The organism is Marinobacter sp. Hex_13 (assembly GCF_001566815.1).
In the GTDB taxonomy this organism is placed as follows: domain Bacteria; phylum Pseudomonadota; class Gammaproteobacteria; order Pseudomonadales; family Oleiphilaceae; genus Marinobacter; species Marinobacter salarius.
This window is the reverse complement of record NZ_LSMM01000030.1, coordinates 1-57,671: the sequence shown is the minus strand read 5'-3', so window position 1 is coordinate 57,671 and position 57,671 is coordinate 1. Positions and strand designations below refer to the sequence as shown.

At 56.6% G+C, this 57,671-nt stretch carries 52 protein-coding genes (1 of these 52 running past the window's edge); 32 read left to right on the top strand and 20 right to left on the bottom strand.

Annotated elements, in window-relative coordinates:
• The 4 genes from gltB to AXW11_RS07750 form a co-directional block, all read left to right on the top strand.
• A protein-coding gene (gene gltB / locus AXW11_RS07765; RefSeq protein ID WP_091643460.1) for a glutamate synthase large subunit crosses the window boundary here: on the top strand, positions 1-2,798 show its 3' portion. Its footprint begins 1,651 nt before the window's first position; only the last 2,798 of its 4,449 coding nucleotides appear in the window; the start codon falls outside the window, past its left edge; the stop codon is at positions 2,796-2,798.
• Between the two features lie 77 nt (positions 2,799-2,875).
• The gene (locus tag AXW11_RS07760; RefSeq protein ID WP_091643457.1) at positions 2,876-4,294 is read left to right on the top strand and encodes a glutamate synthase small subunit GltD family protein; all 1,419 of its coding nucleotides are present in this window, start codon (positions 2,876-2,878) and stop codon (positions 4,292-4,294) included.
• Positions 4,295-4,415: 121 nt separating this feature from the next.
• Positions 4,416-5,486 (top strand): uroporphyrinogen decarboxylase, encoded by a 1,071-nt coding sequence (gene hemE, locus AXW11_RS07755; RefSeq protein ID WP_091643454.1) that lies wholly within the window; start codon positions 4,416-4,418, stop codon positions 5,484-5,486.
• A 237-nt stretch (positions 5,487-5,723) separates the two neighbouring features.
• Positions 5,724-6,092 (top strand): PilZ domain-containing protein, encoded by a 369-nt coding sequence (locus AXW11_RS07750; protein WP_036203604.1) that lies wholly within the window; start codon positions 5,724-5,726, stop codon positions 6,090-6,092.
• 178 nt (positions 6,093-6,270) lie between these two features.
• Here the strand turns inward: AXW11_RS07750 and radA are convergent, their stop codons facing one another.
• Together radA and ettA are read right to left on the bottom strand one after the other, a co-directional pair.
• Positions 6,271-7,650 (bottom strand): DNA repair protein RadA, encoded by a 1,380-nt coding sequence (radA, locus tag AXW11_RS07745; protein WP_036203607.1) that lies wholly within the window; start codon positions 7,648-7,650, stop codon positions 6,271-6,273.
• Positions 7,650-9,311, bottom strand: a complete 1,662-nt coding sequence (ettA, locus tag AXW11_RS07740; protein WP_036203610.1) for an energy-dependent translational throttle protein EttA — start codon at positions 9,309-9,311, stop codon at positions 7,650-7,652. The genes radA and ettA overlap by 1 nt, the downstream gene beginning before the upstream one ends.
• Positions 9,312-9,677: 366 nt before the next feature.
• Here ettA and glyA point away from each other — a divergent pair, with 366 nt between their 5' ends.
• From glyA to AXW11_RS07700, 8 genes are all read left to right on the top strand, one after another.
• Positions 9,678-10,934, top strand: coding sequence for a serine hydroxymethyltransferase (glyA, locus tag AXW11_RS07735; RefSeq protein WP_091643451.1), 1,257 nt, complete (start codon positions 9,678-9,680; stop codon positions 10,932-10,934).
• Between the two features lie 66 nt (positions 10,935-11,000).
• Complete coding sequence (nrdR, locus tag AXW11_RS07730) at positions 11,001-11,519, top strand: transcriptional regulator NrdR (RefSeq protein WP_007155557.1); 519 nt, start codon at positions 11,001-11,003, stop codon at positions 11,517-11,519.
• The gene (gene ribD, locus AXW11_RS07725; protein WP_036203617.1) at positions 11,516-12,631 is read left to right on the top strand and encodes a bifunctional diaminohydroxyphosphoribosylaminopyrimidine deaminase/5-amino-6-(5-phosphoribosylamino)uracil reductase RibD; all 1,116 of its coding nucleotides are present in this window, start codon (positions 11,516-11,518) and stop codon (positions 12,629-12,631) included. Before nrdR ends, ribD begins: the two co-directional genes overlap by 4 nt.
• A gap of 68 nt (positions 12,632-12,699) precedes the next feature.
• Positions 12,700-13,815, top strand: coding sequence for a bifunctional 3,4-dihydroxy-2-butanone-4-phosphate synthase/GTP cyclohydrolase II (ribBA, locus tag AXW11_RS07720; protein WP_007155555.1), 1,116 nt, complete (start codon positions 12,700-12,702; stop codon positions 13,813-13,815).
• A 54-nt stretch (positions 13,816-13,869) separates the two neighbouring features.
• Positions 13,870-14,346: a 6,7-dimethyl-8-ribityllumazine synthase gene (gene ribH, locus AXW11_RS07715; protein ID WP_007155554.1), complete on the top strand. Its 477-nt coding sequence runs from the start codon at positions 13,870-13,872 to the stop codon at positions 14,344-14,346.
• Entirely contained in the window at positions 14,346-14,822 is a 477-nt protein-coding gene (gene nusB, locus AXW11_RS07710) for a transcription antitermination factor NusB (protein WP_036203620.1), read from the top strand. The genes ribH and nusB overlap by 1 nt, the downstream gene beginning before the upstream one ends.
• A 3-nt stretch (positions 14,823-14,825) precedes the next feature.
• Positions 14,826-15,776 (top strand): thiamine-phosphate kinase, encoded by a 951-nt coding sequence (gene thiL, locus AXW11_RS07705; protein WP_091643447.1) that lies wholly within the window; start codon positions 14,826-14,828, stop codon positions 15,774-15,776.
• Positions 15,777-15,779: 3 nt separating this feature from the next.
• On the top strand, positions 15,780-16,307 hold the full coding sequence (locus AXW11_RS07700) for a phosphatidylglycerophosphatase A family protein (protein WP_036203625.1): 528 nt from the start codon (positions 15,780-15,782) through the stop codon (positions 16,305-16,307).
• A 32-nt stretch (positions 16,308-16,339) separates the two neighbouring features.
• Here AXW11_RS07700 and AXW11_RS07695 read toward each other — a convergent pair whose 3' ends face one another.
• Positions 16,340-16,543, bottom strand: coding sequence for a DUF6316 family protein (locus AXW11_RS07695; RefSeq protein WP_027830997.1), 204 nt, complete (start codon positions 16,541-16,543; stop codon positions 16,340-16,342).
• A gap of 269 nt (positions 16,544-16,812) precedes the next feature.
• Between AXW11_RS07695 and AXW11_RS07690 the strand changes: the two genes are divergently transcribed.
• Positions 16,813-17,481, top strand: coding sequence for a DUF2057 family protein (locus AXW11_RS07690; RefSeq protein WP_091643444.1), 669 nt, complete (start codon positions 16,813-16,815; stop codon positions 17,479-17,481).
• Positions 17,482-17,530: 49 nt separating this feature from the next.
• Here the strand turns inward: AXW11_RS07690 and AXW11_RS07685 are convergent, their stop codons facing one another.
• Entirely contained in the window at positions 17,531-19,057 is a 1,527-nt protein-coding gene (locus AXW11_RS07685; RefSeq protein ID WP_091643441.1) for a WS/DGAT/MGAT family O-acyltransferase, read from the bottom strand.
• A 122-nt stretch (positions 19,058-19,179) separates the two neighbouring features.
• Positions 19,180-20,091: a LysR substrate-binding domain-containing protein gene (locus tag AXW11_RS07680; protein ID WP_091643438.1), complete on the bottom strand. Its 912-nt coding sequence runs from the start codon at positions 20,089-20,091 to the stop codon at positions 19,180-19,182.
• 278 nt (positions 20,092-20,369) lie between these two features.
• Here AXW11_RS07680 and AXW11_RS07675 point away from each other — a divergent pair, with 278 nt between their 5' ends.
• On the top strand, positions 20,370-21,371 hold the full coding sequence (locus AXW11_RS07675) for a glutathione S-transferase family protein (protein WP_091643436.1): 1,002 nt from the start codon (positions 20,370-20,372) through the stop codon (positions 21,369-21,371).
• A 16-nt stretch (positions 21,372-21,387) separates the two neighbouring features.
• Here AXW11_RS07675 and ispB read toward each other — a convergent pair whose 3' ends face one another.
• Positions 21,388-22,356, bottom strand: a complete 969-nt coding sequence (gene ispB, locus AXW11_RS07670) for an octaprenyl diphosphate synthase (RefSeq protein ID WP_085681590.1) — start codon at positions 22,354-22,356, stop codon at positions 21,388-21,390.
• A 230-nt stretch (positions 22,357-22,586) separates the two neighbouring features.
• Between ispB and rplU the strand changes: the two genes are divergently transcribed.
• The 4 genes from rplU (at position 22,587) to proB (ending at position 25,818) form a co-directional block, all read left to right on the top strand.
• Positions 22,587-22,898, top strand: coding sequence for a 50S ribosomal protein L21 (rplU, locus tag AXW11_RS07665; protein ID WP_036203642.1), 312 nt, complete (start codon positions 22,587-22,589; stop codon positions 22,896-22,898).
• Positions 22,899-22,934: 36 nt separating this feature from the next.
• The gene (rpmA, locus tag AXW11_RS07660) at positions 22,935-23,195 is read left to right on the top strand and encodes a 50S ribosomal protein L27 (RefSeq protein WP_007155544.1); all 261 of its coding nucleotides are present in this window, start codon (positions 22,935-22,937) and stop codon (positions 23,193-23,195) included.
• 137 nt (positions 23,196-23,332) lie between these two features.
• Entirely contained in the window at positions 23,333-24,529 is a 1,197-nt protein-coding gene (gene cgtA, locus AXW11_RS07655) for an Obg family GTPase CgtA (protein WP_036203646.1), read from the top strand.
• A 164-nt stretch (positions 24,530-24,693) separates the two neighbouring features.
• Positions 24,694-25,818 (top strand): glutamate 5-kinase, encoded by a 1,125-nt coding sequence (gene proB / locus AXW11_RS07650; RefSeq protein ID WP_091643433.1) that lies wholly within the window; start codon positions 24,694-24,696, stop codon positions 25,816-25,818.
• 75 nt (positions 25,819-25,893) lie between these two features.
• Here the strand turns inward: proB and rpsT are convergent, their stop codons facing one another.
• Entirely contained in the window at positions 25,894-26,163 is a 270-nt protein-coding gene (gene rpsT / locus AXW11_RS07645; RefSeq protein WP_075195679.1) for a 30S ribosomal protein S20, read from the bottom strand.
• A gap of 286 nt (positions 26,164-26,449) precedes the next feature.
• On the opposite strand from rpsT, the gene murJ reads away from it, so the two are divergent.
• From murJ to ispH, 6 genes are all read left to right on the top strand, one after another.
• Entirely contained in the window at positions 26,450-28,030 is a 1,581-nt protein-coding gene (gene murJ / locus AXW11_RS07640; protein WP_081899213.1) for a murein biosynthesis integral membrane protein MurJ, read from the top strand.
• A gap of 65 nt (positions 28,031-28,095) precedes the next feature.
• Entirely contained in the window at positions 28,096-29,067 is a 972-nt protein-coding gene (gene ribF / locus AXW11_RS07635) for a bifunctional riboflavin kinase/FAD synthetase (protein WP_091643430.1), read from the top strand.
• Positions 29,068-29,102: 35 nt separating this feature from the next.
• Positions 29,103-31,922, top strand: a complete 2,820-nt coding sequence (gene ileS, locus AXW11_RS07630; RefSeq protein WP_091643427.1) for an isoleucine--tRNA ligase — start codon at positions 29,103-29,105, stop codon at positions 31,920-31,922.
• A gap of 25 nt (positions 31,923-31,947) precedes the next feature.
• Positions 31,948-32,466, top strand: a complete 519-nt coding sequence (gene lspA / locus AXW11_RS07625) for a signal peptidase II (RefSeq protein WP_087148989.1) — start codon at positions 31,948-31,950, stop codon at positions 32,464-32,466.
• The gene (gene fkpB / locus AXW11_RS07620) at positions 32,466-32,918 is read left to right on the top strand and encodes an FKBP-type peptidyl-prolyl cis-trans isomerase (protein WP_091643424.1); all 453 of its coding nucleotides are present in this window, start codon (positions 32,466-32,468) and stop codon (positions 32,916-32,918) included. Before lspA ends, fkpB begins: the two co-directional genes overlap by 1 nt.
• A gap of 59 nt (positions 32,919-32,977) precedes the next feature.
• A complete protein-coding gene (gene ispH / locus AXW11_RS07615; protein ID WP_091643422.1) occupies positions 32,978-33,928 on the top strand; it encodes a 4-hydroxy-3-methylbut-2-enyl diphosphate reductase in 951 nt (316 codons plus the stop codon).
• Positions 33,929-33,958: 30 nt separating this feature from the next.
• Here the strand turns inward: ispH and AXW11_RS07610 are convergent, their stop codons facing one another.
• From AXW11_RS07610 to AXW11_RS07565, 10 genes are all read right to left on the bottom strand, one after another.
• Positions 33,959-34,366, bottom strand: a complete 408-nt coding sequence (locus tag AXW11_RS07610; protein ID WP_041336820.1) for a type IV pilin protein — start codon at positions 34,364-34,366, stop codon at positions 33,959-33,961.
• 46 nt (positions 34,367-34,412) lie between these two features.
• Entirely contained in the window at positions 34,413-34,790 is a 378-nt protein-coding gene (locus tag AXW11_RS07605; RefSeq protein WP_091643419.1) for an ELL-associated factor, read from the bottom strand.
• 60 nt (positions 34,791-34,850) lie between these two features.
• Positions 34,851-38,258, bottom strand: coding sequence for a pilus assembly protein (locus AXW11_RS07600; RefSeq protein ID WP_091643416.1), 3,408 nt, complete (start codon positions 38,256-38,258; stop codon positions 34,851-34,853).
• Between the two features lie 74 nt (positions 38,259-38,332).
• Positions 38,333-38,848: a pilus assembly PilX family protein gene (locus AXW11_RS07595; protein ID WP_052479559.1), complete on the bottom strand. Its 516-nt coding sequence runs from the start codon at positions 38,846-38,848 to the stop codon at positions 38,333-38,335.
• On the bottom strand, positions 38,848-39,975 hold the full coding sequence (locus tag AXW11_RS07590; protein WP_041335408.1) for a PilW family protein: 1,128 nt from the start codon (positions 39,973-39,975) through the stop codon (positions 38,848-38,850). Before AXW11_RS07590 ends, AXW11_RS07595 begins: the two co-directional genes overlap by 1 nt.
• A gap of 2 nt (positions 39,976-39,977) precedes the next feature.
• On the bottom strand, positions 39,978-40,460 hold the full coding sequence (pilV, locus tag AXW11_RS07585; protein ID WP_052479560.1) for a type IV pilus modification protein PilV: 483 nt from the start codon (positions 40,458-40,460) through the stop codon (positions 39,978-39,980).
• 8 nt (positions 40,461-40,468) lie between these two features.
• Positions 40,469-40,954, bottom strand: coding sequence for a GspH/FimT family pseudopilin (locus AXW11_RS07580; RefSeq protein ID WP_052479561.1), 486 nt, complete (start codon positions 40,952-40,954; stop codon positions 40,469-40,471).
• Positions 40,955-41,110: 156 nt separating this feature from the next.
• Positions 41,111-41,683 (bottom strand): GspH/FimT family pseudopilin, encoded by a 573-nt coding sequence (locus AXW11_RS07575; protein ID WP_177190641.1) that lies wholly within the window; start codon positions 41,681-41,683, stop codon positions 41,111-41,113.
• 121 nt (positions 41,684-41,804) lie between these two features.
• A complete protein-coding gene (locus tag AXW11_RS07570) occupies positions 41,805-43,193 on the bottom strand; it encodes a sigma-54-dependent transcriptional regulator (RefSeq protein WP_091643414.1) in 1,389 nt (462 codons plus the stop codon).
• 53 nt (positions 43,194-43,246) lie between these two features.
• The gene (locus tag AXW11_RS07565) at positions 43,247-44,893 is read right to left on the bottom strand and encodes a sensor histidine kinase (RefSeq protein WP_091643411.1); all 1,647 of its coding nucleotides are present in this window, start codon (positions 44,891-44,893) and stop codon (positions 43,247-43,249) included.
• Between the two features lie 85 nt (positions 44,894-44,978).
• Here AXW11_RS07565 and AXW11_RS07560 point away from each other — a divergent pair, with 85 nt between their 5' ends.
• On the top strand, positions 44,979-46,631 hold the full coding sequence (locus AXW11_RS07560; RefSeq protein ID WP_091643408.1) for an NAD+ synthase: 1,653 nt from the start codon (positions 44,979-44,981) through the stop codon (positions 46,629-46,631).
• 44 nt (positions 46,632-46,675) lie between these two features.
• On the opposite strand, the gene AXW11_RS07555 is transcribed toward AXW11_RS07560, so the two are convergent.
• Complete coding sequence (locus tag AXW11_RS07555; protein ID WP_041336829.1) at positions 46,676-47,512, bottom strand: outer membrane protein assembly factor BamD; 837 nt, start codon at positions 47,510-47,512, stop codon at positions 46,676-46,678.
• 136 nt (positions 47,513-47,648) lie between these two features.
• Between AXW11_RS07555 and rluD the strand changes: the two genes are divergently transcribed.
• From rluD to clpB, 3 genes are all read left to right on the top strand, one after another.
• Positions 47,649-48,626 (top strand): 23S rRNA pseudouridine(1911/1915/1917) synthase RluD, encoded by a 978-nt coding sequence (gene rluD / locus AXW11_RS07550; RefSeq protein WP_036203682.1) that lies wholly within the window; start codon positions 47,649-47,651, stop codon positions 48,624-48,626.
• Positions 48,616-49,359 (top strand): peptidoglycan editing factor PgeF, encoded by a 744-nt coding sequence (gene pgeF, locus AXW11_RS07545; protein WP_075195694.1) that lies wholly within the window; start codon positions 48,616-48,618, stop codon positions 49,357-49,359. Before rluD ends, pgeF begins: the two co-directional genes overlap by 11 nt.
• A gap of 143 nt (positions 49,360-49,502) precedes the next feature.
• On the top strand, positions 49,503-52,079 hold the full coding sequence (gene clpB, locus AXW11_RS07540; RefSeq protein ID WP_091643405.1) for an ATP-dependent chaperone ClpB: 2,577 nt from the start codon (positions 49,503-49,505) through the stop codon (positions 52,077-52,079).
• Positions 52,080-52,146: 67 nt separating this feature from the next.
• Here clpB and AXW11_RS07535 read toward each other — a convergent pair whose 3' ends face one another.
• Positions 52,147-52,605, bottom strand: a complete 459-nt coding sequence (locus tag AXW11_RS07535; RefSeq protein WP_164732080.1) for a DUF4124 domain-containing protein — start codon at positions 52,603-52,605, stop codon at positions 52,147-52,149.
• Positions 52,606-53,103: 498 nt separating this feature from the next.
• On the opposite strand from AXW11_RS07535, the gene AXW11_RS07530 reads away from it, so the two are divergent.
• The 4 genes from AXW11_RS07530 to pssA all read left to right on the top strand — a co-directional run bounded on the left by AXW11_RS07530 (position 53,104) and on the right by pssA (position 57,343).
• Positions 53,104-54,822 carry an acetolactate synthase 3 large subunit gene (locus tag AXW11_RS07530; RefSeq protein WP_091643400.1) on the top strand — a complete coding sequence of 573 codons (1,719 nt, stop codon included), beginning with the start codon at positions 53,104-53,106 and terminating at the stop codon, positions 54,820-54,822.
• A 2-nt stretch (positions 54,823-54,824) separates the two neighbouring features.
• Positions 54,825-55,316 carry an acetolactate synthase small subunit gene (gene ilvN, locus AXW11_RS07525; protein ID WP_007155058.1) on the top strand — a complete coding sequence of 164 codons (492 nt, stop codon included), beginning with the start codon at positions 54,825-54,827 and terminating at the stop codon, positions 55,314-55,316.
• Between the two features lie 68 nt (positions 55,317-55,384).
• Positions 55,385-56,401, top strand: a complete 1,017-nt coding sequence (gene ilvC / locus AXW11_RS07520) for a ketol-acid reductoisomerase (RefSeq protein WP_007155057.1) — start codon at positions 55,385-55,387, stop codon at positions 56,399-56,401.
• A gap of 90 nt (positions 56,402-56,491) precedes the next feature.
• Positions 56,492-57,343 carry a CDP-diacylglycerol--serine O-phosphatidyltransferase gene (gene pssA, locus AXW11_RS07515; RefSeq protein ID WP_041335418.1) on the top strand — a complete coding sequence of 284 codons (852 nt, stop codon included), beginning with the start codon at positions 56,492-56,494 and terminating at the stop codon, positions 57,341-57,343.
• 101 nt (positions 57,344-57,444) lie between these two features.
• Here the strand turns inward: pssA and AXW11_RS07510 are convergent.
• The coding region (locus tag AXW11_RS07510) for a hypothetical protein (RefSeq protein ID WP_286792061.1) at positions 57,445-57,671 on the bottom strand (227 nt) is incomplete at its 5' end.

The following is a 57,671-nucleotide window of genomic DNA, read 5'->3' as shown; positions in this document are numbered from 1 at the left end:
TCATCCTTACAACACCGGTGCTTTCGCCGGCCAAGTACCTGAAAATTGCCAACAATGATCGGCCCGGATTCGAAGTTGCTCGAATCAACATGAGCTACAGCCCGGAGTTGGGGCTTGAGCAGGCTGTGCGTAACGTGTGCGACGAGGCTGAGCAGGCAGTCCGCAGTGGCAAGGTCATCCTGATCCTGACCGACAAGGATCTGAAAGAAGGTGAGCTGCCGGTCAACGCCATGATGGCAACCGGCGCCGTTCACCATCACCTGGTCAAGAAAGGCCTCCGGTGTGACTCCAACATCCTGGTTGAAACCGGTTGGGCCCGCGATCCGCACCAGTTTGCTGTGTTGTTTGGTTTTGGTGCTACGGCGGTCTATCCGTACCTGGCGTACCAGGTGCTTAACGACCTGATTCGCACTGGCGAACTGATGATGGACCCCATTGATGCGAAGAATAACTATCGCAAGGGCGTCAACAAGGGCCTGCTGAAGATCCTTTCCAAGATGGGGATTTCCACCATCACCTCCTACCGGGGCGCGCAGTTGTTTGAGGCGATCGGATTGGCGGACGACGTAGTGGATCTGTGTTTCAAAGGTGTTCCCAGCCGTATCCAGGGCGCCGGTTTCTTTGATTTCCAGCAGGATCAGGAACAGCTGGCGGGTGTGGCCTGGAAGCATCGCAAGCCTATCAGCCAGGGCGGCCTGTTGAAGTATGTCCACGGCCAGGAGTACCACGCATTCAACCCGGATGTGGTGGGTAAGCTCCAGGAAGCCGTGACCAGTGGTGATTACGGGGAGTACATGGAGTATGCCGGGCTGGTTAACGAGCGCCCGGTGTCCACGCTTAGGGATCTTCTGGGGTTCCGCAAGGACATCAAGGCGATTGATCTGTCCGAGGTAGAGCCGGTGGAGAATATCTTCCCGCGCTTCGACTCGGCGGCCATGTCCCTGGGTGCGTTGTCCCCTGAGGCACACGAAGCCCTGGCAGTGGCCATGAACACTCTGGGTGGCCGATCAAACTCCGGAGAGGGGGGCGAAGATCCAGCCCGTTATGGCACGGAGAAACGTTCCAAGATCAAGCAGGTGGCTTCTGGCCGCTTCGGCGTCACCGCAGAATACCTGCGCAGTGCCGATGTCATGCAGATCAAGGTGGCCCAGGGTGCCAAGCCCGGTGAGGGAGGTCAGCTACCCGGTGGAAAGGTCAATGACCTGATTGCCCGCCTGCGCTATTCAGTGCCCGGCGTGACGCTGATCTCGCCGCCACCGCACCACGATATCTATTCGATCGAGGATCTCGCGCAGTTGATCTTCGATCTCAAGCAAGTCAATCCAAGTGCGCTGGTTTCCGTGAAACTGGTATCGGAGCCTGGGGTAGGCACCATCGCTGCCGGTGTGGCGAAAGCCTACGCGGACCTGATTACGGTTTCCGGCTACGACGGTGGTACAGCGGCTAGCCCGTTGACCTCGATCCGTTACGCCGGTTCGCCCTGGGAACTGGGCCTGAGTGAAACCCAGCAGGCGCTGCGCGCCAACGACCTGCGGGGCAAGATCCGCCTGCAGACCGATGGCGGTATCAAGACCGGCCTGGATGTGGTCAAGGGCGCTATTCTGGGCGCCGAAAGCTTCGGGTTCGGCACCACACCAATGGTTGCCCTGGGTTGTAAGTACCTGCGTATCTGTCATCTGAACAACTGTGCCACCGGCGTCGCGACCCAGAACGAGCACCTGCGGGAGGAACACTTCAAGGGCACGGTTGAAATGGCGATGAACTTCTTCCGGTTCGTTGCGACCGAGACCCGGGAGTGGATGGCCAAGCTGGGCGTCCGCAACCTGGAGGAGCTGGTAGGGCGTGTTGATCTGCTGGAGCGTCTGCCCGGCGACACCCCACGCCAGAAGAAGCTGGATCTGACGCGTCTGTTATCGAACGACCATATCCCGGCGGACAAGCCCAACACCTGTCAGGTTGAGCGCAATCATCCGTTTGACGAAGGCAAGCTTGCCGAGCAGATGGTGAAGGACACTGCGGATGCGATAGCCGGCAAGTCTGGCGGTACCTGGTCTTATAAGGTCACCAACTGTGACCGGTCGATTGGCGCTCGCCTGTCGGGAGAGATTGCCCAGTTGCACGGTAACCAGGGCATGGTCTCGGCGCCCATCACTCTGGATCTGACTGGCACTGCCGGCCAGAGCTTCGGTGTCTGGAACGTGGGCGGTCTCAACCTGCTTCTGGAAGGCGATGCCAACGACTATGTCGGCAAAGGCATGACCGGCGGCAAGCTGGTGATCCGGCCGCCATCCGGCAGTGACTTTAAAACCCAGGATACCTCGATTGTCGGTAACACCTGCCTCTATGGTGCAACCGGTGGCAAACTGTTTGCCGCTGGCACCGCCGGTGAGCGCTTTGGTGTTCGTAACTCCGGCGCCCATGCAGTGGTAGAAGGCGTGGGCGATCACTGCTGTGAATACATGACAGGCGGCCTGATCACGGTTCTTGGCAGCACTGGTCATAACTTTGGTGCCGGCATGACGGGCGGTTTTGCCTATGTGCTGGACTTGAACAACACCTTTGTGGACAAGTACAACCATGAACTGGTCGAGATTCAGCGGATATCCAGCGAGGAAATGGAGTCCTACCGTAATCACCTGCGCGGTGTGGTCCGCGAGCACATTTCTGAAACCGCGAGCGAGTGGGCAGAGCATATTCTTGACAATTTCGATGACTACATTGGCCGCTTCTGGCTGGTCAAACCCAAGGCGGCGAACCTTCGCAGCCTGCTGGCCAGCACCCGGGCACGTCCAGAGTAAAGGCGGTTGAAACAGGTAGAGGGCATTGCTGGAGAGGCAGTGCCCGCGTCGAAATTGAGTCTGATGAGAGCGTCACAATGAAAGAACGACTGAGTAACGACTTCCAGTTTGTCGAAGTAGGGCGTGTCGACCCGAAAAAAGTACCGGCAAAGAAGCGCAAAAAAGAGTTTGGTGAAATCTATCACCAATTCACCCAGGATAATGCCGCGTCGCAGTCGCATCGTTGCCTGGAGTGCGGCAATCCGTATTGTGAGTGGAAGTGCCCGGTACACAACTACATCCCGAACTGGCTGAAGCTTGTGTCGGAAGGCAACATCATGAGGGCAGTTGAGCTCTGTCACCAGACCAACTCCCTGCCGGAAGTCTGTGGTCGCGTTTGCCCCCAGGATCGGCTGTGTGAAGGGGCCTGTACCCTGAACGATGGCTATGGTGCGGTAACCATCGGGTCGGTGGAAAAGTACATTACCGATACGGCCTTTGCTCTGGGCTGGAAGCCGGATATGTCTGCCGTCAAATGGACCGACAAAAAAGTGGCCGTGATCGGTGCCGGCCCGGCTGGCCTTGGCTGTGCCGACGTTCTGGTGCGCAACGGTGTAAAACCGGTGGTGTTTGATATATACCCGGAAATTGGCGGCCTGCTGACCTTCGGGATTCCCGAGTTCAAGCTTGAGAAGTCGGTCATGACCCGTCGCCGCAAGGTGTTCGAGGAAATGGGCGTGGATTTCCGCCTGTCCACAGAGGTGGGCAAGGATGTGATGATGGCCGACATTCTCGAGGAGTACGACGCTGTCTTCATGGGCATGGGCACCTACACCTACATGAAAGGCGGTTTCCCGGGCGAGGATCTGCCAGGCGTTCATGATGCACTGCCGTTCCTGGTCTCAAACGTGAATCGTCGTCTTGGGTTCGAGAAAGACGCCGACGATTTCATCGACATGAAAGGCAAGCGAGTGGTCGTACTCGGTGGCGGCGATACCGCCATGGACTGTAACCGCACCTCGATTCGTCAACAGGCAGCGAGTGTTACCTGTGCCTATCGCCGTGACGAACAGAACATGCCGGGTTCACGTCGGGAAGTGTCCAACGCCAAGGAAGAGGGCGTTAAGTTCATGTTCAACCGTCAACCGATCGCCATTATTGGCGAAGACCGGGTTGAGGGAGTCAAGGTGGTTCAGACTCGCCTCGGCGAGCCCGACGAAAACGGCCGTCGTCGTCCGGAAGTGGTCGCTGGCAGTGAGGAAGTGATTCCGGCCGATGCAGTTCTGGTGGCCTTCGGATTCCGTCCGAGCCCGGCCGACTGGTTTGACGAGTTGAAGGTAAACACCGACGACTCTGGCCGTGTCAGCGCTCCGGAGGAAGTGGAGTTCGGCTTCCAGACCAGCAATCCCAAGATATTTGCCGGTGGCGATATGGTCCGTGGTTCGGATCTGGTCGTAACGGCTATCTGGGAGGGTCGCCAGGCGGCGGAAGGTATCATGGATTACCTGGATATCTGACAGCCCCAGGTTTCATCTGGATCAGAGGGCAGCTCGCTGATGGCGGGCTGCCCTTTTTTATTGCCACAAACCGGGTATCATTGCCCTTCTAAACTTTGACAGACAGCAGACTGGGAATGCTATGACCGAGCTGAAAAATGACCGTTTCCTGCGTGCGCTGATGCGTCAGCCCGTTGATCGCACGCCAGTGTGGATGATGCGCCAGGCAGGTCGATACCTGCCGGAATACCGCGCGACTCGGGCCAAAGCCGGAGACTTTCTCAGTCTGTGCAAAAACACACCGCTGGCCTGTGAAGTGACGTTACAGCCGTTGGAGCGGTTCCCGCTGGACGCTGCCATCCTGTTTTCAGACATCCTCACCATTCCTGATGCGCTGGGGCTTGGCCTGTACTTCGAAACTGGCGAGGGCCCGAAATTCCGTAACACTGTCCGCTCCGCTGCCGACGTAGCCGCGTTGCCCAAAATCAATGCGGAAGTAGACCTGGATTACGTGATGAATGCCGTGTCCACCATCCGTGGCGCACTTAATGGCAGCGTTCCGCTGATCGGCTTCTCTGGCAGTCCCTGGACGCTTGCCACGTACATGATTGAAGGTGGTTCCTCCAAGGACTTCCGCGAGGCCAAGAAGCTGATGTACGGCCAGCCGGAGGTGATGCATCAGTTGCTGGACCATTTGGCGGATTCTGTGATTGATTACCTGAACGGACAGATTCGAGCCGGCGCCCAGGCGGTCCAGATCTTCGATACCTGGGGCGGCGTGCTGAGTAGTTGGGCGTATCAGGAGTTTTCCCTCAACTACATGAAAAAAATCGTCGCCGGCCTGATTCGAGAGAACGACGGGCGTCGCGTACCCGTTATCCTGTTCACAAAGAATGGCGGCCAGTGGCTGGAGTCGATAGCGGAATCCGGTGCTGACGCGGTCGGTCTGGACTGGACAACGGATATCGGCAAAGCCCGTGCTCGCATTGGCGATCAGGTTGCCCTGCAGGGCAACATGGATCCGGCCATGCTTTACGCGCCGCCGGAGCGGATTCGCCAGGAAGTGGCCGATATCCTGTCCCGCTACGGCACCGGCCCGGGCCATATCTTCAACCTCGGGCACGGCATTACCCCGGACGTTGATCCGGAGCACGCCGGGGCGTTTATCCGTGCGGTGACTGAGCTGAGTCCGGAGTATCACCTGCAAAACTGATGGTTGGGAGTAGCGGGCGGTTATTGGGGCTTTCCAGAACACGCCCGTAAATACGTCCATGTAGGGCTCGGTCGCGCCATCCCTGGCGCTCCACGGTTTTGGAAAGCCCCAACAACCGCCCTCTGTCCGACTTCTGCGTTAACGCTCCGCAGAGCCTCTGTTTGGTGTTAGCGCTAGATAGAAGCTTCTGTGCGGTCTATAGTCATAACAGACGAGACCGGTCAATAGGAGTAACCCTTGCCAACCAAAGCCCCCGAAAAACGCCGCTTCCACAGAATCTCCTTCGATGCCGAATGCGAACTGCATTGGCAGGACGAAGTGTGGGTGAGTGAAGTGCTGGATATTTCACTGAAGGGCGTGCTGGTAAAGCGGCCGTTGGAGTGGAGGGTTCCGCTGAAGCAGCCTTGCGAAGTGATCATCCATCTCGACGATCACGAAACCGGGATCGTGATGGCGGTGGAGTTACGGCACATTGAGGAAGAGCGGTTGGGGTTCAAATGCCAATATATCGATCTTGAAAGTGCGACCCACCTAAAACGCCTGGTGGAACTGAATCTGGGGGACCAAGCGTTATTGGAGAGGGAGTTTGCACATCTGATTGATTGAGGCTAGGGATTTCCGGAGGTAACTGCGAAGCTGGTAGGCAGGATTGGAAGGGCCTTTCCAAAAATGTGCGGAGCCATGGATGGCGGAGCCCAAGCGCACATGGATGTGCTTGAAGCGTTTTTTGGAAAGGCCCTTCCAATCCTGCCCGGCACCAAAAAACCAGGCTAGAAACCAAGTCTCAAAGCTCCTCCAAAGCCGACAACGCATCACTAAGCTTGGTCACGGGAATAACCTTCATCCCCTCAATAGCCTTACGAGGCGCATTAGACTTAGGCACCAAAGCGCGGGTAAACCCATGCTTGGCAGCTTCGTAAATGCGCTCTTGGCCACTGGGCACCGGCCGAATCTCACCAGAAAGGCCAACCTCACCGAAGATCACCAGATCCTGGGGCAGGGCACGGTCGCGGAAGGACGACACGATGGCCGCAAGCAGCGCCAAATCCGCACTGGTCTCGTTAACCTTCACGCCGCCCACCACATTCACAAACACATCCTGATCCGACACATGCATGCCACCATGGCGATGCAGCACCGCCAGCAGCATCGCCAGCCGGTTCTGATCCAGGCCCACAGCAACGCGTCTCGGATATCCCCCCTGGGCCATATCCACCAGCGCCTGAATCTCCACCAGCATAGGCCGAGTGCCTTCCCAGACCACCATCACCACGCTGCCGGGAGCTGCCTCCTCGCCGCGGTTCAGGAAGATGGCACTGGGGTTCTTCACTTCCTTCAGGCCCTGTTCCAGCATCGCAAACACGCCCAGTTCGTTAACCGCGCCAAAGCGGTTCTTGATGCCCCTCAGGGTGCGGTAACGGCTATCGCTGGAGCCTTCCAGCAGGATGGAGCAGTCGATCATATGCTCCAGTACTTTCGGCCCAGCCAGGCTGCCATCCTTGGTAACGTGGCCCACCAGGAATAGAATGGTGCCGGTCTGTTTGGCAAAGCGGGTCAGGTAAGCTGCGCTTTCGCGAACCTGGGAGACACTGCCTGGAGCGGATTCCGACTCGGCGACATGCATAACCTGGATGCTGTCCACCACCAGAATGCGCGGCTTTTCAGCCTCGGCAACCTGCATGACCCGCTCGACACTCGTTTCCGAGAGCATCTTCAGGTCTTTGGTGGGCAGCCCCAGGCGCTTGGCGCGCATGGCGACCTGTTGCAGCGATTCCTCGCCTGTGACGTACAGGGCTGGAACGCTGGACGCCAGGTGGCAGACCGCCTGAAGCAAGAGGGTGCTCTTGCCAGCGCCAGGATGGCCGCCCATCAGGATGGCGGAACCTTCCACAAGCCCGCCGCCCAGAACGCGGTCAAACTCCTGCATGCCGGAGCTGATGCGCGGCTGTTCGGCAAGGCTGACGTCGTCAAGGCTTTTTACCTCTGAGAGACTGCCCGCAAAGCCCTCAAAGCGGGCGCCGCGGGCACCCTTGGCGTTGCCGCCACTGATGCCGCGGACCTCGCTGATCGTATTCCAGGCCTGGCAGGCGGTGCATTGCCCCTGCCACTTTGAATAATCTGCGCCGCATTCGGAGCAGACATAGGCGGTTTTTGCTTTTGCCATCAGGCCAGCTTCTTATACTTCATGCGCTGAGGCACCATGGCAGAGTCGCCCTTCCGCTTCTTGTGATCCTCATCGTATTCGCTGAAGTTGCCTTCGAAGTAGACCACTTCACCATCGTCCTCAAACGCCAGGATGTGAGTGGCCACACGGTCCAGGAACCAGCGGTCGTGCGAGATCACCAAAGCGGAGCCTGGGAAGTTGAGCAGGGCTTCCTCCAGGGCACGCAGGGTTTCCACGTCGAGATCGTTGGTCGGTTCGTCCAACAGCAGCACGTTGCCACCTTCCTTGAGCAGTTTCGCCAGGTGCAGGCGGTTGCGTTCACCGCCCGACAAGTCGGCCACACGCTTCTGCTGGTCGGAGCCCTTGAAGTTGAAACGACCTACATAGGCTCGCGACGGGGTTTCGTAGTTACCGATCTTGATAATATCGTTGCCGTCGCTGAGCTCTTCCCAGACGGTGTTGTCGCCGTTCAGGTCCCGCATCTGGTCCACGTAGGCCAGTTTTACGGTTTCACCGACTGTGATGGTGCCGGAATCGGGCTTGTCGTAGTCGCCGATCATCCGGAACAGCGTGGACTTGCCCGCGCCGTTGCCACCGATGATGCCAACGATCGCACCCGGGGGCACACTGAGCGAGACGTCTTCGTAGAGCAGGCGGTCATCGAAGGACTTGCTGATGCCATCGATCTCAATCACCTTGTCACCCAGGCGAGGGCCTGGTGGGATGTATAGTTCGTTGGTTTCGTTGCGCTTCTGGAATTCCTGGGAGCTCATTTCCTCGAAGCGGGCCAGGCGGGCCTTGCTCTTGGACTGGCGGCCCTTGGCGTTACTGCGCACCCATTCCAGCTCGTGTTTGATGGTCTTCTGGCGAGACGCTTCCTGTTTGGCTTCAACTTCCAGGCGCTTTTCCTTGTTTTCCAGCCACTGGCTGTAATTGCCCTCAAACGGAATGCCCTGGCCGCGGTCCAGTTCCAGAATCCAGCCGGCCACGTTGTCCAGGAAGTAGCGGTCGTGGGTGATGGCAACCACGGTGCCGGTGTAGTCGTGCAGGAAGCGTTCCAACCAGGCTACAGATTCGGCATCCAGATGGTTGGTGGGCTCGTCCAGCAACAGCATGTCCGGGCTGGACAGCAGCAGACGGCACAGCGCCACGCGGCGGCGCTCACCGCCGGAGAGGTTTTTTACCATGGCGTCCCAGGCCGGCAGGCGAAGGGCATCGGCCGCCACTTCCATCTTGCGCTCAATATCGTGGCCGTCGGAAGCCTGTATAAAGGCTTCCAGTTCGCCCTGTTTCTTGGCGAGGGCATCAAAGTCGGCATCCGGCTCGGCATAGGCGGCATAGACCTGATCCAGCTCCGCCAGTGCGTCATGGACGCCCGAGACCGCCTCATCGACGATTTCCTTGACGGTCTTGGCGTCGTCCAGTTCCGGTTCCTGGGGCAGGTAGCCGACGTTGATGCCGGGTTGGGGGCGGGCCTCACCAATGTAATCCTGGTCGATACCGGCCATAATACGTAGCAAAGTAGATTTACCAGCGCCGTTCAGGCCCAGTACGCCGATTTTCGCGCCTGGGAAAAAGCTCAGGGAAATGTCTTTGAGGATTTCACGCTTGGGCGGAACCACCTTGCCCACGCGGTTCATGGTGTATACGTATTGCGCCATGTGTCGGAATCCTTCTTGCGAGTGTAAGTGTCGGAATTACTGATGATGTCTGACTAAGTCCGTCGGTCAGGGCGATCCGGGATCGTCAAAATCAAGGATGATTTTGTCGAGCGTACAGGGACGTATTCACAGCGTATCCCGGATCGCCCTGACCGATGGCCGTAACGCCAATAGCTAGTAGCCGCAACCAATGAATATTGACCGAGTAAGGTATCGAAACCAACCGGGGATAGCAATTGAGCAAAAAGCGCAGGCGGCGGCGTGTCGGTATCTGCGGACGGCATAAAGGGTGATTTTTTACCCATTTGTAAGATAGAATAGCGGCCCATTTTTTCGGGCAGCTAAGCACATAGGGGCAGCGCATCCATGTTTAATCGTGATATGAAAATCGCCGGTTTTGACGACGAGCTCTGGAACGCCATTCAGGCGGAAGAGAAACGCCAGGAGGCTCATATCGAGCTGATCGCGTCTGAGAACTATACCAGCCCCCGGGTGATGGAAGCCCAGGGTAGTGCGCTGACCAACAAGTATGCCGAAGGCTATCCCGGCAAACGTTATTACGGCGGCTGTGAGTTTGTCGACATCGCCGAGGACCTGGCCATCAGCCGGGCCAAAGAATTGTTTGGTGCTGCCTACGCCAATGTGCAGCCGCATTCCGGCTCACAGGCCAACTCTGCCGTATTCATGGCGCTGCTCAAGCCGGGTGATACGGTTCTGGGCATGAGCCTGGCCCACGGTGGGCACCTGACCCATGGTGCCAGCGTCAACTTCTCCGGCAAGATCTACAACGCCGTCCAGTATGGCCTGAACCCGGACACGGGGCTGATCGATTACGATGAGGTGGAAAGCCTTGCCGTTGAGCACAAACCCAAGATGATCATCGCCGGTTTCTCAGCCTACTCCCAGGAGCTGGACTTTGCCCGGTTCCGCGCGATTGCCGATAAGGTTGGCGCCTATCTGTTTGTGGACATGGCCCACGTGGCAGGTCTTGTGGCTGCTGGTGTTTATCCAGACCCGGTACCTCATGCCCACGTGGTTGCGACGACTACCCATAAGACCCTGCGTGGCCCCCGTGGTGGTTTGATCCTGGCCTGTGACGATGCCGACTTGCAGAAAAAGCTTAACTCCGCTGTATTCCCTGGCGGCCAGGGCGGCCCCTTGATGCACGTTATTGCTGCCAAGGCGATTTGTTTCAAGGAAGCCATGAGCGACGAGTTCAAGGTGTATCAGAAACAGGTGATCAAGAATGCCAAGGCCATGGCTGAGGTGTTTGTGTCCCGCGGATTCGATGTGATTTCCGGTGGTACAGAGAATCACCTGTTCCTGGTCAGCCTGATCAAGCAGGACATCACCGGTAAGGATGCAGACGCAGCCCTGGGCCGAGCGCACATCACCGTGAACAAGAACGCAGTACCTAACGATCCGCGTTCGCCGTTCGTCACCTCCGGCCTGCGCATCGGTACGCCCGCGGTGACCACTCGTGGTTTCGGAGAGTCCGAGTGTCGCGATCTGGCTGGCTGGATGTGCGATATCCTGGATAGCCTGGAAGATGAATCCGCTAATGACCGGGTTCGTGAGCAGGTTGAAGGCCTGTGTTCGCGGTTCCCGGTTTACGCCGGCTAAATAGCCTGATTGCGCCCTCGGGCAGGCCTTGTTGCCTGGCCCGATGGTTTGCAGGAGCTTCTGAGTATGCATTGTCCTTTCTGTGGTGAAGCGGATACCAAGGTAATCGACTCCCGGCTGGTGGCCGAGGGTGATCAGGTGCGTCGCCGCAGGGAGTGCCTGTCCTGCCGTGAGCGTTTTACAACGTTCGAGTCGGCTGAGCTTGTGATGCCTCGAGTGGTCAAGCAGGACGGCACCCGTCAGCCTTTCGATGAGGAAAAACTCCGGGCTGGCCTGATGAAAGCCCTGGAGAAGCGCCCGGTGAGCATCGAGGAAATTGAGGCGGCGCTGAATCGCATCCGATTCCGGTTGCGGGCGACCGGCGAGCGCGAGGTCAAGTCCATGCAACTCGGTGAAGAAGTGATGACGGAGTTGCGTCAATTGGACAAAGTGGCCTACGTGCGCTTCGCGTCTGTGTACCGCAGCTTTCAGGACGTCAACGAGTTCAAGGAAGAGATCGAGCGCCTTTCAGCGACCTCGGGCGAAGACCCGGTGGATGTAGCCAAGGCCCTGGCGGATAACCATTCTTCCGAAGGGCAGGCATGATCGACGCTCAGGACACGGCGTTTATGGCACGGGCGGTGCAGCTTGCCTGGCGTGGTCGTTATTCGACGCATCCCAACCCGCGGGTGGGGTGCGTCATCGCCCGAGGCAGCAAGATTTTGGGCGAAGGCTGGCATGAGCGAGCGGGCGAGGCTCACGCAGAAGCGCGTGCACTCAGCCTGGCTGGGCCGGATGCCCGTGGCGCAACGGCCTATGTCACGCTGGAGCCCTGCAGTCATTTTGGCCGTACACCGCCTTGTGCCAAAGCGCTGATAGAAGCGGGCATCGCCCATGTGTTTGCGGCGACCAAGGATCCCAATCCCTCGGTATCCGGTCGCGGCCTGGATATGCTCCGTGAGGCAGGCATTCGTGTAACGGAAGGCCTACTGGCGGAAGAGGCCGTGCGATTGAATCCCGGCTTTATGAAGCGAATGAACGTTGGCAGGCCCTATGTCCGGCTTAAAATGGCTGCGAGCCTTGACGGCAGGACGGCCATGGCCTCCGGCGAAAGTCAGTGGATTACCGGCTCGGAGTCCCGCCGCGATGTCCAGCGTCTCAGGGCCATCAGCGATGCCATTCTGACAGGGGTGGGGACGGTTCTCGCTGACAATCCTTCACTGACCGTTCGTCGGACTGAATTGGGTGACATTGGTGACGCCACGGAGCCGTCCCGCCAGCCCCTGCGCGTGATCGCGGACCGGGACGCGCGTACGCCCCCGGGCGCTACGATCCTGCAGGGTGGCAATGTCCAGGTGTATTGCGCCTCCCCAACACTGGCAACCGCGCCGGCACAGGACCTTGCCGCGTTGGGCGTGGGCCTGACGGGTGTGGCCTGGAAGGATAATGGAATTGATGTTCGCGAGTTGCTCGACTCACTGGGGGAGTTGGGCATCAACGAATTGTTGGTGGAAGCTGGTCCAACGCTGGCCGGTACATTTATCAGCGAGCGTCTGGTAGATGAGCTATGGCTCTACCAGGCGCCGGTGTTCCTGGGCAGCACTGGCCGGCCCACGGCCAATCTGCCACTGGAATCCATGGCGGATAAGGTGCAATGGAAAGTGCTGGATCGCCGTCAGCTGGGCGAGGACCAGCGATTGATCCTCGCGCCGGGGTAACGGTTACTAAATTCATGGCTGCCGGCACCGACACTCGGGCGGACAGACCAACAGGATGCAAATACGGTATGGCACTGAATAGCATTAAAGACATTATCGACGATATCCGTCAGGGCAAGATGGTTATCCTGATGGACGATGAGGACCGGGAAAACGAAGGTGACCTGGTGATGGCCGCAGAGCACTGTACGCCAGAGGCTATCAACTTCATGGCCCGCTTCGGTCGTGGGCTGATTTGCATGCCGATGACGCGCCATCGTTGCGAACAGCTTGGCCTGCCGTTGATGGTGCAGCAGAATGCATCGGGTTTTGGCACCAAGTTCACCCTTTCCATTGAAGCGACTGAAGGCGTAACGACGGGTATCTCTGCCGCCGACCGTGCGCGAACTGTCCAGGCTGCTGTTGCCCGCGATGCAAAAGCGTCTGACCTGGTTCAGCCAGGCCATATTTTTCCGCTGATGTCGGACCCGGGCGGGGTGCTCAGCCGAGCCGGCCATACCGAAGCATCCTGTGATCTGGCAGCCCTCGCCGGCTGCGAGCCTGCCGGCGTGATCTGCGAAATCATGAACGACGATGGGTCCATGGCCCGCCGTGAAGATCTGGAAAAATTTGCCGAAACTCACGACCTGAAGATCGGCACGATTGCGGATCTGATCCACTATCGGACATTGAACGAGCGCACCATTGAGTGCGTTGAGCAGTACGATCTGGATACCGAGTACGGTGTATTCAACTTACGCACCTATCGCGACAATATCCAGGGTTCCACCCATCTGGCCATGGTGATGGGGGATATCGCGGCCGAGGACCCGGTGCTGGTGCGTGTGCACATCACCGATACTCTGCGTGACCTGCTCGGTGCCCGCCGCGCCGATTCCCGTAGCTGGCCATTGCATCATGCTCTGGAGAAGGTGGCGAGTGAAGGTCGCGGCGTCGTTGTCCTGCTCAATAGCGCCGAAGACAGCTACAATCTTGAAGATCGTATCCACGAATTTTTCGAGCAGGATAAAAAATCCGCGGGTAAGGGCAGCTCCGGTGTCTATTTTACCGTTGGTACCGGCTCGCAGATTCTGAGGGATCTCGGTGTTGGCAAAATGCGCCTGCTGAGCCCGCCCATCAAGTTTTCTGCCATTTCCGGATTTGAGCTGGAAGTTGTGGAATACGTGCCCTACACACCCGAATAATGAACCCCGGCAGGCCCGTATCGTAACGGCGGGGCTGCCAAGAAGGAGCCATGCATGGCAGACATTAAAGTAATAGAAGGCGATTTCACTCACTGCAGCGGTAAATACGCACTGGTTGTCGGTCGTTTCAACGGTTTTGTGGTTGAGAGCCTGGTGGAGGGTGCGGTTGATACCCTGCGTCGTCACGGTATCGCCGATTCCGATATCACGATTGTACGGGTTCCCGGCGCCTATGAGATGCCGCTTGCGGTCAAGCGTGTGGCGGAAACCGGCAACCACGATGCGATTGTTGCGCTGGGTGCGGTTATTCGGGGTGGTACACCACATTTCGACTATGTGGCAGGCGAAGCCTCCAGCGGTCTGGGTGCGGTTAGTCTCGAAACGGATGTGCCGGTGACGTTCGGCGTGTTAACGGTCGATTCCATCGAGCAGGCAATCGAGCGGGCCGGTACCAAAGCCGGTAACAAAGGCGCCGAAGCGGCGATTACGGCCCTGGAAATGGTCAGCCTCTTCAAAAAGCTGGGTGAATAATGAGCGCATCGGAAGACAGTGCCGCGCAACCGGCCCCCGCGGGCCAACCTAAGGCAGGCGATAGACGCAGAGCCCGGGCTCTTGCGATGCAAGGCCTTTACCAGCGCCACTTCAGCAAGAGCTCGATCACCGATATCGAATCCGAATTCATCGTCGACAACGACATGTCGAAGGTAGATGCGGCCTATTTCCGCGATCTCCTCCGGGGGGTTCACCGGGAGCAGGCTGAGTTAGACCGTCTACTGGAGCCATTCCTCGATCGCCCGATCCATGAGGTGGATGCCATTGAGCTGGCGATCGTACGCCTGGGCGCGTACGAGCTCAAACATCGCCTGGACGTTCCATACAAGGTGGTGATCAACGAAGGCATCGAGATGGCCAAGAGGTTTGGTGGCACCGAAGGTCATAAGTTCGTCAACAGCCTTCTGGACAAGCTCAGTCACCGACTGCGACTGGCTGAGACTCGTCCCCGCTAAGTGATGGGTGAATTCGAGCTGATCCGCCGTTATTTCTTCCCCATCGCCGAGGTCGGAAATGCCTCTTCGGTTCTGCTGGGCCCCGGTGACGACTGCGCCATTCAGCGTGTTGAGCCAGGCCTGGACCTGGTCTTTTCGGTGGACGCCCTGGTCGAGGGCGTGCATTTTCCCCACCACTACGATCCTGAAAAGCTGGGCTGGCGAAGCCTTGCCGTGGCTGCGAGTGATCTCGCCGCCATGGGGGCCGATCCGGTGTGTTTTACCCTCGCGTTGACCCTTCCCGATGCTGATCCAGACTGGCTGAGCGCCTATGCCTACGGATTGGCAAGTGCGGCCAGACGCTTTGGGCTGTCACTGGCTGGCGGCGACACCACGCGTGGCCCACTGACCCTGAGCGTGCAGGTTCACGGTACGGTACCGAAAGGTGGGGCCATCTTGAGGTCTGGAGCCCAGGTGGGAGATTACATTTGTGTTTCCGGTATGCTGGGAGAGGCAGGAGCGGCATTGGATCACCTTGAGAATAATGATCCCGGGCCGGACGTGCAGGCGGTCCTGCGAAGGTACCACTTTCCAGAGCCCAGGCTTGTGCTTGGCAGGGCTCTTCGGGGGCACGCCACTGCAGCGGTGGATGTATCTGACGGTCTGGTGGCAGACCTGGGACATATCCTCGAGGCCTCTGGAGTTGCAGGCAGTATCGATGCGAGTCGGCTGCCACTGTCGCAACATCTGAAGCGCCTTGTGGGTCAGTCTGCTGCCGGCCTGGCGTTGAACGCCGGGGACGATTACGAGTTATGCGTTACCTTGCCTCCGCAGGTTTGGGCTAGTCTCCCCGAGGATGTCCGGCGGGAGTTGACCGTTATTGGCGAGGTCGTTGCCGGGGAGGGTGTAACCATTGACTGGGGTGATCATATCGAGAGCCTGTCAGCGGGAGGATACGACCATTTCAGGAACTGATTCATGAGCAGCGACGATAACCTCCAGGAACCCGAGCTCACTGAAGCACTGCTGCCGCCAGGGTTTCTCCGTAATCCGGTCCACCTGTTGGCGTTTGGGTTTGGCAGCGGTACAGCGGCCAGGGCGCCTGGTACCTGGGGCAGTCTGGCAGCGATTCCCGCCTGGTTCTGTTTTGCCTGGTTGCCACCCGTGGCTTACTGGGGAATTGTCCTGCTGGCCTTCGTGATTGGGATCTGGTTGTGTGGCAAGACGGCAGCCGATCTCAAGGTCCACGATCATGGGGGGATCGTTTGGGACGAGTTTGTGGGCATGTGGATCGCGCTGGGACTCATCCCGGACAACATTTACGGCATTCTGATGGCCTTCACGTTATTTCGGCTTTTCGATGTGCTCAAACCCTGGCCGATTAGTTGGTTGGATGAGTACTTGCCGGGCGGGCTGGGTATCATGGTGGACGATGTCGTGGCGGGTTTCATGGCGTTACTGTGCCTGCTCGCCATTGACCGGTGGTTGATGCCGATCATTGTCTGAGCATCGTTATGAGACTGGAGGACAAGTCCCTATCAGTGGACCTGTTGCTCTTCCGGAAGAAGTCGCACTACATGCAGGAAACGCCTGAGGCCAGTTTCTGCGCGTTGCCGGGAGGCAAAAGGACCGCTGTCGAAGCCCTCCCGGGTGGTGAAATACCACTTGCTCCCGACGCAGAAGAACCGACTGCTTCGGAACGGTGCGGGGCCGTTTTCTCCGGACCGACGTTGGGTATCCATGTTGTCTCCTGAGCCCTTCAGTGCATTTGTGACACGTGTGGGCGCTATTTCAATTCTATGACTGTTTAAAATTAAATCAATTCCTGCCGAATTCAACATTTTTTTACATTTTTTGGGTAGACTTGATGCCTTCCCCGTAACCGGAGTGTCATCGGGTTACTGTAAACAGGCTGCATGTCTTGCCCTTGGCTCGGCCACTCTTCAAAATGCCTTTCAACCACAAGTGATTATCCGCCGGTGAAAACTGGCGAACAGCACAAGGATATAGCATGAGTATCTATCACGTTTTAGTCTTTTTCAAGAAAGTACGATTCAGTGCAATGGCCCTTGTTGCCATGGTTTTGCTTGCGGGATGCAGCTCTACCATGAGCAACGTCCAAACCTGGGAGGGGGGCGCCGTGGATTCCTCGCAGGCCGCCGTCCTCGAGTCCCCGGGTGAAATCCGGGTGCAGCAGGTGAATGGTCGCAAACTCGGTAACTTTCTAATGGATGACTTGGCCCTGAACTACGAGCTTTTACCGGGCGAAAATCAGGTTGTGTTTACCTATAAGACCATCTGGGCCAAGAGCGGCGTGGTCCGCAATGGCGAATCCAAAGTGCACGTTGTTGAAACAGCGCCCCAGGCAGTGATGATCAATGCGCAAGCGGGTGATACCTACCGTTTCAGTTTCGAGCCTCCCGCCAACAAGAGCGATGCCGAGGCTTTCGCCAATAATTTCACTGCTGATGTGGTTGATGGGTCCGGTAATGTTGTAGCCACCGCCAGCGCCTGGGATGGCCAACCTGCCGGCACTCGAACTGCTGCAAGGGCGCCGGTCGGCTCTGGTGGCGAAGGAGAAAGCGCCGACTCAATGGGTACTCTGGGTGAGCTCAAGTCGCTTTGGGGTCAGGCCAATGAGGAAGAGCGACGGGCGTTCCTGCGTTGGGCCTTCGAGTAACCCGCAATCCTGACGGGCGGCGGCTCCGCCTGCCGCTCGCCATTGCCGTTCAGTTGCGAAATCGCCTGAACGTTTTCCGCAGAGCACCTTCCATGACGTTTAGTGCCTCGTCAGTCAGAGTCGGGTGACTGTCGGGGTATTCGCGCGTGTCTTCTTCATACGGCGGCAAAGTCTCAGCCGCCGATTCGATTGATTTCAGGCTGTTTTCAAGCAGTTCCGGCAGTGAGTCGCCGTCAGCCACTACGTCGGGGCACAGGGTGAAATTGATCGTCAGACTGCCCTGATAGCTCACTGCAACAATCACCAATCCCATGCTGTCGAACAGGGGGGCGGAGTTGAACTGCCGCACCAACCGTGAACCTTGTAAGTACAGCGGCACTTGTGGCCCGGGTACGTTGGTGATCGGGAGGTTGAATACCGGCTGGTATCGTTGCGCAATCTGCAGTTCGGAATACAGTCTTGCGGAGAGTGCGAGCATGGTGGAGGGCAGGAGCTCTGTCAGCCTGTCTGCCGCAATGGCTTCACGGTAGGGTTCGGATTCCACCGCATTCCAGTGTATCCGCCGAATTCGTTCGGCGGGATTGGGCTCGGTGGTGGCCAGGTCCAGTAACATGGCGGACATCTGGTTGCCGGTGGCCTTGCGAAGGCTGCTTGAACGCACGGAAATGGGTGTCATCGCTACCAGAGAGCGTTCCGTTGTGGCATTGCTCTTGTCCAGGTATCGACTTAAGGTTTCAGCGCATAGGCCGAGGACGACGTCGTTCAGGGTTACATCACCGAGTGTTGCCTTGATGGCCTTGAGCCTGGACAGGTCCAGGCTGGCGGAAACGATCTTGCGGTTGGCGGTAATCTGGCGGTTAAACGGGCTGTGAGGTGCGGAAAACAGGGGGAACGGCAACGGCAGCTTTCGCATCTGCTTTTGTATAAGCCCGCGAGCAGTGGCTTCGGCCGCACTTATGGCGAGGGACGTCATTTGCAAGGGTTTGCGTAGCAGATTTGCACCGGTCTGGAGAATGACCCTTTCTTCGGACGGTTCCGGCTGTGGGTACCAGGGTCGCGGTGTTTCTATCGCTCTCGCCTTCGGTGAATATTCCAGAAGTTTGCCAATGATTTCCTCGCCACTGAACGCATCAATGGCGGCATGATGCAGTTTTACGATGAGCGCGAAACTCTTGCTGTCTGCATCGTCGTCGAGTTGGAATCCGTCGACGAACGTGATGTGCCATAACGGGCGATCCCGTTTGAGCGGTTCTTCCAGAATTCGCGAGGCCAGCCCCATCAGGCTGTCGACTTTGCCGTGGTTGCCGAGGTTCACATAAGCCAGGTGCCGCTCGATACTGAAGTCTGGATCGTCAATCCAGTAGGGGCGCCCCAGCCGCAAGGGTATTTCCTTCAGGCGCTGGCGGAAGAGGGGGACCACGTGAAGCCGGCTTCGCAGATAGGCGACAAAGGTGCTGAAGGCCAGAGGTTTGTCGCGTTCTCGGGCATCAAAAAGATAGATGCCGCCAATGTGCATGGGGGCGGTTTCCGACTCCAGATACAGGAATGAGGCATCCAGCTCCGACAGCTGCCGCATGGTTTGAGCTCCGTTCACAGGTTCTTGCGTGGGGGCAGTATAAACGACTGCGCCACTATTCTGTTGGCCGTTTTGCCCCGGAGGCCTGTGTTGTGAAGTCAGGACTATTTTGAGGCGGTCATTCAGGGCTGCAGCCAGGCAGCAATGTCTGGAGAGTCTCCCAGCTTTTCCCAGAACCACATCAGAGCCTTGCCCTGGTCCTCGGCGTGGCGGGCCAGGTGAAGCTGGATAGCCTGCCTGGGTTCGTGGACTTTGAGTGCTATCAAACGGCCATTCGCCAGTTGATTTCGCACCCGTGCTTCCGGGAGCCAACCGACGGCAAGGCCGGTTTCTTGCACGGCGATCTTCTGGTCGATATTGGCAACGGTCACGGTTCGCTGGCGGCGGAATATGCCGGCGTGGCCGGGGGGCAAGGAGCGGGAAGTATCTGCAGCTACTGCAGCGGGGAAGCGAGCAATATCCTCCTCCTTTAATGGCTGAGAGGCCCTTGTCAGAGGGTGGTCCGGTGCTACTGCGTAGACGAACGTCATGTTTCCCAACGGTTTTGTGGTGAAAGAGCCTGCAGGTTTACTCACCTGATCGGCGCCCACAACCAGATCAATTCGTCGGCTTTGCAGCGCATCCCAGGAGCCGGCGAAGACTTCTTCCACCAATTGCACTTCCACCGGCACGCCGAGTTCGTAAAACTCTTTTACGGCGGGAAACAGGCACTCGGCCGGTAGCAGGGAGTTGAATCCGATTCGCAGTCGGGTTTCCCAGCCCTGGGCCACCTGGCGGGTGGTGTGGGCCAGGTTTTCAGCAGCTTCCAGCAGGGTGCGGCCCTCTTCCAGCAGATAGCGCCCGGCTGGGGTAAGGGCTGCTCGGTGGCCGGTGCGGTCGAAGATGGCGACGTTGAGGTCTTCTTCGAGCTTCTGGACGGTGTAGCTGATTGCCGAAGGGACGCGGAAGAGTTCGTTGGCGGCGCCGGCAAAGCTGCCTTTGCGGTCGATGGCATCGAGGACTTTGAGGGCGTCTATGGTGATGGCTGTGTGCATGTTCGAATTATCTGAATGTGTTGGCCAGAATTGATTGTTTGAGAGCGTAGCAGGGTGGCCGGTATTCTTCCTGTTAAAGATTTAAGGCTTATTCAGAAATTTGAAGGCTCGGAGTCAGATCACGCCATGGATGGGTCGTAAAAACACGCCGTAAACCCATCCCTGGGGGCTCGGCATTGCCATCCTTGGCAATGCACGGTTTTTACAACCCATCCCTGACGCGATCACAAACTATCGCAGCCGCCTTCTCAAAACATAAGGTTCAGGAGTATAGGGTTATGGGACTTCTCGTCGACGGCAAATGGCATGATCAGTGGTACGACACCTCGAAAACCGGCGGCAAGTTTGAGCGTGAGGCCGCCCGGTTCCGGAACTGGGTCACGGCGGATGGCTCGCCGGGGCCCGCCGGGGAGGGCGGTTTTCCGGCGGCGTCGGGCCGGTATCACCTGTATGTGTCGATGGCGTGTCCCTGGGCCCATCGGACGTTGATTTTCCGGGCACTGAAGGGGCTGGAGAACCATATCTCGGTGTCGGTTGTGCATCCGGATATGCTTGAGAATGGCTGGGAGTTCCGGCCAGATGAAGAGGCGCATCGGGACTCGGCCAATGGTAAGCGCTTCATGTACGAGGTGTATCTGAAAGCGGCGCCCGATTATTCCGGGCGGGTGACGGTACCGACGCTGTGGGACAAGCAAAAGCAGACAATTGTCAGTAATGAATCGGCGGATATTATCCGCATGTTTAACTCGGCATTCGATGGGCTGGATGGTGTCCGGAGTGACTTGGACTTTCACCCGGAAGAACTTCACGATGAGATCGATGAGGTGAACGAGCGGGTTTATCACACGGTGAACAACGGTGTTTATAAGGCCGGATTTGCGACGGCCCAGGATAAATACGAAGAGGCGTACGGGGCGTTGTTTGAGTCTCTTGATTGGTTGGAGGATCGCCTCTCGGGGCAGCGTTATCTGGCTGGCAATCGGTTGACTGAGGCGGATTGGCGGTTGTTTACCACGTTGATTCGGTTCGACGCAGTGTATTTCAGTCACTTCAAATGCAATCGTCAGCGAGTTGCGGATTTTCCGGCACTTTCCGGTTATGTCCGGGATCTTTATCAAGTACCCGGTGTGGCAGATACGGTGGATATACGGCAGATCAAACGGCACTACTACGTGAGTCAGCGTACGATCAATCCGACACAGATTGTGCCGGAGGGGCCAAGATTGGATTTTACATCGGCCCACAACCGAGAAGCGCTGGGGCCTGATTTTGAGGGCTAGGTTTGTTTGGGGATGATCAACTGACCCGTGCGACCGCAACTTCGGTCAGTAGCGTAAGCGCATCCCGGTGGTCAGATTCTGGAATGCCTCTCAGGCAGTCGAGGGCTGCCTGAGCTTCTGCTTTCGCGCGTTCCATGGTGTATTCCAGTGCGCCCGAACGGTTCACGATATCGAGGATCCTGGGTAGGTCCTCCAGTCCACCTTTGCGGACAGCCTGGCGTATGAGGTGCTTCTCATCATTGCTGCCGTTGGCCATAGCGTAAATCAGTGGCAGGGTGGGTTTGCCCTCGGCCAGGTCGTCGCCAACATTCTTGCCCATGGCTTCCGCATCGCCGCGGTAATCCAGTACATCATCCACCAGTTGGAACGCCAGGCCCAGGTGTTTGCCATAGGCGCTCATAGCCCGCTCCTGATCGTCATTTGCACCGGCGAGCAGCGCGCCGGTGTGGGAGGCTGCTTCGAACAGCATGGCGGTCTTGTTGTGAATCACTTCCATGTACTTGTCTTCGCTAACGTCCGGGTTTTTAACGTTCATCAATTGAAGGACTTCCCCTTCGGCAATTACAGCCGTGGCGTGAGACAGCACATCCATGATTTTCAGATTCTGGAGCTCCACCATCATCTCGAAGGCCCGGGCGTAGAGGAAATCACCTACCAGTACGCTGGGTGCGTTCCCCCAGCGCGCATTGGCGGTACTGCGGCCGCGACGCATGTCCGAGGTGTCCACCACATCATCGTGCAGGAGCGTCGCGGTGTGCAGGAACTCGATGACCGCAGCGAGTTTCAGGTGATCGTCCCTTTCATAGCCCAGGGCTCGGCTTGAGAGTAAAACCAGTAGTGGCCTCAGGCGCTTACCACCACTTTCAATAATGTATTGGGCGATTTTCTCCACCAGGGGAACGTCGGATGACAGCCGTTTGATGATCAGGTCGTTGACGCGGCTGAAGTCGTCCGCGACGGTGTCGTAAATACGCTGGGCTGTCATGCGGCTGGTCCGATCCCTTGTCTGGTGTTTTCGTTGGAAAAATAGGCGGGTGCCGCAATGCTAGGTATTGCTGTGATCGGTGTCAACTTGGCTTGTAAAGCGGCGGCGGTTTTCGTACAATCACGCGCCCAACTCATCCCAACCTGCGCTCCCTGCTATAGGGTTGCCGAAGCGCTTCCCTTAGAACCAGGTGGATAAGAGCAGGGATGGGTCAATCGCGGAGAACGTTAATGTACGCAGTTATTGTTAGCGGTGGTAAACAGCACCGTGTAAAAGAAGGCGAAACTCTGAAGCTGGAAAAGCTGGAAGTGGAAACAGGCGGCAACGTCGAGTTTGACCGCGTCCTGCTGATCGCTGATGGTGAGAAGGTTCAGGTTGGTGCACCGGTTGTTGATGGTGCCAAAGTGACTGCGGAAGTGGTTAGCCACGGCCGTCACGACAAGATCCAGATCATCAAGTTCCGTCGTCGGAAGCATTCCATGAAGCGTCAGGGCCACCGTCAGTGGTTTACTGAAGTCAAGATCACGGGTATCCAGGGCTAAGACCCTCGAGTAACCCCTTAGATAAGGAGGCTTGTAATGGCTCATAAAAAGGCAGCAGGTAGTACCCGTAACGGTCGCGATTCCGAGTCGAAACGACTTGGTGTGAAGCGCTTCGGCGGCGAGACTGTATCCGCGGGCAGCATCATCGTTCGTCAGCGCGGCACCCGTTTCCACCCGGGTCACAACGTTGGCCTTGGCAAGGACCACACGCTGTTTGCAACTGCAAACGGACAGGTCGTGTTTGAGGTAAAGGGTCCGGAGAACCGTAAGTTCGTGAGCATCGTTCCGGCTGCGTAAGCAGCGGCGATCTCGGGTTCTGTCGAACCTTCGGTGGCCCTGATATGATTTGATATCAGAGCCACCTGGAGCCCCGCATAGCTTCCATGAGGCTGCGGGGCTTTTTAGTTTATGCGCAGGGCGCAAAGGGTTGATTGATGAAGTTCGTAGACGAAGCCACCATCATTGTAGAAGCGGGCAAGGGCGGCCATGGTTGCCTGAGTTTCCGTCGTGAAAAATACGTGCCCAAAGGCGGACCCGATGGTGGTGACGGTGGCGACGGTGGCTCTGTGTATCTGGAGGCCGACAGTGCGCTCAATACACTGATCGATTACCGGTTCCAGCGTAAACACAAAGCCGAGAATGGTCAGCCAGGCTCAGGCCGCAACTGCACTGGCATCAAGGGCGACGACCTGGTGTTGCCGGTGCCGGTAGGCACCACGGTTGTGGATATGGATACCCACGAAGTGCTGGGGGATCTGACTCGTGCCGGGGAGCGCCTGAAGGTGGCCCAGGCCGGTTTTCACGGGCTGGGTAACACTCGCTTCAAGTCCTCGGTCAACCGCGCCCCGCGTCAGACTACAAAAGGCTCCGAGGGTGAACTTCGCAACCTGAGGCTGGAGCTGAAGGTACTGGCGGATGTCGGTCTTCTGGGTATGCCCAATGCCGGTAAGTCTACCTTTATTCGTTCCGTGTCGGCTGCCCGCCCCAAGGTGGCGGACTATCCGTTCACCACCCTGGTGCCCAATCTCGGTGTGGTCAGCGTGCAGGCTCATCAGAGTTTCGTTATTGCTGATATTCCGGGCTTGATTGAAGGTGCGGCGGAAGGCGCAGGGCTGGGAATCCGTTTCCTCAAGCACCTGGTGCGCACACGCTTACTGCTGCATCTCGTGGACGTGGCGCCTTACGACGGGTCTTCGCCAGTAGAAAGCGTACGTGCGATTGAGCACGAGCTGGAAAAATTCAGCGAAACCCTCGCCAGTCGCGAGCGTTGGCTGGTTCTGAACAAAGTAGATATGGTCTCTGAAGAAGACCGTGAGGCGCACTGTCGGGCCATCATCGATGAACTTGACTGGAAAGGTCCTGTATTCAGCATCTCCGCACTCAGCGGCGAAGGCACCAAGCCGTTGACTCAAGCTGTCATGCGCTGGATAGAAGATCAGGCCCAGGAAGAAGCGGAGAACCCCGAGTTTGCCGAGCGCGAAGCTGCGCGCCGCCGGAAAATGGACGAAGAGGCGCGAGCGAGAATTGAAGCCGAGCGGCAGATCCGCCGCGAAGCCCGTCAGGATGACGATGATGACGACGACTTCGATGACGATGATTACGATGTAGAAGTGGTCTACGCGCCTGAGTAGCGGTTTATGTCGTCAGAGTTAACTGCCAAAGTATTGTCGGACAGGCGGAGGCCTTGCTGGTGGATCGTCAAAAACATGGATGTTTTTGTCGAGCGTACATGGACGTATTCACCGCGTATCCGCCAGCAAGGCCCCCGCCTGTCCGCTCCCTGAGCTGGAATGTAATGAGTACACGCACCCAATTACGTCATGCCCGTCGCCTGGTAATAAAAATCGGAAGCGCCTTGCTAACCAACGATGGCAGAGGTCTGGATGTTGCTGCTCTCGGGTTGTGGGTGGACCAGATTGCAGAGCTGGTCACCGCTGGCGTTGAAGTGGTGGTGGTGTCGTCGGGCTCTGTGGCTGAAGGCATGAGCCGACTGGGTTGGACAGTGCGCCCTGAGCAACTGCATGAACTTCAGGCTGCAGCCGCCGTTGGTCAGATGGGGTTGGTGCAGACCTGGGAAGCCCAGTTCAAACGACATGATTTGCACACCGCACAAGTCCTGCTGACCCACGATGACCTGTCTGATCGCAAGCGCTACCTCAATGCCCGCAGCACCTTGAGAGCGCTGCTCGATTTCGGCGTGGTGCCCATCGTTAACGAAAACGACACCGTCGTCACCGACGAAATCCGCTTTGGCGACAACGACACCTTGGGCGCGCTGGTGGCCAACCTGATCGAAGCCGACGGATTGATCATCCTCACCGACCAGCTCGGCCTGTTCGACAAAGACCCCCGCAAAAACCCCGATGCCCAGCTGGTCGACGAACGCCGCGCCAGCGACACCGAGCTCGATGCCATGGCGGGTGGTGGTGCTGGCGTGCTGGGCCGCGGCGGAATGCAAACAAAGGTCCGTGCCGCCCGCCTGGCTGCCCGATCCGGCGCCTTCACCGTCATCGTCGGCGGCAGAATCGAAAAAGCCATCTCTCGCCTGCGCGACGGCGACAGCATCGGCACCCTGCTGCTCCCCGAACAGGGTCGAATTGCCGCCCGCAAACAGTGGCTCGCCAGCCACCTTCAGACCCGCGGCAAGCTCACCCTTGATCAGGGTGCTGTCAACGTCCTCTGCCGCGGTGGTCGCAGTCTTTTACCGGTTGGCGTAAAAAGCGTTTCCGGTCAGTTCCGTCGGGGTGAAATGGTCTCCTGCGTCGACGAAAGCGGCAAAGAAATCGCCCGCGGCCTGGTCAATTACGATGCTGACGAAGCCAGAGCCATCGCTGGCCGCTCCAGCAACCGGATAACGGAGGTTCTGGGTTACATCTCAGACGAAGAAATGATCCACCGCGACAACATGGTGATTGTGTAGGCGAGTAAGATAATCGGCAGGCACAAAAAAACCGGCCCATCAGGCCGGTTTTTTCATTCAGGTTCCGAAGAAGCGTTACGCGCTCTTCAGAGCCTTGATGCGGGCGCTCAGACGGCTCTTCTGGCGAGCAATCTTGTTCTTGGCGAACACGCCTTTGTTGACCATGCTGTCCATAATCGGCTGAGCCTTCTGGAGAGCAGCTTGTGCTTCTTCTGGCTTGCCGGCCTCAATGCTGGCCTGGACCTTCTTGATGTAAGTGCGCGCCATGGAACGCAGGCTGGCATTGTGCTTGCGGTTCTTCTCGTTCTGACGTGCGCGCTTCTTGGCTTGCGGGGTATTTGCCACCGTATAACTCCTGAGATCTGTGAAATCCGAAATTCGTTGTGAATCGATTCGTAAAAATCGCGGGCGCGCCAAAACCAGCGCGTCGAAATAAATGACGCGGAACTATGCCGCCAAAGCCCCAAAATGTCAAGGCTCAACGCTATTTCATCCCGGTATCTCCGGCCCCTGTGGTAAACTCGCCGCTCATCGCCGGAGAGTCCCGTTAAGGCCCTAAGGAATTACCGAAATATGGCCTGCTACATCCCGGGTACATCCAGAAACTACCGAACCATTGTCCAGGCCTAGAATGTCGTCCGAACCTGAGCAGACAGAAACACCAAAGGCGTTGCCCAAACCACCAGGGCTGTTGAGGTCATCTGGAGTCGTTGGCTCAATGACGATGCTGTCGCGGGTCCTCGGTTTGGTAAGGGATATGGTGATTGCGCGTTATTTTGGTGCCGGGGCGGGCGCCGACGCGTTTTTCGTCGCCTTCAAAATCCCTAATTTTCTCCGCCGCCTGTTTGCCGAGGGTGCGTTCGCTCAGGCCTTCGTGCCGGTGCTTTCCTCGTATCGACAGCAGGAGTCCATCACCGAAGTCCGGCGTTTGGTTAACGCGGTCGCAGGCGTCCTTGGGTTGGTTCTGTTGGGCGTGACGGCAGTTGCCATGCTGGGGGCGCCGCTTCTGACCGCAGTGTTTGCGCCAGGTTTTCTGGATGACGACCTCAAGTTCGGCCTGGCCAGCGATATGCTGCGGATTACCTTCCCGTATTTGCTGCTGGTCTCCCTGACGGCGTTTGCGGGTAGTATTCTCAATAGCTACGACCGTTTTGCCGTTCCCGCGTTTACGCCAGTGTTGCTCAATCTGGCGATGATCAGCGCGGCCATATTTCTCTCGCCCCTGATGGAAACGCCTGTCATCGCTTTGGCTTGGGGGGTATTTATCGCCGGGGCGTTGCAGCTGTTCTTTCAGTTACCCTTCCTGATGCAGTTAGGGTTGATGCCGCGGCCAAAAGTGGATTACAGGCACGAAGGGGTCCGTCGCATCATGAAGCTGATGGTGCCGGCGTTGTTCGGGGTTTCTGTCAGCCAGATCAATCTGCTTCTGGACACGGTTCTTGCGTCGTTTCTGCAGACCGGCAGTGTGTCCTGGCTTTACTACTCGGATCGCCTGTCGGAGTTGCCCCTGGGTGTATTCGGTATCGCTATTGCCACGGTGATTCTTCCCAGTCTGTCCCGCAAACACGCAGCGGAATCGGCAGACCAGTTTGCCGCAACGCTGGACTGGGCTGTGCGGGCGGTGCTGCTTATAGGTTTGCCTGCCGCGTTGGCCCTCGCTCTTCTGGCTGAGCCACTGATTGCGACTCTGTTCCACTACGGAGAAGTTACCGATCGCGACGTCACCATGGCGGCCCAAAGCCTGCGTGCATACTCCGCCGGGTTGCTGGCCTTCATGTTGATCAAGGTGCTGGCGCCGGGGTATTTCGCACGGCAAGACACCAAAACGCCGGTTAAAATCGGCATTATCGCGATGGTGGCCAATATGGTATTTAACCTGGCGCTGATTTTCCCCTTGGCACATGCGGGGCTGGCGTTGGCAACTTCGCTGTCTGCGTGGTTGAATACGGCGCTCCTGTGGCGTGGCCTTATCCGTGAAGGCGCCTGGAAATGGCAGCCGGGGTGGACCCGCTTCCTGGTTCAGATCGGACTTGCCAATGCGGCCCTGGCTGCGGTCATCCTCTGGCTACAGCCGCCAGTGGGTCAGTGGCTGATGGCAGGCGGTCTCCAGCGGGCCACGGATATGGGTATTCTCGTAGTCTCGGGCGTCGCGGTGTACTTTATTGTGTTGGCATTGGCTGGGGTTCGGGTAAGACATTTTCGCCACAGGTAGGTTATAATCGCGCGTTTTCTCACCAGTGAAACCATACACCGCTGGCAAACAAGGGTTCGCTTTACATGCGTCTGATCCGGGGCCTGACCAACCTGAAAAGCCTTTCGCAGCAGGACGAAGCTCCGCTCGCGAACGGGTGCGTTGCCACCATCGGGAATTTCGATGGGGTGCATCTTGGGCACCAGACCATCATCGACCAGGTTCATGAAAAAGCACTGGAGCTCGGCGTGCCTTCCGTGGTGATGGTGTTTGAGCCCCAACCCCGTGAGTTCTTCCAGGGCCGTGACGCACCCCCACGGTTGATGCCGTTCCGGCAGAAATTTGAATTGCTGCTGGCGTCTGGCATCGACGTTGTCCTGTGTTTGCGTTTTAACGAGCGGTTCCGGAGTTACTCTGGTATGGGCTTTATTGAAGACGTTTTGATAGATGGCCTCGGAGTTCGCCATCTCGTGGTAGGGGACGATTTCCGTTTCGGTTGCGACAGGGCCGGCGATTTTTCGCTGTTGCGTGAAGTGGGTGTGCAACGCGGCTTCACGGTGGAGAATACCCGTACCGTGACGGTGCACGGCGAGCGTGTCAGCAGTACCCGAATTCGAGGTGTGCTTTCAGAGAACCGGATCAACGACGCCGAGGATTTACTGGGCCATCCTTACCGCATCCGAGGGCGAATCGTTTATGGCCGCCAGTTGGGGCGGCAGATTGGCGCGCCCACGGCGAACATTCTGTTACCTCATATGCCGGCGCTGAAAGGGGTCTATGTGGTAAGCGCAACCCTTGAGGATGGCCGTGTTCTGGACGGCGTAGCCAACATTGGTCTGCGCCCCACAGTGGATGGTAAGCAGCCGTCCCTGGAAGTGCACCTGTTTGACTTTGCTGGCACACTTTATGGCCAGCGTCTTGATGTGGTTTTCCGCCATGCCCTGCGGGACGAGGTGAAATTCGACTCGGTGGATGACCTCAAGGAGCAGATTGCCCGTGACTTTGACGATGCGCGGGCTTGGATTGCAGGCCATGGCTCCTCAGCCACCGAACGTTGACCGACATTTAACAACCTGAGCTACGCACCATTACCATGAGCGACTACAAGCACACTCTGAATCTGCCTGAAACCGCCTTTCCCATGCGCGGTAACCTGGCCAAGCGCGAGCCGGACATGCTCCAGCGCTGGCAGGACCTGGACGTATACGGCAACCTGCGCAAGCAGCGTGAGGGGCGGGACAAGTTCATCCTCCATGATGGCCCTCCTTACGCCAATGGCAGCATTCATATCGGTCATGCGGTCAATAAAATCCTCAAGGATATGATCGTCAAATCCCGCAGCTTCATGGGTTACGACGCGCCTTATGTGCCGGGCTGGGACTGCCATGGCTTACCAATTGAGCACAAGGTGGAGCAGGAGATTGGCAAGGCGGGTGTGAAGGTGGATTACAAGACCTTCCGTCAGGCCTGTCGTGATTACGCTACCAAACAGATCGCCGGCCAGAAGGCCGATTTCATCCGCCTTGGGGTGATGGGTGAATGGGAAAAGCCGTACCTGACCATGGACCCGAAGGTCGAGGCGGGCATTGTGCGTGCTTTGGGCAAAATAGTCGCCAAAGGCCATCTGGTGCGGGGGTTCAAGCCGGTGTACTGGAGCGTGGTCGGTCAGTCTGCACTGGCGGAAGCCGAAGTTGAGTACCAGGACAAGACGTCAGTACAGATCGATGTGCGGTTCACGGTCGTAGACCAGGCGCGCGTGCTCGACCTGTTTGGTACCGACAAGGGCGAGGGTGATGTGTCGGTTGTTATCTGGACGACGACACCCTGGACCATTCCCGCCAACCAAGCTGTTTCACTGCACGCTGAGCTGGAATATGCCCTGGTACAGACCGATGCCGGACATGGACGGGAGCGTATGATCCTCGCCGCGGACATGGTGGATGGCATCATGTCGCGTTGGGGTGTTGAGAACTATGAGGTACTGGCGACTGTACCAGGCGCCACGCTGGAAAAACTGAATCTGCATCATCCGGTGTATGACAAGCAGGTGCCGCTGGTCCTGGGCGACCATGTGTCCACCGACGCTGGTACCGGCGCCGTCCACACGGCCCCCGATCATGGCATGGAAGACTTTGAAGTGGGGAAGGCCTACGGCATTGATACCATCAGCCTGGTCAAGGCCGATGGCACCTATACCCAGGCCGCCGGTGAGTTTGCTGGCGTTCACGTCTACAAGGCGGATGACCCTGTGTGTTCAGCTCTGGAACGCGAGGGCAAGTTGGTCCGGGCGGAGAAGTTCAGCCACAGCTACCCCCATTGCTGGCGTACCAAGACACCGTTGATCTACCGAGCCACCCCTCAGTGGTTTATCAGCATGGAGAAGGAAAACCTCCGTGACGACGCCCTGGAAGCCATCAAGGGTGTGCGCTGGGTGCCTGCCTGGGGGCAGAACCGCATCGAGGCCATGTTCAGGCAATCCCCGGACTGGTGTATCTCGCGCCAGCGTACCTGGGGTGTGCCGATCACACTGTTTATCCACAAGGAAACGCAGGAACTGCATCCGGATACCCAGAATCTGATTGAGGCGGCAGCGAAGGAAATCGAAAAGGGCGGTATTGACGCCTGGTACGACATCGATACCACAGAGCTGCTGGGCAGTGATGCCGACCAGTATGAAAAGGTGTTGGATACCCTGGACGTATGGTTTGATTCCGGTGTCACACACGAATCCGTGCTGCGCCCCCGCACCGAACTGGGTCAGTTCCCAGCAGATATGTATCTGGAAGGTTCAGACCAGCACCGTGGCTGGTTCCAGTCGTCCCTGAAAACCTCCATCGCGATGAACGGCGTGGCGCCGTATAAGCAGGTGCTGACTCATGGCTTCACCGTCGATGGTAAGGGCCGCAAGATGTCCAAGTCCCTGGGCAACGTGATCGCGCCCCAGGAAGTGATGAACGAGCTGGGTGCCGATATCCTGCGTCTATGGGTGTCCGCGACCGACTACAGCGGTGAAATGACGGTTTCCAAGGACATCCTCAAGCAGACTGCGGACGGTTATCGTCGTATCCGGAATACCGCTCGCTTCCTGCTCAGCAACCTCACCGGTTTCGATCCGGAGCAGCATGCCGTAGCGCCAGAGGATATGATCGCGCTGGACCGCTGGATGGTCGACAAGGCCCTGCAGCTGCAGACGGAGCTGCATGAGGATTACCAGAATTACGCGTTCCTGCGCATCTACCAGAAGGTGTACAACTTCTGCGAGGCCACCCTGGGCGGGTTCTATCTGGATATTATCAAGGACCGGCAATACACCACTCAGGCCGACAGCCGCGAGCGTCGCTCCTGTCAGACGGCCCTGTTCCATGTGGCGGAAGCGCTGGTGCGTTGGATTGCGCCGATCCTGAGTTTCACGGCCGATGAAATCTGGCAGCACCTGCCCGGTAAGCGTGGCGATACCGTGTTCTACGAAACCTGGTATGAAGGCCTGACAGCACTGCCGGGCGACGCCGAACTGGGCCGTGATTACTGGAGCCGTATTTACAGCGTTAAAGAAGCGGTGAATAAGTGCCTGGAAGAGGTTCGTGGCAGGGGAGAAATCAAAGGTTCCCTCAGTGCGGAAGTGACTCTCTACTGCGAAGGCGACCTTGCCAAGGATCTGCAGTACCTTGGTGAAGAGTTACGCTTTGTGCTGATTACTTCGGAAGCCACGGTAGCACCGGTGTCTGACGCCGGCGACGCGGAGCCGACGTCCCACGAGGGATTGCTTGTAAAAGTAAACCCCGCCGGACACGCCAAGTGTGAACGCTGCTGGCATCATCGGGCCGATGTCGGTCAGAGTGAGCAGTATGGCGACCTGTGTGGTCGTTGTGTGACCAACGTGGAAGGGCAGGGCGAGTCCCGCTCGTTCGCCTGATGGACGTCGCCTTGTGGAAAGCGTAATGACCAATACGGAAGAAACCGGCTCCAAGCTCCGCTGGCTCTGGCTGGCGGTGCTCGTTATCGTGCTGGACCTTGGGAGCAAGGCCATGGCTACGGCCATGCTGACCTATGGCAACCCGGTACCGGTAATGCCACTGTTCAATCTGACCTTGCTGCACAACACCGGTGCGGCGTTTAGCTTTCTGGCCGGTGCCGCAGGTTGGCAACGCTGGTTTTTTGTCTCCCTGGCACTGGTGGTCAGCGTAGTTCTGGTTGTATGGCTGAAATCCCTGCGGCGCCATGAAACCTGGTCGGCGATTGCCATCGTATTAATCCTTGGCGGCGCGCTGGGTAACGTTTACGACCGCGTTGTTCATGGCTACGTGGTCGACTTCCTGCATTTTTACTGGAACGGCTACCATTTTCCCGCTTTTAACATCGCTGATACGGCCATCACTATTGGTGCCGGTATGATGATTCTGGATATATTCCGCAAGCCCCGGGAACCGGATGCGGACAACAGGAGCGACAATCGCTGATGAAAGAACTTCCCGTAGATCAGGGCACTCGCGTTACGCTTCATTTTGCGTTGAAGTTCAGTGACGGTGAGATCATTGATTCCACTTTCGAGAAAGAGCCGGCAACACTGGAGATTGGTGACGAGAACCTGCCGGAAAATTTTGAGGCCTACCTGATGGGTATGACGGCGGGCGACCGCAATAGCTTCGAAGTACCTCCTGAAAAGGCCTTTGGGCAGCATAATCCGAGTAACGTGCAAACGTTCAAGCGGAGTGAGTTCAGCGCGGACATGGTGCTTGAAAAGGGGGTCATGATCTCATTCGCGGATGCGCGTCAAAGTGAGTTGCCGGGCGTCGTTAGTCGTGTGGAAGGGGATCAGGTCGAGGTGGACTTTAATCACCCTCTGGCGGGGCGTACACTGACATTTGAAGTGGAAATTATTGATGTGGAGCCTGTTGGTCGGGCCCACTAAACGCATTTTGGTCCTCCCGCAGGCTTCTGCAAACTTGTTTGATATCTCAGGGCAATTCTATGCAAATCCGACTCGCTAATCCTCGTGGTTTCTGTGCCGGTGTCGACCGCGCTATCGAAATAGTGAACCGTGCCCTGGATGTCTTTGGTGCGCCCATTTACGTGCGCCATGAAGTGGTGCATAACAAATTTGTGGTGGACAATCTGCGCAACCGCGGCGCTATCTTTGTGGATGAGCTGGAAGAGGTGCCGGACGACAAGCTGGTGATCTTCAGTGCCCACGGTGTGTCCCAGGCGGTGCAGAATGAAGCCGCGCGCAGGGGGTTGAAGGTGTTCGACGCAACCTGTCCTCTGGTAACCAAGGTTCACCTCGAGGTGATGAAGTACAGTCGCGATGGGCGTGAATGCATCCTCATTGGCCACCATGGTCATCCAGAGGTGGAAGGCACCATGGGGCAGTATGACCATGGCAACGGTGGCGATATCTATCTTGTGGAAGACGAGAAAGACGTTGCCGAACTGGTCGTGAAAGATCCGTCCAGGCTGTCTTATGTAACTCAAACCACGCTTTCCATGGACGACACCGCCCGAGTCATCGATGCCTTGCGTGAAAAGTTCCCGGAAATTCAGGGTCCTCGCAAAAACGATATCTGCTACGCCACGCAGAACCGTCAGGATGCTGTGAAGCAGTTGGCCGGTGACTGTGACTTAATGCTGGTAGTGGGTTCGCCGAACAGTTCCAATTCCAATCGATTGCGGGAGTTGGCCGAGCGCATGGGAACGCCTGCCTATCTTATAGACCAATCAAATCAAATAGATCCGACGTGGCTCGAGGGCAAGCAATCCATTGGCGTGACTGCTGGCGCGTCTGCCCCGGAAATACTGGTCAATGAGGTAATTGCGCGTTTAAGGGAGCTTGGCGGCGAGGTGCCCGAAGAGATTGAGGGCAGGGAGGAGAATATCGTTTTCTCGATGCCTAAAGAATTGCGAATCGATGCCATCGAAGTCTGATTGTGATGGCATCGTTCGTGTCATATTCGTTTACCAGCACCCTGTTGCCTGGTCTGCGCCGCGATTACCCTGTTCATCCAGCGTAAGAGTTCCACAATCATCGTCTGTCTGAGGTCCGGTTGGAACTGCCTGCAAGGTAAACGCATTCCGGGCTACGTTCCCCACAAAGCTGATATCGTAGAACGCGTCTCCGTTCTGCGGCGACTGATCGAATGGCAAAACAGGATTATTACCCCCATCGCGATAATCAAAACCGTTGGAGTATCGACGCTCCATCCATTGGGTGAGTTCTAGCAGGTCTGCCTGCGCAGTTGTTCGTCGGGTTTGCTCCATCTGGCTCTGATAAAGAGGAAGCGCTATTGCTGCGATGATGGCAATGATCGCGACCGCAATCATCATCTCGATCAACGTAAAACCTGAGTTCGAGTGAGTCTTCAAAATCGTTATCCCTCTTAGTTTACTAGTGGTCGCCATTCCCGCCTGGTCAGTTCAGGACTTCTACTTTTTGTACCAGACGAGCACCAGTTTGTTGATCTGCGACGCCTCCGAGCTCCAGCTTGAGACGATCACCCTCTACGAGCCGCTGGACGACTTGTTCCCGGGACCATGAGGCACCGTTGAAGGTAATGACACGTTCCAGCACGAACGAATTATCATCAACAATCAGTATGAAAGAGTCGGGATGGACAGAATTCACCGTTCCCTCAAAAGACACGGTTCTGAGGGACATAGGATTGCCGTCGACAACCTCATCATCCGCTTGAGCGGATGATGCCAGAAATCCACTTGTAATAGCTGTAAGAGCGAATACGGCGATGACAAGAACTCTGTGTAATTGAAACGGTAGTAAGCGAGTAATCATAGTCTTTTCCTGCTACTCAAATAAAAGATAGGAACACTGTTCTAGGTGTGAGGCAGCTTCTTAACGAAGCTGCTCCCAAGTCTGTCGTCCAATGCTTGAGTCAAGAGACCGGGCGCAGAGTCCGTCTTCACAGGGATCTCCCGGTGAGAGTTTATTGGGATCCAGTCCCGGTATCACCACTTCTGCGTCGCCGTCTTCGGTCGCAATCGTACGGTTTTCACCGCCGTAACCCACCTGGATACCGCTTGGCGCATAGCCGCCTACGATATCACCCGCGTTGAAGGTGCCATCGCTGTTAAGGTCGAACACGGGGGTCTCAGAAGGAACGCCGGTTGTCAGTTTGAGATCCATAATAAACCCGGTACGCCCGCTTCCGCAGGGGTCATCATCAGGGATGACGGTGGTGAATCGAACCCGGTCCGGGTTTACACCAAACGGGAAGGTTGCCCGGCTGATAACGCGCTCTCCCTGTTTGTTTGAGTTGTAGACAAGGTCCAGGTACCAGCCTTGCTGATTCGTAGACTGGTTGCTGGAGGTTTCCCGGACCGTAAAGCTGTTGGTACCGTTCCCTGACGCCCTATTCACAACGACATCTTCCTGTCTGGTGATGGTCTGTTGCACCAGGTCATCTCGTTCCAGTCTAAATGCGTTCAGGTTGTCTTTTATGGCGTACAGTGTCTGGACGTCATAGTCACCCTCGTCACCGTTTCGCAGGAAGCTACCGGTACCGAACGCCGCTACGAGTTCGTCATTGTTGTTGGGGTTGAGTGCGACCCGGGGCGCAACAGTGATTGGTTGGCTGTTACCCGCTGGGCTCTTAGCGGTGAATACTTTGGTTGCATCCCACCCGTTAGCGCCCCCGGTAAGGTCGAATCGCCAAAGATTGCCTAACAGATCGCCAGCGTAGGCATAACGGGTGATGGCATCTGTCTCCGGAAAACTGGTGATGGTAGCGGAGGCAAGGCCGTTTGAGTTCGCAGCGCTACCGGCTCCGGTTTGGAGTTCTTTGACGAGGTTGCCGGTTTCCAGGTCAACAACAAACAGACTGGATTGACCGCTGGCCCCGTTGTAGCCATTTCCAAAAATGGCTACCCAGGTTCCATCGTCGAGGCGGGAAATCTGCGGATCGGTCACTCCGTATCCGAGATTCGGATGTTGGAACTCCCACAACACATCATCTGCTGGAGAGAATGATCCTGGTTCGGTTATATCAAGCGCAAATACTGTTTTGCCGCCTTTGCCCATAGTTCCCAAAAGCACAGTTCGCCACTCGGCGGAACCGTTTCCGTCCTTATCAATATAGGCATCCTGTACTCGTGGTGTGCCATCCATGAAGTATTTGTGGTTGTAGTTGGGCTTCATCAGCTCTGAAATGCGCGCATATGTATTCGAGCCCGAGGGGAGCAGCAGTTCTGATGGAATATAGCCGAAGAGCTCTTTACCGGTTTCGCCATCAAAGGCGTGCAATATGCCGTCGTTGGCAGGCACATACAGAGCATCGATCCGGTTCTGGTACGTGGACGTAGATCGGAACGTACCGTATTTACTACCTTCGGTACCGCCAAGGCGAGCAAAGCCGTAGTTGGTTTTACCGACGAACTGGGGGTTCGCGTTGATCACATCACCCAGAAGCCTAAGCACAGTATTACCTCCAGCGTCAGTGCCCTGCCGGCTTCGGAGAGTTGCGTGAGCGTCATTGTCGCCATGAAGCCAGGCCAGTCGATTATGGCCAAGGTTATCTTGAGTGGCGTTCAGTGTTGGATCGGCATTCAGCGCATCGCGTTGAGCAGCCGAGAGGTTAGAAAGAGAGCTGGCCGATGCGAATTCCAGGTCAACGCCGCTACTTCCATTGTGGGTGATCAATTTCCGGTCTGTCGGGAGCGTCTGTCTCAGAATTTCTTCGGCATCCCAGAGCTGTTTGCCCTGGTCGAAGCTGAACCCTGACAAAGTGCCGGACCAGTCTTCACTGCGGAAGCCCGCAAAGAAGCCCAGCGAGTCAGCGCGCAAGACTGCTGAACTGACAGCTGCGGATGAGGCAGATGTCTGTGAGCGAGCAATTACATCACCAAGGAAATTCTTGATTTCGTCGGCGAACTCCTTCGGGTTCTGTGCGCTCGCGTAGCCTCCGCGGCCATTGATAGCGGCATGGAGCAAGTCATCGATATTCTGAGGGCTCCGATCTGAACCGGGTTCAGGCCAGTTAATGTTGATTCCGCTGTCTGGGTCGAGTGCAGCAAGTGCATCGGCCTCCTTGATGTCGCCTGTGACGCCTAGCCCGATCGTGAAGGTTGTCATGTGCTGCCAGAATGCCGGGTCGGTCGATGTGACGGGGACCTTGTTACCGAGGTCTGTGCGCAGATCGTTTTTCCAGTACTGCATCGCAACATCCGCCAGAGTGTTGGAATGCCCGTCGGTAAATGGCGACACGGCTGTGTAGTTGAAATCGGAGCCATCGGGGTCCGGATTGGTGTAGGACGGTCCCGGCGTATTGTCGACATTTCCGACAGAGGGGCTGCTTCCGTTCCAGATACCGTCGGTCATAATAAGGGAGAAGCTTTGGCGACATTCAATGTGTGCGGTACTGTCATTGGTACCAGGAGTTTCTCCCCATGGGCCCTGATTGTCCGTGCGGGAATAGTACTTGCCGACATCCCTGAGCGCCGTTCTCAGTGGGGTGCCACCGTTTACACTCTTGTTGTGAAGCCAGGTTAGAAATTGCTGGCGGCGAGCGGCTGTGTATGGACGCACTCCACTGACAAGGGTATCTGTGTCGTTTACGCCATCAATAGTGTTGTTGTTGACGTTAATAGCGCCATAGCCAACCCGGATATTGTCTGGAAGATCAAAGAAGGCTTCCGTAATACCCGATTTGGCCGCCAGGGTCCGCGTGCTGTAATAGGAAAACCAGTTTGCATAGTTTTGTTTGATGTCGGCGGAGGCATTGTTCAGCAAAATGGGGGTATAACAGTCGTCTTGTCGGGGATTATTATCGCAACTCGTGGACGAGTTGAACTGCATGTAAAAGCCTTCCTCAATGCTACCGATGCTGTCGAAGCGAATATATTCACTCAGATCATCGGCCCCATCGGATTGATCAAATCCGTTTACCCAGGCGTTGGTGTAACTCGAATTTGGATAACGAGAGCTGCCATCCGGTTTGAAAGGAGGCTGATAGGTTATTGTCGGGTCGTAATAGACCTTGTTTACCCGACTGGAGTAGTAGTATCGATTGCCGCTATTACCACTGAGGTTGTCTGGCATGTAACGCCACGCCATGGACCCTGAGTCGTCATACACAAACACCAGGTTTGAATCGACTGATTCCTTCAGAAACAGTGGTACCTGAGCCAGGTTGACCTGTGCCATGGCGGATTGCATGGTGCAGATTGAGAACAAAAGGCTGGCACTAAAAATGCCCAGTTTTGAGTAACTTGAGCGCTTGTGCGATGCTTTCTTGAGCGTTTTCATGGCAAACTCTCCAGTTGGAGTCAGCAATTCATTGTGATGTTTGTCAGACGGCGAAGTTCAACACAAGCCGACGTTTACTCTGGTGGTAACAAAACCGTAGATTGTAAAACGGTAACCGCTTCGTCACTTCCACCCTGGGCTCTTGACGTTGCCAGGTAGCGTTCGAAGCAGGGTTGTCCGGGTTCGATCGGGCACACATCCGCAAGGCGCGCAAGGTGGTAGGCGGGCTGTGCGCTTACATCCGGGCCGGCGACCCCTGTGCCGGACCGGGCAGGGTTGTTGCCATCCCACTCCCACGGACTGTCGAGCATTGCCTCGCTAAAGGCTGTCACACGGGTACCTGGGGTATTCAGGATATCGTTTTCACTTTGTCGTAATGCAGCTTCTGAAGCCTGAAACGAAATTGCGCTGTCGTGAGCGTTGCTCGCCATTCGCTCCTGCATTACGGATCCCTGCATACCCCCGATGGCTAGCAGGGAGATCAGCAGCAGCATGACAAGCGCGACAATCAACGTCGCCCCGCGCTGGCGCATATTGAGGGGGCTAACGCTATCCATGGACTGTCTCACTCGATTCCGGGTCGCTTTCATTACATTCTCCCCCTGAGTGCGGTGGTGCTGACGGAGATGAGTCGTACACGTCGGTCTCCGTTGTTTGCCTGGGAGACTTCACTGCCAAGCATGTCAAAATTGCGATTGTTCTCTTCTTCCAGAACTTCGTCCTGGCTGCGGGTCATGACCGAGAATCGAACGCTCACGATGGTGTTCCAGTCGACCACCTCGTCGGCGGGGACATAATCATCTGCAGCGCTGGTTCCACCGGTATCTTCGCCATAGAGGATTTGCAGTGTTTCAACGCCGGAGACCAGTTCTTGGGGGGGCTGGAGAGGTGTCATCATGCGCCTGAACAGGGCGGGTTCGCCGTTGGTGCCCTGGCCAATGTAATAAGCCATTGACGTAAACTGGTAGACTCTGGTCTGAGGGTCGTAATTCAGGTTGAAGTTATTGCCGTTGTTCCCCGGGTTGACATTGCCACCGGCCATAGTAACGGAGCTGGAATTAGCGTTGTTGCTCTTCTGGAACATTTCGCCTTCGGAGCAGTCGCCACGGGTTGCTAGAACAACTGATTCGGCCTCCACTCCAGAATTGTCTGCCAAGTTAATGCTGTTACCATTCTGGGGGTTAGCAGAGTTTACGGGCACACCAAGAGAGGTCAGGGCGTTGACAATAATGACATCAGAGTTGGTGATCACTGAGCCGGCAAGGTCAGCAGGCAGGTTTGCACCTGCGGTACCCGAAGCCCAATTACCGGCGCCGGGCGTTGCCATGGCGTTTGCCAGCGTGACGCTATCGCCTGGGCCGGTTCCCGTATACTCCCAGCCCTGGAGTGCCTGGTCCAGTGGCACTACTAGGCCGCCATTTAGGCGGTTGTCGACAACCTGGTCAAGCGGCCTGCCCATTTCCGCGAGGCATCCGAAACTGCCCGCTGAACGGAAATCCGGTGTCAGGACGGCGGAAACAAATCGGGTGCTTTCCTGCGCGTGGGCAAGGCCCTGCGTCTGACGATAGGTTTCATTACCGCTCAGATAAATTTGGATTACTCCAAGGGTAAGAATGAGGCCGAGAGCTGTTGCAATCAGCAGCTCAACCAGCGACAGGCCTGATTGGCTGGCCCCAGGACGAGTATCGGGGGCAGAGGGAGCGCGGAACTTTGACATGATCAAATCTGAGTCCTCACTACTACAGGGTTCATGGCCTGGTCGTTCTGGTTCCAGTCTATGGTGACTGTAACCACGTTGGTTAAGGGATCGACTGCAACGGTACGCTCAGCTTCTGGAAGAAGACAGGCGAGGCTGTTTTCCCAGGCGGCAATGTCGTTGGCTGCAACGGTTGCATTTGCCGGTACGAAAGACGTGGCGCAATCACCACCATCAGCGCCCTGCGCGTCGTCCTGAGCCAGGGCATAGTCACCGGGGTTGTCGGAATTCGCACGAATTCGGTCCAGCAGGTCTTCCGCGAGCAGGACCGCTTGGCTCCGGCTCTGGGACTGAGAGTTCATTTGCAGGGAAACGACCTGTGTTGAAGCAACGCCCAGTATGCCGATGGCAAGGACCAAGACTGTAATGAGTATCTCAATCATGCCAAGACCGGACTGGTGTCTCGGGGAAGCCAGGCCGGAGCGGTGCTTAGAGGTCTGAGTCATAGTTGGAGTCACGGGCATACTTCTCCGTCATCTACTTCGGTTCGTCCAACCGGGCTTACCCGGATCCTTCGGAAGGATATGTCACCACTGGTACAGCCGACCGGAGCGACGGTAAAGGTTTGAGCAGTTTGTGGAACAAGAAACCCGCGCCGATCAAACACCAGATCGCCTACGCTTTCAGTAAAGGTAAGATTACCAGGTGACTCGAACCCGCGAATCTGGTCATTGGTGCAGTCCCCGGCGTCATCGCCTTCGTGCACACACCAACCGCCCCCCAGTCCACCATCGGTACTGAACGTGACGTTTGTGCCGCGTTTGATGGCTTCTGTTCTTGCAAGTTTAATGGATGACACCAGCAAGTTCGTGCCGGTTACCAGCCGATTGCTTTCTATCAGCCTGCCAAAGCCGGGGAGCGCAACAGTCGCAATGATCGCGAGAATGACCATCGTGATGAGTAGTTCTATGAGCGTGAAACCTGCGGTTCTCTTCAACATGCCAAATTCCGTTGGTAAGCCTCAGGTTAGTAAACCAAAGGCGCCATAGATATGCATCGCCTATTCGATGAACGGTCGAACATCCGGTATGGGCGGTATTCGGCGGCTGAAGATGAGGTTTCGGTCACACTCTGGGGGCGACCATCGGGCCTTTGTTCATGGGCCAGGGCAGGTGATGGTCGTTCCCCAGGGAAGTCTGATTTCCCCATCCCCGTCTTCGTCATGGAGTGTCCGAATGCGGCCGCCAATATTGAGGGCCAGGTAACTCATGTCAAATCTTCCGTTGGTTGATGCAGAACACGCGACAAGGCTTCCCATGGTGCCGTGACTCATACCTTTGGCAGATAGCTGGAAGTAGCCTCTTCCGGCTGTTCGGGAATAGAGGCTGGACTGCCCCCTCGTGAGCGTGAACACCCGGTGGACTTTTCCCGCATCCGGTCGCTTGTCGTTGTTTCTGTCTGGAAAGACGGAGACGGCGTTATTCCAGTCATCGGTACACCTCAGCGCGGGAGACAGCGGGCACACGGTGGTCAGGGTTTTCTGGTGGACGGCGTAGGATCGTGCGACGGCAAACATCCGGCGAGTGTCGTTGATCACATCGGTGTGGCGCGTTGAGGAGATAAGCCGAGTCCAGGAGGTGCTGGCAATTCCGGCGAGCATTGCGACCAGCGCGAGCGTGAGAATAAGTTCAACCAGGGTGAAGCCCCTGGTTCGGGCAGAGTATCGCATAGTCAACATCCATGTTGGTGGCTTGGTCTGGGCGCTTTTTTACATCCTGTAGAAAAGCGACATGAATTCTACCGTATATCAATGAACGGTGGTTACCGACGAGAGAATTCTGAGATACCGTTCACTCCATTCCCAGCTTCTTGAGGCGGTACCGAAGCGCTCGAAAGCTGATTCCCAGACGCTTAGCGGCCGCCGTTTTATTCCATCGGGTGGCTTCCAGAGCCTTCTCGATGGCTTGTCTCTCTATGTTCTCCAGGTAGTTTTCCAGGTCAATCTCGCCATCGGGCACCGGGGCAGTCCCGTCATCGTTGGCCTCGCCTTCCGCGATAACCTGGGTGGGGGACGACGCCGTCTGTACACCATTTCCCAGGTGCAGATCGCCGGCATCAATTTGATCGGCATCGCAAAGCGTAAAGGCGCGCTCCAGAACATTTTCGAGTTCCCTTACGTTGCCCGGGAAATCGTACTGTTTGAGCCGCCCGATGGCGCCCTGGGTTAGCGAGGCGGGTTCGCATTCATATTCTTTACCGATTCTTTCGAGAATGTGGCGAGCAAGCAAGGAAATGTCGTCTGGTCGTTCCCGCAGAGGAGGCACAGCCAGTTCAATGACGTTGATCCGGTAGAAAAGGTCTTGCCGAAAAATGCCTTCCTGAACCAGATCTGGAAGGTTCTTATGGGTCGCGCTGAGTACCCGGATATCCACCGGAACTTCCTTGGTATCGCCAACCGGGCGGACAGCCTTTTCCTGAATTGCCCTCAGGAGTTTTACCTGCATTGCCAGAGGCAGGTCAGCAACTTCGTCCAGAAACAAAGTGCCACCGTTGGCAGATCGAAACAGGCCGTCTTTGTTTTCAACGGCCCCGGTAAAGCTGCCCTTTTTGTGCCCAAAAAATTCACTCTCCATCAGTTCAGAGGGGATGGCTCCACAGTTGACAGCTATAAAGGGACCGTCGCGGCGAGGACCCTGCAAATGAATCATTCTTGCGACCAGTTCTTTACCGCTACCCGATTCCCCGCTGATGAAAACAGGTGCCTGGCTCCTGGCCAGTTTCCGAGTTTGGCTTCGGAGTTTTTGAATTTCTGTTGATTTGCCGAGTAACAGACCCGGTTCATCGTCAGTGTCCTGAGTGTTGGCTTCGGCCTCCGACAACCGGAGAGCACTGTTGACCAACTCCCGAAGCCGCGGAAGCTCAACCGGCTTGGACACAAAATCGAAGGCACCGGCCTTCAGGGATTCAATGGCCGTATCCATGTTGCCGTAGGCCGTGATTACAGCCACAGGGGTACAGGGCGTATTCTGCTGTATCCACTGCACAAGCTCGATGCCGTTGCCATCGGGCAGGTTCATGTCTGTCAGGCAGAGCTGTGGTTTGTGTTCACCCAGAAGCTTCTTCGCGCAGGTGATGTCTGGCGCGGTCAGGGTTGTTATTCCCATACGGCTGAGTGTGATTTCCAGAAGGTCCCGGATATCGGGTTCGTCGTCTACGATCAGGGCGGTATGAGTGGTCATTGGATTGTTATCGGTTCCATGTCGTTATTCAGACTACCGGGCTTCCGGATTTGTTAGATCATCCGTCCATGGTGGGCGAATGTAATGCGGAAACAACAGCCGGGCTGGTTGTCATCTACCAGGGACAGGTGAGCCTGATTAGCCTCGCACAGTTCTCGAGCCAGATAAAGGCCGAGTCCCGTCCCACTCTTGTCGGTTGTGAAAAAAGGTTCAAAAACAGACACGCGGTGCTCCGGAGCGATGCCCGGGCCGAAATCGCGAACATCCACGTAGGCGCGCTCGCCATCGGCGGTCACACCTGCATACAGTTCTATGCGTCGTTCGCCTGTCGCCTGTTTACTATACCGGAGGCCATTGTCACAGAGGTTGACCATCACTTGTTCAATCTGGCTGACATCAAAGCGCGCCAGGGGTAGGTTGCGTTCGGTGCGAAGCAGAATTTCGTCGGATTTCTGGTGTTCGTTACTCTGGGTTTGCAGGTAATCGTCACGGAACGCGGATAACCATTTGTCGACATCAATGAGGTCGGTGTCGGCAGTGCGTCGTCTCGACAGGTCAAGCACATTTTCGATGATGCCGTTAACCCGTCGGGAGTGCCGTTCGATGATGTCCAGCATTTTGCGATCCCCCTCATCCAGGTTGGGGGATTCGTTCATCAACTGGGACGCGTGGCTGATAGCGCCCAGCGGGTTCCGAATTTCATGGGCAATACCTGCGGTCAGTCGCCCCAGGGACGCCAGCTTCATTTGCTGGGCCTGTTGCGTCACCCTGCTCATGTCATCGATAAATACCAGAATCTGGTCGCCGCGCTGCTGATCGAGCTGAGTGAAATTGGCCTGTACCACGGGCGAGGTTTGTGTAGCCCGGAAAGGTTCTGTTCTGGGGGCAGGGTCTTTCAGCCAGGCGTCGAGGCCCCTTCGGAGCGGTCGCGGCAGATTTCGTCCCCGGCTGGGTAGTTTCGAGTCCTCGGTGGCAGTGCCAAATAATAATTCTTCCGCAGCAGCATTAGCCAGGCGGATCCGCCCGAACCGGTCGAGAACAAGAATGCCGGTTCTCATGCGTTGGATAATCTGGCGATTGATCTGCTCCAGTTCGGCAATGCTGCGAGCGCGGGAACTGGCAAGCGCTTCGCTGCGCAGCATACGCCGCGATATGTATTGGAGGATGAACGCTGCGGCAAAATAGAGAATGCCCAAGGAGCCGGCACGAACGATTTCATCGGCGGAGTCACCAAACACCAGCACGGACCAGGCCGAGATGCCCAGAGAACAGATAGCGCCCAACGCCGCGTAGAAGGTGCCAATCCTAGTGGGGGTCAGGATATTACCTGCAGCCACGGAAACGATAACCAGATTCGCCAGGCCGTTGGTAATGCCAGTACTGGTGAGCAGTAGCCCATGCAGGAGCAGGATGTCCATCAGTATGGATACAGTGATATGGCGGCTTCTGGGTTGAAAACCTGCCAGCATTATCAGGGCAATAAAGCCATTGATGGCGAGATAGCAGATGACCCCGGCCTGGTAATAATCCATTGCCCGGAAGCGGGAGTCGAAGTTTATGGGGTCCACAAACAGCAATGCCACCAGTATAACGCTGACGACAACGCGGTAGTGGTTATAGATCCGAAACAGCCGGCCCCGCTGGTATGAGGGCGGTGTATCGGTTGTGGGTTGCTGATCAGGAGTGATTGGTTGCGCCATCGTCCAGTGGATATCCCGCGAGAATTCTGATGTCTTGCGGGGTTATAATAGCCTTTTAATGGCAATGAGTTACAGGAGCTGCGTTATGTCCGTGCAAAAGGATGGTCAGGGGCCCGGAAAACTTCGAGTAGTGATGGCCCAACTCGATTTTCTGGTGGGCGATATCCCTGGCAATACCCAAAAGGTGATTGAGGCGACCCGACGCGCGGAGCAGGAGCATCAGGCGGATCTGGTTGTGTTCCCTGAATTGTGTCTTACCGGTTACCCACCGGAAGACCTTTTATTAAGGCCCAGTATGGATTTGCGCGTTGCAGACGCGCTGGAAACCTTGCGCGGGGAGCATCTGGGCCCTGCCATCATCGTGGGGGCCCCGATACGGGAGGGCGCTCTACTATACAACGCTGCGGTCGCCATTGAGCAGGGAAATATAACCGGTCGCTACTTCAAGCGGTTTCCTCCCAATTATCAGGTTTTCGACGAAAAGCGCTATTTTGCGAATGGTGTGGATACCCTGGTCATGGATATCAAAGGGGTGCCAGTGGGCATTACCATCTGTGAGGACATTTGGAGCGAGGGGCCGGTGGAAGACGCTGCCGCGGTAGGCGCCAGACTGGTCGTCAACCTCAATGCATCACCCTACGATATTGACAAGCAGGTGCGGCGAAAGGCTCTGGTAGAACGCAAGGCTTTTGAGAATCGGGTGAGTATTGTCTACGTCAATTTGATCGGCGGGCAGGACGAACTGGTCTTTGATGGTGGCTCTGTGGTTTACGACCATTCCGGGGTGCTTGCAGCCGAAGCACCACAGTTCAGCGAAGGGCTCTATCCGGTGGACTTCGTCTGTGAGCATCATTGCCAGCCAATCCCGCAGCCTGCTGTTGCCGAACCGTCGCTGGAGGAAAATGTCTACAAGGCCCTGGTCTTGGGAGTGCGGGACTACGTCAACAAGAATGGTTTTAAATCCGTTGTCCTGGGGCTCTCCGGCGGTATCGATTCAGCGGTGACCCTGGCTGTTGCGGCGGATGCCCTGGGGGCCGACCGGGTACGCGCGGTGATGATGCCTTTTCGCTATACCTCGGGTATGAGTATTGAAGACGCGGAAGCCGAGGCCGTGGCCCTGGGCGTTCAATACGACGTGTTCTCCATTGAGCCGATGTACGATGCCTTTATGAAAACATTGGCGGCCCCGTTTGAGGGCACGCAACCTGACACCACCGAGGAGAATCTGCAGGCCCGGCTGCGGGGCGTTCTGTTGATGTCTCTGTCCAACAAGTTCGGTTCGCTGGTGCTGACGACTGGCAACAAAAGTGAAATGGCGGTGGGCTACTCGACTCTGTACGGGGATATGGCCGGCGGCTTTGATGTGCTCAAGGACGTTCCCAAAACCCTGGTTTTTCGCCTCGCCTGGTATCGCAACAGTGTTTCGCCGGTGATTCCGGAACGGGTCATTACCCGTCCGCCGTCGGCAGAGCTGGCACCGGATCAGAAAGACGAGGATAGCCTGCCGGGATACGACGTTCTCGATCAGATCCTCAATCTCTACGTGGAGCGGGATCTCAGTGCCGATGCCATTGTGGCTCAGGGGTTCGACAGGGCGGATGTCGATCGCGTGGTGCGGCTGGTGGATATTAACGAATATAAGCGCAGGCAGGCGCCGATAGGCGTGAGAATTACCGAAAGGGGGTTTGGTAAGGATCGGCGTTACCCGATTACCAATGGCTGGAAAAGTGGAAAGTAGATTGCGGTAGGGCTGCCTGATTGCTCGGGCAGCCCTGCCAAATGTTATTCGTCGCCCATCAGGCCGAAGGTGACCACGCTAGACAGGGAGCGGTCCTCGCGTTTGAGTATGTCTGGCTGGAACTCTCCGTTCTCATTGAAGGCGGCGCTGTCCGGGAAGTTCTCTTTCAACATCGCCACGGCATCCGTTGCTCCTTTTTTCAGATCCATGAAACGGAACGTTTCCGCCAGGATAATCAAGGCTTCTTCGACGGACGGCGTCGTTGAATAATTTTCGATAATGTATCGAGCTCGGTTGTTCGCCGCGATGTAGGCTTCACGGCTGATGTAATATCGTGCCGCGTAAAGTTCCAGTTCAGCCAGGCGGTTGCGGATCGCAATCATGCGCTGGCGGGCATCTGGAGCGTATTCGCTGGAGGGGTAGCGGTTCAGCAGCTCGGAAAAGTCCCGGAACGCCTGGCGCTGTTCGCCGGGGTCTCTTGCCGAAACGTCCACCGGGAAGTAGCGGGCAGCCAGGCCAATATCCAGATTATAGGATGCCAGGCCTCGCATATAGAGCGCATAGTCGGCGTGATCGCTCTGTGGATTCAGTCTGAGAAAACGGTCTGCCGCCGCGCGGGCCCCTTCCAGGTCAAGATTCTGGTAGCGGGCATAAATGAGGTCCAATTGGGCCTGTTCCGCATAGCGGCCAAATGGGTAGTAGGTTTCCAGATAGTCGAGGTTCTGCTCGGCTTCGTTGAAGTTGCCCGAGTTCATCGCATCGCGGGCATTTTCGTAATAGGTTTGTTCCGGCAGTACTTCTTCCTGCTTATCGTTCGATGCGCAGGCACTGATGAATAGCGCTGCGGTGGTGACTAGCAGTAATCGGACAACTGATCTCATGCCGGAATCCCGTATAATGGCAAAATTCGAAACGTCGGCCATTGTAACGGGGATCCGTTCACATGTGCAGTGGCACGCGCCGTGGATTCAGAAATTCTGACTCAAACGTAACACTCATACCGGCCCCGGGGGCTCAATGTCATCTGAAAACCGTATTATCGCCAGCTTCTCCATTCCACCGGAGCACAGCGACCGCCGCCTGGATCAGGCTGCGGCCGAACTGATGCCGGAGCACTCGCGCTCCCGACTGCAGGGCTGGATCAAAAGCGGCGCACTGACGGTCAATGGAAAAACCTGTAAGCCCCGGGACAAGGTAATGCTGGGCGACCGGCTCGATCTGGATGCGGAGCCGGAAGCGCAAGTCAGTTGGGAAGCGGAATCGATAGACCTGGATATTGTGTATGAAGACGAGCACCTGTTGGTCATTAACAAGCCTGCGGGCCTCGTGGTCCACCCGGCGGCAGGCCACGCTGACGGCACCCTGGTCAATGCCTTGCTCAACCATGCCCCGGAAGTGGAGAACCTGCCCAGAGCAGGGATTGTGCATCGTCTCGACAAAGATACGTCCGGCATCATGGTGGTAGCGCGCAGCCTGATTGCTCATACATCGCTGGTCGACCAGTTGCAGACCCGGACCATGGGGCGGGAATACGAAGCTATTGTGGTTGGCACCCTTACTGGAGGCTCGACGGTGGATGCACCGATTGGTCGCCACCCTCGTGAACGCAAGAAAATGGCGGTTGTGCCCACCGGTAAGCCGGCGGTAACGCATTATCGCCTGGTGGAGCGCTTCGCAGCGCACACCCACGTTCGCTGTAAGCTGGAGAGCGGCCGTACCCACCAGATACGGGTGCATATGGCCCACGTGAAACATCCATTGGTGGGCGACCCTCAGTATGGCGGTCGGCTACGTCTGCCGAAAGGCACAACAGACGAACTGAGGGACGTGCTTGCCAGTTTCCAGCGGCAGGCGCTCCATGCACGCCAGTTGACATTGGAACACCCGCAAACCGGTGAGATACTGACCTGGGAGGTACCACTGCCCGATGACATCGAGGGTCTGCTGGCCGCACTTCGAAAGCACGTTAAGGAGTTGGAGAACCATGACGTCTGAACTGCCGGTGATTGTCCCTGACTGGCCCGCTCCGTCTTGGGTGCATGCCGCATGCACGACGAGAATGGGCGGGGTCAGCCAAGCGCCGTGGCAATCCCTGAACCTCGGCACGCATGTGGGAGATCATCCCGATGATGTTGCGAAAAATCGGTCCCTGCTTGGGCAGTGGGCTGAGCCCGGCGCTCAGTCGTTCGGTTGGCTTAACCAGGTTCATGGTACTGACGTTGTTGAGTTGCCGCAGTCGGGTGCGGTCACCGCGGATGCCAGTGTGACCTCCCAGCCTGGGGTGGCATGTGTGGTGATGACAGCGGACTGTCTTCCGGTGCTTTTCTGTAACCCCGCCAGTGGCCAGGTGGCCGCTGCCCATGCTGGCTGGCGCGGCTTGTGTGGTGGTGTTCTGGAGCGAACGGTTGAGTATCTGGGTAATCCTGCTGCCGTCCTGGCGTGGTTGGGGCCGGCCATTGGTCCTGAGCAGTTTGAGGTTGGCCCCGAGGTCAGGGAGGCTTTCCTGATGAGCGATTCCCAATCGGGTGATGCGTTCATTTCCAGCCCTCGAAACCCTACCCATTATCTTGCGGATATCTATGAGCTTGCCCGGCAGAGGCTGGCAATGGCAGGTGTGCTTCAGGTCTACGGTGGTGAATTCTGCACGGTGACCGATCGTGAGCGTTTTTTCTCCTATCGTCGAGACGGGCAAACCGGGAGAATGGCAAGCCTGATATTCATCTCATGACATTCGTCAATTTTCTGACACTTTCCCGTCCGGTCTGCTTGAACTCCCACCAATCGCCCCTACATTAACTGTCAAAGCAGACGCAATGTCGCCGATGGAATTCTCCCATCGGTTCAGTGACAGAGATTTGGGAAGACCGAATTATGAGAATCGACAAACTGACCAGCAAACTCCAGACAGCACTGGCCGACGCCCAGTCGCTAGCGGTAGGCAGGGATCACAACTTTATAGAACCCGTGCACCTGATGCAGGCGCTGATGGACCAGGAAGGCAGCTCCATCAAGCCGCTGTTGAAACAATCGGGCGCTGAGCCTTCCCGGATACGCCAGGCTGTGGCCCGGGAGATTGAAAACCTGCCGGAAGTGCAGGGCTCTGCCGGCGATGTCTCTATGTCAAACGATATGGGCCGGCTCTTCAATATTGCCGACAAGCTGGCGCAGAAACGTGGTGACCAGTTCATTTCCAGCGAATTGCTGCTGCTGGCCGCACTAGAGGATCGGGGCAGCCTTGGGCGGGTTCTGCGGGAGCAGGGTGTCGACAAATCCGCATTGGAGCGTGCCATCGATGAGGTCAGAGGCGGTGAGTCGGTTGACGATGCGTCTGCAGAAGAGCATCGACAGGCGCTTTCCAAATACACCATTGATCTGACCGAACGTGCCGAGGCTGGCAAATTGGACCCGGTGATTGGTCGCGATGATGAAATCCGTCGGACCATTCAGGTACTGCAGCGTCGTCGCAAGAACAATCCGGTGCTCATTGGTGAGCCCGGTGTGGGTAAAACCGCAATTGTAGAAGGACTTGCCCAGCGCATTGTCAACGGCGAGGTGCCAGAAGGGCTCAAGAACAAGCGCGTGCTGTCTTTGGATATGGGCTCGCTGATTGCGGGCGCCAAGTTCCGGGGTGAGTTTGAAGAGCGCCTCAAATCCGTGCTGAATGAGTTGTCCAAGCAGGAAGGACAGATCATCCTGTTCATCGACGAAATTCACACCATGGTCGGCGCCGGTAAAGCGGAAGGTTCCATGGACGCCGGCAATATGCTCAAGCCCGCCCTGTCGCGCGGGGAGCTACATTGCGTGGGCGCCACCACCCTTGACGAGTATCGCGAAAATATTGAGAAAGACGCCGCCCTTGAGCGTCGGTTCCAGAAGGTATTGGTCTCCGAGCCTACCGAGGAGGACACCATCGCGATCCTCCGCGGCCTGAAGGAGCGCTACGAAGTTCATCACGGCGTGGAGGTCACAGACGGTGCCATCATCGCAGCGGCCAAGTTGTCTCATCGTTACATCGCTGACCGTCAGTTGCCGGACAAGGCCATTGATCTGGTGGATGAGGCTGCAAGCCAGATCCGCATGGAGATGGACTCCAAGCCAGAAGCGCTGGATCGCCTTGAGCGGCGTCTGATCCAATTGAAAATAGAGCGGGAGGCGTTGAAAAAGGAAACCGATGCCGCCTCCAAGAAGCGGCTTTCTGAGCTCTCGGATGTCATCTCCGATATCGAGCGTGAGTACGCGGACCTGGAAGAGGTCTGGAATACCGAAAAAGCGGCACTGCATGGTTCCCAGAAGATCAAGAGTCAACTGGAACAAGCCCGGATCGACCTGGAAAATGCCCGCCGTGCCGGCGATCTCGGGCGCATGTCGGAGTTGCAATACGGCCGGATTCCGGAGCTGGAGCGCCAACTGGATATGGCGAGCCAGGCGGAAATGATGGAGATGAAGCTGCTGCGTAACCGCGTGACCGATGAGGAAATCGCCGAAGTGGTGTCCAAGTGGACGGGTATTCCGGTTTCGAAGATGCTCGAGGGCGAACGCGACAAGCTGATGCGAATGGAGGAAGCCCTCCATGGACGTGTCATCGGTCAGGACGAAGCCGTTGAGGCCGTGTCCAACGCGGTTCGTCGGTCCCGTGCAGGACTGTCAGACCCTCACCGCCCTAATGGTTCTTTCCTGTTCCTGGGGCCGACCGGTGTGGGTAAGACCGAGCTCTGCAAAGCCCTGGCGTCGTTCCTCTTCGATACCGAGGAGGCCATGGTTCGAATCGACATGTCTGAGTTCATGGAGAAGCATTCCGTCGCTCGGCTGATCGGTGCCCCTCCGGGATACGTTGGTTATGAAGAGGGTGGCTACCTGACCGAGGCCGTCCGTCGCCGGCCCTACTCAGTGTTGTTGTTGGATGAAGTTGAGAAGGCGCACCCGGACGTATTTAATATCCTGTTGCAGGTGCTTGAGGATGGGCGTCTTACAGATGGTCAGGGCAGAACGGTGGATTTTCGCAATACCGTCATCGTGATGACCTCAAACCTGGGGTCGGACATCATTCAGCAGAAAGCGGGTGAGGAAAACTACGAGGCCATGAAGAAGGACGTTATGGACGTAGTGGGTACTCACTTCAGGCCAGAGTTCATTAACCGGGTGGATGAAGTGGTGGTGTTTCATCCGCTGGCTGAAAGCCAGATTCAGGGCATTGCCCGGATTCAGATTAATGCTCTGGGCAAGCGCCTGAAAGAGCAGGATATGTCGTTGATGCTGGACGACGCTGCGATGGAGCTGCTGGCGGAAGTTGGCTACGACCCCGTTTACGGTGCTCGTCCATTGAAGCGGGCCATTCAGCGGATGATTGAGAATCCGCTGGCCCAGAGGTTATTGCAAGGGGACTTCCTGCCCGGTGATACCATTCGTGGGTCGGTCAAAGATCATGGTTTGGAGTTCTTGAAAGCGTAATGTCAGGAGCGACGAGGCGGAGCATTGTGCTCTCCCTCGTCCGGATCCAACCAGAGTGTCTCTTGCATTAACCTTCGGCAGGTTCGCCGCAGTTTTCCTCTGCGATTTTCTCAAACTGCTGTTTCTGCTCCTCGATTTCTTCGGGGGTCAGATACCGCAGTTCCCCTTCCTCTTCTATACGGATCCTGCTGTTCTGCTGAATTAGCTTAAGATTGGTGCGTGCGGTTTCGCAGTTGGCTTCCCGTTGTTTGCGCCGCGCTTCCTCTACGGCGCTTTCCTGGCGTTTCTCGCTTTCTTTGGCTTCCCGGGTTTCGAGCTGTTCCAATTGTTCCTGCGGGCTCATCCGGTTGCCTCCGGAGGATTTGCCGGTGCGAACATTGACGGACTCCGCCTGCTGTCCTGTTGGCTGCCGATCGCCAAAGTGCGTAACCCCGTCTTCGTCGGTCCATTTATACACGGAAGCCGCGAAAGCCATTGCTGGTGTCGCAGCCAGAAGTACTGCCAGGGTGAGGGTTTTTCTGTTCATGCCGTTACTCATTCCGCGTTAGCCTTGTCGAAGTTCCGCCCATAGCGGCCCCGTCTCTATGTTAGCCTATGTTTATCATGCCATTTGTAAAGGCAAGTTTCTTCAATCTGGTTCAAATAGTTGCACAAAGTATGGCAGACCTTCGGTGGGTACGGGCAGAGAAAACAGCCGCCGCTATTGACAGGGAGTTTAGCGCTGTCAAAATTACCGATTGCCTGAAGACTGGGGTCAATACGGCAGGCAATCCCGAGCGAGTATCCCCCGTTAATTACCACACTGAATGCCCCGCGCAGGTCGCGGACTGGTTGTTGCTTACGTGCAACCCGTTGATTGGCCGTTCTCCGCAACCCTCAGGAGGGCGGCTGGCCAGGAGACAACCTCTTAATAGCTGGTGTGGCGGAGTATCCGGTTCAGCTTTCACAAGAAGCATGATGTCCGGACATCCAGGCAACCGGGACGTTTCCCGGCTCATTCACTCGTAGAAGAGGGTAGAACATCGTGGAGTTATTGTCTGGCGCCGATATGCTGATCCGGTCCCTGCAAGATGAGGGGATCGAATACATATATGGCTATCCGGGTGGTGCAGCGTTGCATATTTATGACGCGCTGTTCAGGCAGGACAAAGTCAAGCACATTCTGGTGCGTCACGAGCAGGCTGCGGTCCACATGGCCGACGGTTATGCCCGTGCTACCGGATTACCGGGCACCGTTCTGGTGACCTCGGGTCCTGGAGCCACCAACACCATCACTGGCATTGCCACTGCCTTCATGGATTCCATCCCGATGGTGGTCCTGTGCGGTCAGGTTGCATCGACTCTGATTGGTGAAGATGCATTCCAGGAGACCGATATGATCGGTGTTTCCCGTCCTGTCGTGAAACACAACCTGAGTGTCCGTCATCCGGAAGAGATCCCCGAGATCGTTCGCAAGGCCTATTACATTGCCTCGACAGGTCGTCCCGGGCCGGTTGTTGTTGATATCCCGAAAGATATGACAACGCCAAACGAGCGCTACGAGTATGTCTTTCCCAAGAAGGTCAAGCTCCGTTCGTACAATCCGGCCATTCGTGGCCACGCTGGGCAGATCAAGAAAGCCGTCGATATGCTCTTGGCAGCCAAGCGTCCCATTATTTATGCGGGCGGCGGTGTCATCCTCGGCAAAGCCACGGATCAGCTGACCGAGTTGGTCAGGATGTTGGGTTATCCGATTACCAACACTCTGATGGGCATTGGATGTTATCCGGCCTCCGATACTCAGCACATCGGCTGGCTGGGTATGCATGGCACCTACGAATCAAACATGGCCATGCATCATTCGGATCTTATCCTCTGTGTGGGTGCGCGATTCGATGACCGGGTGACCAATGCGACAGAAAAATTCTGTCCCGGTGCCCGCATTGTCCATATCGATATCGACCCGGCCTCCATCTCCAAAACCATTGATGCGGATGTTCCCATTGTTGGCCCGGTGGATGCGGTGCTTAAGGAAATGATCACTCTCGTCAAAGAGAGCAAGGAAAAGCCTGACGCCGATGCAATTGCTGCCTGGTGGAAGCAGATTGAAGAGTGGCGGGCATTCCATGGCATGCGTTACGAGACCAGCCCGGATGTCATCAAGCCTCAGGAAGTGGTGGAGGCGCTCTGGAAGCTTACCAATGGTGAAGCCTTTGTGACCTCCGATGTGGGTCAGCACCAGATGTTTGCAGCCCAGTACTACAAGTTTGATAAACCCAATCGCTGGATCAACTCCGGCGGCCTTGGCACCATGGGCTTCGGCCTGCCAGCGGCTATGGGGGTCAAGTTGAACTTCCCCGATGACGAGGTGCTTTGCATTACCGGTGAAGGCAGTATCCAGATGAATATCCAGGAGCTGTCGACCTGTAGTCAGTACGATATTCCAGTAAAGATCATCAATCTGAATAACCAGGCCCTTGGTATGGTCAAGCAGTGGCAGGACATGAACTACGAGTCCCGTCACTCCCAGTCCTACATGGAGTCCCTGCCGGACTTCATCAAACTGGCAGAGGCCTATGGTCACGTTGGTGTCCGAATCGACCGAAAGGAAGATCTGGTGCCAAAGCTCAAAGAAGTGCTGGCGATGAAAGACCGGCTGGTTTTCGTTGATATCTACGTGGACCGTTTTGAACACGTCTACCCGATGCAGGTGGCCCGTGGTTCAATGAAGGACATGTGGCTCAGCAAGACGGAGAGGGTCTGATCATGCGTCGAATCATTTCTGTTTTGCTTGAAAACGAGCCCGGTGCACTGTCCCGTGTTGTTGGTCTGTTCTCGCAGCGTAACTACAACATTGAAACGTTGACGGTGGCGCCGACCGAGGACGAAACCCTGTCGCGCCTGACGGTAACGACCACAGGCTCGGACAAAGTCATCGAGCAGATCACCAAGCAGCTCAACAAGCTGATTGAAGTGGTCAAGCTGGTGGATCTGACGGAAGGCTCCCACATCGAGCGTGAGCTGATGCTGGTCAAGCTCAAGGCCACTGGGTCCCAGCGTGCCGAGATCAAGCGTACGGTTGATATCTTCCGTGGTCAGATCGTGGATGTTACCAGCTCGGTCTATACCGTTCAGTTGGCCGGTGCCAGTGAAAAACTGGACGGCTTTATTCAGGCGGTGGGTACCTCGGGCGTGCTTGAGGTTGTTCGCAGCGGGGTTTCGGGCATCGCCCGTGGTGAAAAGGTATTAAGCCTGTAACAGGCACTGACATCATTCTGTACAATGACGGCCCCCAAAAGGCCAATACAATATTATAGAGGTTTTCCATGCAGGTTTATTACGATAAGGATTGTGATCTTTCCATCATTCAGGGCAAGAAAGTTGCCATCATCGGTTTTGGCTCACAGGGGCACGCGCATGCATGCAACCTGAAAGAGTCCGGTGTGGATGTAACGGTTGGTCTGCGCCCAGGTTCTTCTTCCATTGCCAAGGCGGAAGCCTATGGCCTCAAAACCAGTGACGTTCCCGCAGCAGTTGCCGCAGCGGATGTAGTTATGGTTCTGACGCCGGACGAGTTCCAGGCCCAACTGTATAACGCAGAGATCGAGCCGAATCTGAAGCAGGGCGCCACTCTGGCGTTTGCCCACGGTTTTGCGATCCACTACAACCAGATCGTGCCGCGCAAAGATCTGGATGTGATCATGATTGCCCCGAAAGCGCCGGGCCACACTGTGCGCACCGAATTTACCCGTGGCGGCGGTATCCCTGATCTGATTGCCATCTTCCAGGATGCTTCCGGCAACGCCAAGAACCTGGCGCTCTCGTACGCCAGCGGTATCGGTGGCGGCCGCACCGGCATCATCGAAACCACCTTCAAGGATGAGACTGAAACCGATCTGTTTGGTGAGCAGGCTGTTCTCTGTGGTGGTACCGTTGAGCTGGTAAAGGCGGCCTTCGAAACACTCGTGGATGCCGGTTACGAGCCTGAAATGGCGTACTTCGAGTGTCTGCACGAGCTGAAGCTGATTGTTGACCTGATGTACGAGGGCGGTATTGCCAACATGAACTACTCCATCTCCAACAACGCGGAGTATGGTGAGTACGTGACTGGTCCGGAGATCATCAACGAGCAATCCCGCGAAGCTATGCGCAATGCCTTGAAGCGCATCCAGACCGGTGAATACGCCAAGATGTTTATTCAGGAAGGCAGCAGCAACTACCCGTCCATGACGGCCCGTCGCCGCATTAATGCCGAGCATCAGATTGAGACCGTTGGCGAAAAACTGCGCTCCATGATGCCCTGGATCTCCGCGAACAAGATCGTGGACAAAGACAAAAACTGATCCGGTACCTCGGACTGGTTTGGAAAACGCGGCCCGGGTGGCCGCGTTTTTCGTATATACTCCGCCTAAATGCTTTCCGGAGTGATTGGAATGACTGATGAAAAGAAGCAGGCCGAAACACAGGCTGAAAAGAAAGATGTTCGGGGACGGTCAGACGCCTCTGGTCATGAACATGATATTGAGTCCGGCGAAGTTGTCGAGGAAGAGTTGGTAGAGGGGGCGCCGGTTCGTCGCAAGGGGATATACCTGCTGCCTAATGCGCTGACAACGGCTTCCCTGTTCTCTGGCTTCTACGCGATCGTTTCCGCCGCAAACGGCGTATTCGACAATGCCGCGATTGCGATCTTTGTATCCATGATCCTGGATGGGCTTGACGGTCGGGTTGCCAGGTTGACCAATACTCAGAGTAAGTTCGGCGAGGAATACGACAGTCTCGCGGATATGGTCGCCTTTGGTGTGGCTCCGGGTATGGTGGCGTTCTTCTGGTCGCTGAACAGTCTTGGTCAGGTTGGTTGGGCTATTACCTTTATCTATGTGGCGGGAGCTGCTTTGCGGTTGGCACGATTCAACACCCAGATCGGCTCCATGGACAAGAAGTTTTTCGTGGGGCTGCCCAGTCCTGCGGCTGCAGCGTGTGTTGCCGGGTTAGTGTGGTGTTTTCATGCGATGGAGCCGGCCAGTTGGCTAACCCTCATGACGATCATCGTCGTTGGCGGTTGTGGTGTGTTGATGGTCAGCAACATTCTCTATAAGAGTTTCAAGGACCTGGATATGCGGGGGCGGGTGCCGTTCGCTGCAATACTCCTGGTGGTGCTGATGTTTGTGGTTGTCGCGCTTGATCCGGCAACAGTCCTGTTTAGCGGGTTCCTTGTCTATGCGTTGTCGGGGCCGGTTTTTGCACTGTTTAGAAAATCGCGCCGCTCGGCAGGCGAGTCGGCGTAATTTCGGCCTGAAAAATGAACGTTCTGATTGCGGTTTGATCAGCGTTATAGGGGGTAACCGAAACAGAGTAAAATTAATTGATTAACCTCGTTGACACATTCTCAGGGCTCTGTAGAATGCGCATCTCTTTCGAGGGGAACGCCCACCGAGGCGGACCAGAAATTGAAAGGCAACCGTTTGAATTTGTTGGCAGTTTTTCGGTTTAAAACCGAAGTCAAAATAAACGGTTGACAAGGCAGCGATTCGATGTAGAATACGCCACCTTGATCGGGCAAGCCCCGAACGCTCTTTAAAAAGTTAACCAAGTAATTCGTGTGGGCGCTGGCCG

Coding starts and splice junctions, on each gene's coding strand:
- AXW11_RS07760 (WP_091643457.1), top strand. CDS start 2,876: ATGAAAGAACGACTGAGTAACGACTTCCAGTTTGTCGAAGTAGGGCGT.
- hemE (WP_091643454.1), top strand. CDS start 4,416: ATGACCGAGCTGAAAAATGACCGTTTCCTGCGTGCGCTGATGCGTCAG.
- radA (WP_036203607.1), bottom strand. CDS start 7,650: ATGGCAAAAGCAAAAACCGCCTATGTCTGCTCCGAATGCGGCGCAGAT.
- ettA (WP_036203610.1), bottom strand. CDS start 9,311: ATGGCGCAATACGTATACACCATGAACCGCGTGGGCAAGGTGGTTCCG.
- glyA (WP_091643451.1), top strand. CDS start 9,678: ATGTTTAATCGTGATATGAAAATCGCCGGTTTTGACGACGAGCTCTGG.
- nrdR (WP_007155557.1), top strand. CDS start 11,001: ATGCATTGTCCTTTCTGTGGTGAAGCGGATACCAAGGTAATCGACTCC.
- ribD (WP_036203617.1), top strand. CDS start 11,516: ATGATCGACGCTCAGGACACGGCGTTTATGGCACGGGCGGTGCAGCTT.
- ribBA (WP_007155555.1), top strand. CDS start 12,700: ATGGCACTGAATAGCATTAAAGACATTATCGACGATATCCGTCAGGGC.
- ribH (WP_007155554.1), top strand. CDS start 13,870: ATGGCAGACATTAAAGTAATAGAAGGCGATTTCACTCACTGCAGCGGT.
- nusB (WP_036203620.1), top strand. CDS start 14,346: ATGAGCGCATCGGAAGACAGTGCCGCGCAACCGGCCCCCGCGGGCCAA.
- thiL (WP_091643447.1), top strand. CDS start 14,826: ATGGGTGAATTCGAGCTGATCCGCCGTTATTTCTTCCCCATCGCCGAG.
- AXW11_RS07700 (WP_036203625.1), top strand. CDS start 15,780: ATGAGCAGCGACGATAACCTCCAGGAACCCGAGCTCACTGAAGCACTG.
- AXW11_RS07695 (WP_027830997.1), bottom strand. CDS start 16,543: ATGGATACCCAACGTCGGTCCGGAGAAAACGGCCCCGCACCGTTCCGA.
- AXW11_RS07690 (WP_091643444.1), top strand. CDS start 16,813: ATGAGTATCTATCACGTTTTAGTCTTTTTCAAGAAAGTACGATTCAGT.
- AXW11_RS07685 (WP_091643441.1), bottom strand. CDS start 19,057: ATGCGGCAGCTGTCGGAGCTGGATGCCTCATTCCTGTATCTGGAGTCG.
- AXW11_RS07680 (WP_091643438.1), bottom strand. CDS start 20,091: ATGCACACAGCCATCACCATAGACGCCCTCAAAGTCCTCGATGCCATC.
- AXW11_RS07675 (WP_091643436.1), top strand. CDS start 20,370: ATGGGACTTCTCGTCGACGGCAAATGGCATGATCAGTGGTACGACACC.
- ispB (WP_085681590.1), bottom strand. CDS start 22,356: ATGACAGCCCAGCGTATTTACGACACCGTCGCGGACGACTTCAGCCGC.
- rplU (WP_036203642.1), top strand. CDS start 22,587: ATGTACGCAGTTATTGTTAGCGGTGGTAAACAGCACCGTGTAAAAGAA.
- rpmA (WP_007155544.1), top strand. CDS start 22,935: ATGGCTCATAAAAAGGCAGCAGGTAGTACCCGTAACGGTCGCGATTCC.
- cgtA (WP_036203646.1), top strand. CDS start 23,333: ATGAAGTTCGTAGACGAAGCCACCATCATTGTAGAAGCGGGCAAGGGC.
- proB (WP_091643433.1), top strand. CDS start 24,694: ATGAGTACACGCACCCAATTACGTCATGCCCGTCGCCTGGTAATAAAA.
- murJ (WP_081899213.1), top strand. CDS start 26,450: ATGTCGTCCGAACCTGAGCAGACAGAAACACCAAAGGCGTTGCCCAAA.
- ribF (WP_091643430.1), top strand. CDS start 28,096: ATGCGTCTGATCCGGGGCCTGACCAACCTGAAAAGCCTTTCGCAGCAG.
- ileS (WP_091643427.1), top strand. CDS start 29,103: ATGAGCGACTACAAGCACACTCTGAATCTGCCTGAAACCGCCTTTCCC.
- lspA (WP_087148989.1), top strand. CDS start 31,948: ATGACCAATACGGAAGAAACCGGCTCCAAGCTCCGCTGGCTCTGGCTG.
- fkpB (WP_091643424.1), top strand. CDS start 32,466: ATGAAAGAACTTCCCGTAGATCAGGGCACTCGCGTTACGCTTCATTTT.
- ispH (WP_091643422.1), top strand. CDS start 32,978: ATGCAAATCCGACTCGCTAATCCTCGTGGTTTCTGTGCCGGTGTCGAC.
- AXW11_RS07605 (WP_091643419.1), bottom strand. CDS start 34,790: ATGATTACTCGCTTACTACCGTTTCAATTACACAGAGTTCTTGTCATC.
- AXW11_RS07600 (WP_091643416.1), bottom strand. CDS start 38,258: ATGAAAACGCTCAAGAAAGCATCGCACAAGCGCTCAAGTTACTCAAAA.
- AXW11_RS07595 (WP_052479559.1), bottom strand. CDS start 38,848: ATGAAAGCGACCCGGAATCGAGTGAGACAGTCCATGGATAGCGTTAGC.
- AXW11_RS07590 (WP_041335408.1), bottom strand. CDS start 39,975: ATGTCAAAGTTCCGCGCTCCCTCTGCCCCCGATACTCGTCCTGGGGCC.
- pilV (WP_052479560.1), bottom strand. CDS start 40,460: ATGACTCAGACCTCTAAGCACCGCTCCGGCCTGGCTTCCCCGAGACAC.
- AXW11_RS07580 (WP_052479561.1), bottom strand. CDS start 40,954: ATGTTGAAGAGAACCGCAGGTTTCACGCTCATAGAACTACTCATCACG.
- AXW11_RS07575 (WP_177190641.1), bottom strand. CDS start 41,683: ATGCGATACTCTGCCCGAACCAGGGGCTTCACCCTGGTTGAACTTATT.
- AXW11_RS07570 (WP_091643414.1), bottom strand. CDS start 43,193: ATGACCACTCATACCGCCCTGATCGTAGACGACGAACCCGATATCCGG.
- AXW11_RS07565 (WP_091643411.1), bottom strand. CDS start 44,893: ATGGCGCAACCAATCACTCCTGATCAGCAACCCACAACCGATACACCG.
- AXW11_RS07560 (WP_091643408.1), top strand. CDS start 44,979: ATGTCCGTGCAAAAGGATGGTCAGGGGCCCGGAAAACTTCGAGTAGTG.
- AXW11_RS07555 (WP_041336829.1), bottom strand. CDS start 47,512: ATGAGATCAGTTGTCCGATTACTGCTAGTCACCACCGCAGCGCTATTC.
- rluD (WP_036203682.1), top strand. CDS start 47,649: ATGTCATCTGAAAACCGTATTATCGCCAGCTTCTCCATTCCACCGGAG.
- pgeF (WP_075195694.1), top strand. CDS start 48,616: ATGACGTCTGAACTGCCGGTGATTGTCCCTGACTGGCCCGCTCCGTCT.
- clpB (WP_091643405.1), top strand. CDS start 49,503: ATGAGAATCGACAAACTGACCAGCAAACTCCAGACAGCACTGGCCGAC.
- AXW11_RS07535 (WP_164732080.1), bottom strand. CDS start 52,605: ATGAACAGAAAAACCCTCACCCTGGCAGTACTTCTGGCTGCGACACCA.
- ilvN (WP_007155058.1), top strand. CDS start 54,825: ATGCGTCGAATCATTTCTGTTTTGCTTGAAAACGAGCCCGGTGCACTG.
- ilvC (WP_007155057.1), top strand. CDS start 55,385: ATGCAGGTTTATTACGATAAGGATTGTGATCTTTCCATCATTCAGGGC.
- pssA (WP_041335418.1), top strand. CDS start 56,492: ATGACTGATGAAAAGAAGCAGGCCGAAACACAGGCTGAAAAGAAAGAT.